Annotated in this window: 49 protein-coding genes (2 of these 49 cut by a window edge); 29 read left to right on the top strand and 20 right to left on the bottom strand. The window is 63.7% G+C overall.

The annotated features are described in order from the left end of the window. Positions 1–233 carry the start of a diguanylate cyclase gene (locus tag VGE08_RS11245; RefSeq protein ID WP_331067975.1) on the bottom strand. It extends 664 nt beyond the left edge of the window, so the window shows 233 of its 897 coding nt (coding positions 1–233); its start codon is at positions 231–233; its stop codon lies off the left edge, out of view. A 176-nt stretch (positions 234–409) separates the two neighbouring features. On the opposite strand from VGE08_RS11245, the gene gshA reads away from it, so the two are divergent. The 3 genes from gshA to VGE08_RS11230 all read left to right on the top strand — a co-directional run bounded on the left by gshA (position 410) and on the right by VGE08_RS11230 (position 6,368). Continuing rightward, a complete protein-coding gene (gshA, locus tag VGE08_RS11240) occupies positions 410–1,993 on the top strand; it encodes a glutamate--cysteine ligase (protein WP_331067974.1) in 1,584 nt (527 codons plus the stop codon). A 354-nt stretch (positions 1,994–2,347) separates the two neighbouring features. After that, the gene (locus VGE08_RS11235; protein ID WP_331067973.1) at positions 2,348–2,569 is read left to right on the top strand and encodes a hypothetical protein; all 222 of its coding nucleotides are present in this window, start codon (positions 2,348–2,350) and stop codon (positions 2,567–2,569) included. Between the two features lie 328 nt (positions 2,570–2,897). Beyond that, on the top strand, positions 2,898–6,368 hold the full coding sequence (locus VGE08_RS11230; protein ID WP_331067972.1) for a pyruvate carboxylase: 3,471 nt from the start codon (positions 2,898–2,900) through the stop codon (positions 6,366–6,368). Positions 6,369–6,395: 27 nt separating this feature from the next. Here VGE08_RS11230 and VGE08_RS11225 read toward each other — a convergent pair whose 3' ends face one another. From VGE08_RS11225 to VGE08_RS11215, 3 genes are all read right to left on the bottom strand, one after another. Further along, the gene (locus VGE08_RS11225) at positions 6,396–7,712 is read right to left on the bottom strand and encodes a HipA domain-containing protein (protein ID WP_331067971.1); all 1,317 of its coding nucleotides are present in this window, start codon (positions 7,710–7,712) and stop codon (positions 6,396–6,398) included. Further along, positions 7,709–7,999, bottom strand: coding sequence for a helix-turn-helix transcriptional regulator (locus tag VGE08_RS11220; RefSeq protein ID WP_331067970.1), 291 nt, complete (start codon positions 7,997–7,999; stop codon positions 7,709–7,711). Before VGE08_RS11220 ends, VGE08_RS11225 begins: the two co-directional genes overlap by 4 nt. A gap of 104 nt (positions 8,000–8,103) precedes the next feature. Beyond that, positions 8,104–10,173, bottom strand: a complete 2,070-nt coding sequence (locus VGE08_RS11215; RefSeq protein ID WP_331067969.1) for an EAL domain-containing protein — start codon at positions 10,171–10,173, stop codon at positions 8,104–8,106. Positions 10,174–10,242: 69 nt separating this feature from the next. Here VGE08_RS11215 and VGE08_RS11210 point away from each other — a divergent pair, with 69 nt between their 5' ends. The 3 genes from VGE08_RS11210 to VGE08_RS11200 all read left to right on the top strand — a co-directional run bounded on the left by VGE08_RS11210 (position 10,243) and on the right by VGE08_RS11200 (position 13,156). Then, positions 10,243–11,796, top strand: a complete 1,554-nt coding sequence (locus VGE08_RS11210; protein ID WP_331067968.1) for a PAS domain S-box protein — start codon at positions 10,243–10,245, stop codon at positions 11,794–11,796. Then, positions 11,793–12,422: a response regulator FixJ gene (gene fixJ / locus VGE08_RS11205; protein ID WP_331067967.1), complete on the top strand. Its 630-nt coding sequence runs from the start codon at positions 11,793–11,795 to the stop codon at positions 12,420–12,422. The genes VGE08_RS11210 and fixJ overlap by 4 nt, the downstream gene beginning before the upstream one ends. Before the next feature lie 332 nt (positions 12,423–12,754). Further along, on the top strand, positions 12,755–13,156 hold the full coding sequence (locus VGE08_RS11200; RefSeq protein ID WP_331067966.1) for a response regulator: 402 nt from the start codon (positions 12,755–12,757) through the stop codon (positions 13,154–13,156). A 23-nt stretch (positions 13,157–13,179) separates the two neighbouring features. On the opposite strand, the gene VGE08_RS11195 is transcribed toward VGE08_RS11200, so the two are convergent. Then, entirely contained in the window at positions 13,180–14,112 is a 933-nt protein-coding gene (locus VGE08_RS11195) for a DnaJ C-terminal domain-containing protein (protein WP_331067965.1), read from the bottom strand. Positions 14,113–14,319: 207 nt separating this feature from the next. Continuing rightward, positions 14,320–16,365 (bottom strand): M12 family metallo-peptidase, encoded by a 2,046-nt coding sequence (locus VGE08_RS11190; protein ID WP_331067964.1) that lies wholly within the window; start codon positions 16,363–16,365, stop codon positions 14,320–14,322. Here VGE08_RS11190 and VGE08_RS11185 point away from each other — a divergent pair. From VGE08_RS11185 to VGE08_RS11175, 3 genes are all read left to right on the top strand, one after another. Further along, positions 16,364–16,720 (top strand): hypothetical protein, encoded by a 357-nt coding sequence (locus VGE08_RS11185; protein WP_331067963.1) that lies wholly within the window; start codon positions 16,364–16,366, stop codon positions 16,718–16,720. The two genes, VGE08_RS11190 and VGE08_RS11185, sit on opposite strands and share 2 nt — an antisense overlap. 143 nt (positions 16,721–16,863) lie before the next feature. Next, on the top strand, positions 16,864–17,202 hold the full coding sequence (locus tag VGE08_RS11180) for a P-II family nitrogen regulator (protein WP_331067962.1): 339 nt from the start codon (positions 16,864–16,866) through the stop codon (positions 17,200–17,202). Positions 17,203–17,275: 73 nt separating this feature from the next. Then, complete coding sequence (locus VGE08_RS11175; RefSeq protein WP_331067961.1) at positions 17,276–18,247, top strand: quinone oxidoreductase; 972 nt, start codon at positions 17,276–17,278, stop codon at positions 18,245–18,247. A gap of 3 nt (positions 18,248–18,250) precedes the next feature. Here the strand turns inward: VGE08_RS11175 and VGE08_RS11170 are convergent, their stop codons facing one another. Both VGE08_RS11170 and ilvN read right to left on the bottom strand, forming a co-directional pair. Further along, positions 18,251–18,859 carry a glutathione S-transferase family protein gene (locus tag VGE08_RS11170; protein WP_331067960.1) on the bottom strand — a complete coding sequence of 203 codons (609 nt, stop codon included), beginning with the start codon at positions 18,857–18,859 and terminating at the stop codon, positions 18,251–18,253. Between the two features lie 158 nt (positions 18,860–19,017). Next, positions 19,018–19,524 (bottom strand): acetolactate synthase small subunit, encoded by a 507-nt coding sequence (ilvN, locus tag VGE08_RS11165; RefSeq protein ID WP_331067959.1) that lies wholly within the window; start codon positions 19,522–19,524, stop codon positions 19,018–19,020. 376 nt (positions 19,525–19,900) lie between these two features. On the opposite strand from ilvN, the gene ilvB reads away from it, so the two are divergent. Then, positions 19,901–21,694: a biosynthetic-type acetolactate synthase large subunit gene (ilvB, locus tag VGE08_RS11160; protein WP_349258674.1), complete on the top strand. Its 1,794-nt coding sequence runs from the start codon at positions 19,901–19,903 to the stop codon at positions 21,692–21,694. A gap of 213 nt (positions 21,695–21,907) precedes the next feature. Here ilvB and VGE08_RS11155 read toward each other — a convergent pair whose 3' ends face one another. The 6 genes from VGE08_RS11155 to VGE08_RS11130 all read right to left on the bottom strand — a co-directional run bounded on the left by VGE08_RS11155 (position 21,908) and on the right by VGE08_RS11130 (position 31,455). Next, a complete protein-coding gene (locus VGE08_RS11155; RefSeq protein WP_331067957.1) occupies positions 21,908–23,110 on the bottom strand; it encodes an acetyl-CoA C-acyltransferase in 1,203 nt (400 codons plus the stop codon). Positions 23,111–23,120: 10 nt separating this feature from the next. After that, on the bottom strand, positions 23,121–25,202 hold the full coding sequence (locus VGE08_RS11150; RefSeq protein WP_331067956.1) for a 3-hydroxyacyl-CoA dehydrogenase NAD-binding domain-containing protein: 2,082 nt from the start codon (positions 25,200–25,202) through the stop codon (positions 23,121–23,123). A gap of 210 nt (positions 25,203–25,412) precedes the next feature. Beyond that, positions 25,413–26,867 (bottom strand): tetratricopeptide repeat protein, encoded by a 1,455-nt coding sequence (locus VGE08_RS11145; protein WP_331067955.1) that lies wholly within the window; start codon positions 26,865–26,867, stop codon positions 25,413–25,415. A gap of 166 nt (positions 26,868–27,033) precedes the next feature. Continuing rightward, positions 27,034–27,963, bottom strand: coding sequence for a hypothetical protein (locus VGE08_RS11140; RefSeq protein WP_331067954.1), 930 nt, complete (start codon positions 27,961–27,963; stop codon positions 27,034–27,036). 215 nt (positions 27,964–28,178) lie between these two features. Then, positions 28,179–29,267: a hypothetical protein gene (locus VGE08_RS11135; protein WP_331067953.1), complete on the bottom strand. Its 1,089-nt coding sequence runs from the start codon at positions 29,265–29,267 to the stop codon at positions 28,179–28,181. A gap of 19 nt (positions 29,268–29,286) precedes the next feature. Next, on the bottom strand, positions 29,287–31,455 hold the full coding sequence (locus tag VGE08_RS11130; RefSeq protein WP_331067952.1) for a S9 family peptidase: 2,169 nt from the start codon (positions 31,453–31,455) through the stop codon (positions 29,287–29,289). 252 nt (positions 31,456–31,707) lie between these two features. Between VGE08_RS11130 and VGE08_RS11125 the strand changes: the two genes are divergently transcribed. Next, positions 31,708–32,559, top strand: coding sequence for an alpha/beta fold hydrolase (locus VGE08_RS11125; protein WP_331067951.1), 852 nt, complete (start codon positions 31,708–31,710; stop codon positions 32,557–32,559). Between the two features lie 61 nt (positions 32,560–32,620). Here the strand turns inward: VGE08_RS11125 and VGE08_RS11120 are convergent, their stop codons facing one another. After that, on the bottom strand, positions 32,621–33,037 hold the full coding sequence (locus tag VGE08_RS11120; RefSeq protein WP_331067950.1) for a hypothetical protein: 417 nt from the start codon (positions 33,035–33,037) through the stop codon (positions 32,621–32,623). 39 nt (positions 33,038–33,076) lie between these two features. Next, positions 33,077–34,399, bottom strand: coding sequence for an aminotransferase class V-fold PLP-dependent enzyme (locus tag VGE08_RS11115; protein WP_331067949.1), 1,323 nt, complete (start codon positions 34,397–34,399; stop codon positions 33,077–33,079). A gap of 97 nt (positions 34,400–34,496) precedes the next feature. Here VGE08_RS11115 and ilvA point away from each other — a divergent pair, with 97 nt between their 5' ends. Next, complete coding sequence (gene ilvA / locus VGE08_RS11110; protein WP_331067948.1) at positions 34,497–36,017, top strand: threonine ammonia-lyase, biosynthetic; 1,521 nt, start codon at positions 34,497–34,499, stop codon at positions 36,015–36,017. A gap of 3 nt (positions 36,018–36,020) precedes the next feature. Here the strand turns inward: ilvA and VGE08_RS11105 are convergent, their stop codons facing one another. Beyond that, positions 36,021–38,687, bottom strand: a complete 2,667-nt coding sequence (locus VGE08_RS11105; protein ID WP_331067947.1) for a serine/threonine-protein kinase — start codon at positions 38,685–38,687, stop codon at positions 36,021–36,023. Between the two features lie 114 nt (positions 38,688–38,801). On the opposite strand from VGE08_RS11105, the gene VGE08_RS11100 reads away from it, so the two are divergent. Beyond that, positions 38,802–38,990, top strand: coding sequence for a hypothetical protein (locus VGE08_RS11100; RefSeq protein WP_331067946.1), 189 nt, complete (start codon positions 38,802–38,804; stop codon positions 38,988–38,990). Positions 38,991–39,081: 91 nt separating this feature from the next. Continuing rightward, positions 39,082–39,969, top strand: a complete 888-nt coding sequence (locus tag VGE08_RS11095) for an alpha/beta hydrolase (protein ID WP_331067945.1) — start codon at positions 39,082–39,084, stop codon at positions 39,967–39,969. 125 nt (positions 39,970–40,094) lie between these two features. On the opposite strand, the gene VGE08_RS11090 is transcribed toward VGE08_RS11095, so the two are convergent. Beyond that, entirely contained in the window at positions 40,095–40,328 is a 234-nt protein-coding gene (locus VGE08_RS11090; RefSeq protein ID WP_331067944.1) for a hypothetical protein, read from the bottom strand. A gap of 227 nt (positions 40,329–40,555) precedes the next feature. Here VGE08_RS11090 and VGE08_RS11085 point away from each other — a divergent pair, with 227 nt between their 5' ends. Continuing rightward, positions 40,556–40,729, top strand: a complete 174-nt coding sequence (locus VGE08_RS11085) for a DUF1328 domain-containing protein (protein WP_331067943.1) — start codon at positions 40,556–40,558, stop codon at positions 40,727–40,729. A 94-nt stretch (positions 40,730–40,823) separates the two neighbouring features. On the opposite strand, the gene VGE08_RS11080 is transcribed toward VGE08_RS11085, so the two are convergent. Then, on the bottom strand, positions 40,824–41,594 hold the full coding sequence (locus VGE08_RS11080) for a response regulator (RefSeq protein ID WP_331067942.1): 771 nt from the start codon (positions 41,592–41,594) through the stop codon (positions 40,824–40,826). Positions 41,595–41,806: 212 nt separating this feature from the next. Here VGE08_RS11080 and VGE08_RS11075 point away from each other — a divergent pair, with 212 nt between their 5' ends. From VGE08_RS11075 to VGE08_RS11050, 6 genes are all read left to right on the top strand, one after another. Further along, positions 41,807–41,989, top strand: a complete 183-nt coding sequence (locus VGE08_RS11075; protein WP_331067941.1) for a NepR family anti-sigma factor — start codon at positions 41,807–41,809, stop codon at positions 41,987–41,989. Continuing rightward, complete coding sequence (locus VGE08_RS11070) at positions 41,986–42,564, top strand: sigma-70 family RNA polymerase sigma factor (RefSeq protein ID WP_331067940.1); 579 nt, start codon at positions 41,986–41,988, stop codon at positions 42,562–42,564. Before VGE08_RS11075 ends, VGE08_RS11070 begins: the two co-directional genes overlap by 4 nt. 28 nt (positions 42,565–42,592) lie before the next feature. Beyond that, a complete protein-coding gene (locus VGE08_RS11065) occupies positions 42,593–44,491 on the top strand; it encodes a sensor histidine kinase (RefSeq protein ID WP_331067939.1) in 1,899 nt (632 codons plus the stop codon). Between the two features lie 103 nt (positions 44,492–44,594). Continuing rightward, positions 44,595–45,830 (top strand): MFS transporter, encoded by a 1,236-nt coding sequence (locus VGE08_RS11060; RefSeq protein WP_331067938.1) that lies wholly within the window; start codon positions 44,595–44,597, stop codon positions 45,828–45,830. Between the two features lie 42 nt (positions 45,831–45,872). Then, positions 45,873–46,979, top strand: coding sequence for a PA0069 family radical SAM protein (locus tag VGE08_RS11055; protein ID WP_331067937.1), 1,107 nt, complete (start codon positions 45,873–45,875; stop codon positions 46,977–46,979). A 265-nt stretch (positions 46,980–47,244) separates the two neighbouring features. After that, positions 47,245–48,084 carry a hypothetical protein gene (locus tag VGE08_RS11050; protein ID WP_331067936.1) on the top strand — a complete coding sequence of 280 codons (840 nt, stop codon included), beginning with the start codon at positions 47,245–47,247 and terminating at the stop codon, positions 48,082–48,084. A gap of 154 nt (positions 48,085–48,238) precedes the next feature. Here VGE08_RS11050 and VGE08_RS11045 read toward each other — a convergent pair whose 3' ends face one another. Beyond that, entirely contained in the window at positions 48,239–48,526 is a 288-nt protein-coding gene (locus tag VGE08_RS11045; protein ID WP_331067935.1) for a hypothetical protein, read from the bottom strand. A 518-nt stretch (positions 48,527–49,044) separates the two neighbouring features. Here VGE08_RS11045 and VGE08_RS11040 point away from each other — a divergent pair. The 8 genes from VGE08_RS11040 to VGE08_RS11005 all read left to right on the top strand — a co-directional run. Beyond that, positions 49,045–49,410, top strand: a complete 366-nt coding sequence (locus tag VGE08_RS11040; RefSeq protein WP_331067934.1) for a hypothetical protein — start codon at positions 49,045–49,047, stop codon at positions 49,408–49,410. After that, on the top strand, positions 49,407–49,913 hold the full coding sequence (locus VGE08_RS11035; protein ID WP_331067933.1) for a hypothetical protein: 507 nt from the start codon (positions 49,407–49,409) through the stop codon (positions 49,911–49,913). Before VGE08_RS11040 ends, VGE08_RS11035 begins: the two co-directional genes overlap by 4 nt. A gap of 125 nt (positions 49,914–50,038) precedes the next feature. Continuing rightward, complete coding sequence (locus VGE08_RS11030; RefSeq protein ID WP_331067932.1) at positions 50,039–51,286, top strand: hypothetical protein; 1,248 nt, start codon at positions 50,039–50,041, stop codon at positions 51,284–51,286. 29 nt (positions 51,287–51,315) lie between these two features. Beyond that, positions 51,316–53,679, top strand: coding sequence for a protein kinase domain-containing protein (locus VGE08_RS11025; RefSeq protein WP_331067931.1), 2,364 nt, complete (start codon positions 51,316–51,318; stop codon positions 53,677–53,679). Further along, complete coding sequence (locus VGE08_RS11020) at positions 53,676–56,084, top strand: PEGA domain-containing protein (RefSeq protein WP_331067930.1); 2,409 nt, start codon at positions 53,676–53,678, stop codon at positions 56,082–56,084. Before VGE08_RS11025 ends, VGE08_RS11020 begins: the two co-directional genes overlap by 4 nt. 31 nt (positions 56,085–56,115) lie before the next feature. Next, entirely contained in the window at positions 56,116–56,454 is a 339-nt protein-coding gene (locus tag VGE08_RS11015; RefSeq protein ID WP_331067929.1) for a hypothetical protein, read from the top strand. A 76-nt stretch (positions 56,455–56,530) separates the two neighbouring features. Then, the gene (locus tag VGE08_RS11010; RefSeq protein WP_331067928.1) at positions 56,531–57,364 is read left to right on the top strand and encodes a MotA/TolQ/ExbB proton channel family protein; all 834 of its coding nucleotides are present in this window, start codon (positions 56,531–56,533) and stop codon (positions 57,362–57,364) included. Continuing rightward, positions 57,364–57,671 carry the 5' portion of an FHA domain-containing protein gene (locus VGE08_RS11005; RefSeq protein WP_331067927.1) on the top strand. It continues 1,096 nt past the right edge of the window, so the window shows 308 of its 1,404 coding nt (coding positions 1–308); its start codon is at positions 57,364–57,366; the stop codon falls past the right edge of the window. Before VGE08_RS11010 ends, VGE08_RS11005 begins: the two co-directional genes overlap by 1 nt.

Here is a 57,671-nt window from a genome sequence, read left to right as displayed (position 1 = left end):
GTGCGTTCCCCGACCCGACTTTCCAGGTCATCGCGCAGGCTTTGCAGCTCCGTTTCGGCGCGCAGCCGTCGCGCGCGCTCCGTTGCCAGCGCTCGTGTCCGCCGGGACAGGCGGGCATGCAGCAAGAGCACCCCAGCCAGGGCGGCAATGACCATGAACGCCAGCGCTGTGACCACTCCGATCGACAGATACGAGCTTGCAAGCTCGAGCTGGAAGGTGGCGGGCAGCTCCACGGATCTCCTGCTGACGGTCTGGAGCGCCAATCAGATCATAGTGGCGGCCTTTGCGGTATCGGACTTGACGAAGCATGCCGCTGCCGGCGGTCAACCGGCGGGCCGTGCCGGGCCGGTGCTTGACGCGTTGAACGCAGGTCGTGAAACTTGCCGGCCAAATCCAGTTCTGATGTGACATGAGCAGCTCCGGTATCGACCGCGCCTTCGAGCGTCGCCTCGCGACGCTGATCAATACCCGCGAGCCGCGCGTTCTGCAGAATGGCTTGAAAGGCGTGGAGAAGGAGTCGCTGCGCGTTGGCCCGGACGGCCGCATCGAGCACAGTCCGCATCCCATCGAGCTCGGCTCGGCGCTGGCCCACGAGCACATCACCACCGACTATTCCGAGGCGCTGATCGAGCTGGTCACGCCCGCTTTTCGCGAGTCGTGGCAGCTGCAGCAATACCTGTGCGATCTGCATCAGTTCGTATATCGCCACCTGCGCGAGCAGCTGCTGTGGGCGACCAGCATGCCCTGCATGCTCAGCGGCGACGAGGATATCCCGATCGCGCGTTATGGCCGCTCCAATATAGGGCGCATGAAAGAGGTGTACCGGCTGGGGCTGGGCAACCGCTATGGCCGGATGATGCAGGCCATTTCCGGCGTGCACTTCAATTACTCCTTTCCACAGCAGTTCTGGCCGGTGCTGGCCGAAGCCCTGCAGGCGCGGCAAGCCGACCAGGATTTCATCTCGGAGCAATATTTCGGGTTGCTGCGCAACTACCGCCGCCATGGCTGGCTGATCCTGTATTTATTCGGCAACTCGCCGGCGTTGTGCGCCTCGTTCGTGCGCGGCCGCGATCATCAACTCGAAACGTTCGGGCCCGGCACGCTTTATGCCCCGTATGCGACGTCGCTGCGCATGAGCGACCTTGGCTATCGCAACAAGAGCCAGGCCGGCGTGCAGATTTCGGTCAACAGCCTCGATGAATACGTGCGGGACCTGACGGCCGCGGTCAGTACGCCGCATCCCGAGTATCAAAAAATCGGTGTCAAGGTCGGCGGCGAGTACCGGCAGCTCAATGCCAATTTGCTGCAGATCGAAAACGAGTACTACAGTTACATCCGCCCCAAGCGGGTGGCGCGTTCCGGCGAGCATCCGTCGCAAGCATTGCGCCGTGGCGGCGTCGAGTACGTAGAGTTTCGCGCGCTGGACGTGAGCGCTTTCGATCCAGTCGGTGTCAATCAGAACAAGCTGCGCTTTCTGGAAGCGTTTGCCGCACTTTGCGTGTTGAAACAAAGCGATCCCATCGAGGCCGCCGAACAGGCGCAGCTCGACGACAATCACGCCCTGGTGGCACGGCGCGGGCGCGAGCCTGGCTTGAAACTGAATCGCAATGGTCGCGCGGTAGAGTTGCGCACCTGGGCACTGGAGCTGATCGACTCGATGCGTGGCATCTGCGAGCTGCTCGATGAAGGCGATGAGCGCCGGCCGTACTCGGCAGCGTTGGAACTGCAACAGACCAAGATCGACGACCCGGAGCTCACGCCATCGGCGCGCACTCTGCAAGAGTTGCGCACCACCGGCGAAAGCTTCGCTCAGTTCGCACTGCGGATGTCTCGCGTGCACAAGGCGTACTTTCTGGACTTGTATCCGCCGAACGAGCAGCGCCTGGCGGAATTCCGTGCCGAAGCCGAAGAGTCGCTGCGACGACAAGCTGCGATCGAGGCGGCCGACGACATGACTTTCGACCAGTTCCTGGCGAAATATTTCGGCGGCTAGAGTTGGCCCGGCGCCTGCAGGGCGCTCTCGGGCCGCTTCGAAATCATCACTCCCGCGAATCCGGATATCGCAGCGCCGCGATTTAGCGGGTGAGTTTTATTTTTCTCGCTGACTGGTGAAAGTGACTGTCGAGGGTTAATCTCGCCAACCTGGCTTGCGCGTCGATTCGCTTCAACATAATGAAGCGATTTCAAACACGCACCCATGTCTGTCGAGTCACTCGCGCACGGAAGTCTCTTCGAAGACGCCCCACGGTTCCGCTATCGAGAACTGCGCACGCTTCCCGGTCAGGTGAAAAATGGATGGGCATTTTTTCCACTGACTTGATGTGAGAGCGCTACGCCGACTGACTTTATGAGCACCGTAATCAAACCCGTCAGCCCGATGATCAGCGCAGGTCCCGCCGCCAACGCCGATAAGCTGGCAGATGCTATCAACTTGACCGCACCGGAAGTCGGCATGAACACGGTGGTCGAGCCGAGCATCGAATCGACCGGCGGTTGGGATGCGTACGAAGTGTGGCGCCGCCTGATCAAGGATGCGCGCGATCGGCGCAAGCACCAGTCCTCGAACTGATCCCCCAACCGGACCACCGAACCGACAACCACCGATCACAGAACGGCACGATCAGCGGGCGGTGCGGATGCACCGCCCGTGCTCGGCCAGATCCCGAATCGCGGTCGAACGACGCGGCGAAAAATTCCCACAACGCTGCCGCCCCCCTCGCCACCGGTAACCGCCGCTGCAATCGTTACCAGCGATACTTTGATCGTCAAAGCGAATTGGCCCTGGTCTTGCAGGTGCACCCGGGCCCGCTATGATCGTAAGCATCTCGCTGCCGCCGGCAGCTCCCAACCATCTACTACTACAAGCCCGGCGACTGGCACGGGCGGCGAGTGTTGTCATGCCCCAGGTCGAGTCTCCGCCCGCGCCCAAGAGAATCAAGAGTCTGCTGATCGCCAATCGCGGTGAGATCGCCATTCGCGTAATGCGCTCCGCGGCCGAGCTGGGCATCCGCACCGTTGCCATCTACTCGCAGGAAGACCGCTTCTCACTGCATCGCATGAAGGCGGACGAGAGTTATCTGGTGGGCGCCGGCAAGACGCCGGTCGAGGCTTATCTGGATATTGCCGACATCGTGCGCGTCGCGCGCGAGGCGCATGTCGACGCGGTCCATCCTGGCTATGGCTTTCTATCGGAGAACCCGGAGTTCGCCGAGGCGTGTGCCGCGGCGGGCGTGATCTTCATCGGCCCGACGCCCGAGATCATGCGTCGACTCGGCAACAAGGTGATGGCCCGCAACCTCGCGGTGTCCGCCGGAGTGCCGGTGATGCCCGCGACGCCGCCGCTGCCCAGAGACGATGCGGAAACGTTGCGCATGGCCCGGGAGGTGGGCTTTCCGGTGATGCTCAAGGCCAGCTGGGGTGGCGGCGGCCGCGGCATGCGCATCGTCGAGACCGAGCAAGAGCTGACCGAGATGGTGGCCACCGCCCGGCGCGAGGCCAAGGCGGCGTTCGGCAACGACGAGGTCTATCTCGAAAAGCTGGTGCGTCGCGCGCGTCACATCGAGGTCCAGTTGCTCGGCGATGCGCATGGCAACCTGGTGCATCTGTTCGAGCGCGACTGCACCGTTCAGCGCCGCAACCAGAAAGTCATCGAGCGCGCGCCGGCCACCTTTTTCAATGACGAGCAGCGTCAGGCGCTGTGTGAAGAAGCGCTCAAGATCGGCCGCGCGGTGCGCTATCTCAACGCCGGCACCGTGGAATTTTTGCAAGACGCCGACAGCGGCAAGTTCTACTTCATCGAAGTGAACCCGCGCGTGCAGGTCGAGCACACCGTGACCGAAGCTGTCACTGGCATCGATATCGTGCGCGCACAGATTCGGATCGCAGAAGGTGCTCGCATCGGTGATACCGACAGCGGGGTGCCGAAGCAGGAAGACATCCGGCTCAATGGTTATGCGATGCAGTGTCGCGTCACCACCGAAGACCCGGAGAACAATTTCATTCCCGACTACGGCCGCATCAGCGCTTATCGCAGCCCGGCGGGCTTCGGCATCCGCTTGGATGCGGGCACGGCGTATTCGGGCGCCATCATCACGCGGTCCTACGACTCGCTGCTGGTGAAGGTCACCGCATGGTCGCCGACGCCGGCCGAAACCATCGCACGCATGCATCGCGCGCTATGGGAGTTCCGCGTGCGCGGGGTTGTAACGAACCTGCGCTTCCTCGATCAGCTGATCATGCATCCGCAGTTCGCATCGGCGGAATACACCACCAAGTTCATCGACCAGACGCCGGAGCTGTTCCGCTTTCCTCGGAAGAAGGATCGCGCCTCGCGGCTGCTCAACTTCATCGGCGATGTGGTGGTGAACGGCAATCCCGAAGTGAAGTCGCGTCCCCGGCCGCAACGCCTGGTGACGCCGAGGTTGCCCAAGATCGACCTGCCCGAGCCAGCGCCCGGCACCAAGCAGAAGCTGGGCGAGCTGGGGGCCGACAAGTTCGCGCAATGGATGCTGGAGCAGAAGCAAGTGCTGCTCACGGACACCACGATGCGCGATGCACACCAGTCGCTGCTGGCGACCCGCTTTCGCACTTATGACATGCAGGCAATCGCGCCGTACTACGCGAGCTTGCTGCCCAACCTGTTCTCGGTGGAATGCTGGGGTGGCGCGACCTTCGATGTGGCGATGCGCTTTCTCAACGAGTGCCCCTGGGAGCGCCTGCAGGGACTCCGGGCCGCCATGCCCAACCTGCTTTTGCAGATGTTGCTGCGTTCGGCGAATGCCGTCGGCTATACCAACTATCCCGACAACGTGGTGCGCTACTTCGTCAAGCAGGCGGCGCAATCGGGCATCGATCTGTTCCGCGTCTTCGACTCGCTCAACTGGGTCGAGAACATGCGTGTCGCCATGGATGCAGTTCGTGAGACAGGTGCGTTGTGTGAGGCGGCCATTTGCTATACGGGCAATCTGTCCGATCCGCGGCACACGAAGTACGACCTCAAGTATTACCTGTCGATGGCCCGCGAACTGAAGTCCGCGGGTGCGCACATTCTCGGCATCAAGGACATGGCTGGCCTATGTCAGCCGCGCGCTGCCTACACGCTGGTCAAGGCGCTGAAGGAAGAGATCGGCTTGCCCGTTCATTTCCATACGCATGACACCAGCGGCATCGCCGCCGCAAGCGTGCTTGCCGCCGTGGATGCAGGCGCAGATGCCGTCGACGGCGCGCTGGATGCGATGAGCGGGCTCACATCGCAACCCAACCTCGGTTCCATCGTCGAGTCGTTGCGCCATGGGCCGCGCGAGTCGGGTCTCGACCCGGAAAATCTGCGACTGCTGTCCGGCTATTGGGAACAGGTGCGCCACTGCTACAGCGCGTTCGAGAGCGATCTTCGCTCCGGTGCGTCCGAGGTCTATGTCCACGGCATGCCGGGTGGACAGTTCACCAACTTGCGCGAGCAGGCGCGCTCGCTGGGTATCGACGACGTACGCTGGCCGGAAGTGGCGCGCGCCTATGCCAAAGTGAATGAGATGTTCGGCGACATCGTCAAGGTCACGCCGACCTCCAAGGTGGTGGGCGACATGGCCATCATGATGGTTACCAGCAACCTGACGCCCGAGCAGGTGCTGGACCCGAACACTGAAATCGCTTTCCCGGAATCGGTGGTCTCGCTGTTCCGCGGCGATCTCGGCCAGCCTTTCGGTGGCTTCCCGCCGGCCCTGCAGAAGAAGGTACTCAAGGGCGCCAATGCCATAACCGACCGCCCGGGCGAGGTGCTGCCGCCCATCGATCTCAACAAGGCGCGCGAGGAGGCGCAGAACAAGACCTGGCGCGAGATCACCGACGAGGAATTCGCTTCGTACCTCATGTATCCGAAGGTGTTCCTCGATTACATGAAGAACCGCATGGACTACGGCCGCGTCAGCGTGCTGCCCACGCCGCTGTTCTTCTACGGCATGGAGCCCGGCGCTGAAGTCACGGTCGACATCGAGCGCGGCAAGTCGCTGATCGTGCGCTTCCTCGCCGTGAGCGATAGCCACGAAGATGGAACGCGCACCGTGTTCTTCGAGCTCAATGGCCAGCCGCGCTCGGTCAGAGTCGCGGACCGCAGCCAGGTTGCGCTCAAGCCCCCGCGCCGCAAGGCCGACGCCGCCGACGCCAACCACGTCGGCGCGCCCATGCCCGGCACCATCGCCACCGTCGCCGTTCGCCAGGGCGACAAGGTGAAGCGCGGCGACGTCCTGCTCACCATCGAAGCCATGAAAATGGAAACATCGGTCCGCGCCGACCGCGACGCCACGGTCGGCGAGATCATCACCAAGCACGGCGAGACCGTGGACGCGAAGGATCTGTTGATCGTGCTCGCTTGACGGGACGGACGGTGGGGGCCGGGGGGGCTACAGCAGTGACGGATCGATCTGCGTCATTGGTGTAGCCATTTCGAGCAGCTTTTTCGCCTGGTCTTGCACGAACGTGCCGATGCGCTGGACGAGATCTTTCTCCGCGGAAACGTATATGTCTTCGGCAGCTTGGGCAGGCGCGGCGGCAAGTGCAGCTTTCCCCAGGCGGCGCATCTCACGTGCGAGCAACGGGCGCGGAGTGCCGGTGACAGCGGCAAAATCAGCCCACTGATAAGGCGCGATGTCCTTCAGCAGGAACGCATCGCCATAAGACATCGCCAGTTCGTGGTCCAGGCCGTCGTATTGCACGACGCTGACCAGGTCGTAGAAGGGTGCCAGCCACAGACCATCGTGCCTGCAAAAGAATGAGATGTTCTTGCCGTGCGCGTCGGTGTTGCCGATCAGGTAGTTGAACAGGGCCCACCGCATCATCCCGAGCCGCGTGACCGCCTTCTGCACCGCGTACTCGGCGGCCAATGAGAACAACAGGCGAAAGCTCGCGCCATCGCGAATGTGTCGCACGCCGCGACCCGATCCAAAGTTGCGTTCGTATTTATAGGACGCCGGGAAATTTAGCGCCTGGCAGCCATCTATGATGTGCAGCCGCCGCACGCGTTCGTCGTCGCGCACTCTGTCGAAGCGCTCGACGACGAGCACGGGATCGGGCAGCCGCAGGATGTCCACGCGTGCTGCCGCGAGACCCAAGCGTCGAGCAAGACTCATGCAGAAGTGCTCGTTGGCGACCAGCATCGGCAGACCGCCTTCGGGCTCCGGCTTCAGGACGTGAGTGGAGGCGAGCTCTCCTTCGACCAGATACATGCGGTCATGGTCCAGATAGACGGCGAGCTTGTCCTGATAGCCTGCAATCGACATCCGGACCCGGCCGTCCCATACCATGAAGGGCAGCTGCGCTCGTTCCTCGATTCTCTGCCGCAGCTCGTCGCGGCCGATTTCACGTTTGGCAGCGCTGTTACGTGTCGTGCCGGCTCCTTCGGGAAGAAAGGAGAGGGCGCCGGAGGTTTCCTGTCCGAGCTCGCGGATCAATCCATAGAGGTTGTTCTTGGAAACCCGGTTGGCGGTTGCGACGACGTCGAGCGCGCGGCCCTCCGGCAGCAGATTGTCCAGAAAGCGCCGGATCGTGCTCGAGGGCGCCGGCTGGCCATACGTCAAGATATGCGGCGAGATGGAATAGGAGCCGGCGAGCTCGAGCCAGCGCGGGTCATATTCGAATGAGAACGTTTCGTCCAACGACTCATAGCCGAGCCGGCCGACCCGAGCCATGCCGTCGAATACCTCGAGGGCCTGTCGAGTCATTGTCCGTCGGATCGAGTGGAAGGCCGGCGGGCCGCCAGGATGTCGGCCGCCGTCGTCTTGTCGAGCACCAGCATGGCCAGGCCGAGGCCGTCGAGCACTTTGAGCAGGCGCTCGCTGCTGACGCCGGAATGCCCATTCTCGAGCCGCGATAACAGATCCACAGAGACACCGCACAGGGCCGCAGCATCATCGATTCTCAAACCGCTGGCTCGCCGCTGGGCGCGCACCACACGGCCGAGATCTTCCAGTGTTCGGACCACAATTTCGGAATATCGGAAATCAGTCATGAAATCGGCTCGTCTCGGAGGGAGTATTTCGGAATATCAGAAATATACTCTAAAATAGCCGGTTTTCAATTCAAATTTCTGAAACTCCGAAATAGGTAGCGGCGCTACCAGGCGCCGATCGTGTCGATCCCCACCGGGACGCCGACGGCGAAACCCTGGATGTAGTCGACGCCGATCTGCCGGAGCTTTTCCACGGCTTCGAGGCTCTCGACCGATTCGGCGACCACTTTCTTGCCCATGACATGGCCGATGTCGGTGATGGACCGGACCATCTCGTAGTCGATGCGGTCGGTGACCAGGTTGCCGATGAACAGGCCGTCGATCTTCAGGTAGTCGACGGTCAGCGCCTTGAGATACGCGAACGAAGACACGCCGCTGCCGAAGTCATCCAGACCGAAGGCGCAGCCGAGCGCGCGTAGATCGGCGATCAACTGATTGGCGCGGGTGAGATTGTTGATCGCCGCCGTCTCGGTGATCTCGAAACCGATTCGTTCCGGCGGCACCGCCAGCTCCAGAATGGACTGGCGAATGAATTCCTGCAGCTGCGGATCGCCCACCGAATCGCCCGACAGGTTGATGAAGATCCGCGACACGCGCTCGATCTGCGCGCGATGCGTCGATATCCATTGCAAGGCTGTGGTGATGACCCAGCGGTCCAGCCGCTGCGACAGGTTGTAGCGTTCGACCGCCGGCAGGAACGCGCCGGGCGGCACGACCCGACCCGATTCGTCGCGCATGCGGACGAGCAGCTCATAGTTGCGCCTGGCATGACGATCGCCTTGCAGCGGCACGATCGGCTGCGCTTCGAGAAAGAAGCGATTGTCGTTGAGCGCTCGCTTCACGCGCGCGACCCACTGCATCTCGCCGTGCCGTTGCGCCACCAGCGAGTCGTCCTCTTGATAGACGTGAATGCGATTGCGTCCCTGGTCCTTGGCCGCGTAACAAGCCGCATCGGCGGCTTGTAGCACCTGGGTCACGCGCCTGAAGCTCGCAGTCAACGGAACCACGCCGATGCTCGCGCCCACCGAGAACGTGTTGGTCCCCCAAACGAAGGTGTGATGCTCGACCGCCTTGAGCAGGCCGTTCGCCACCCTCTCCGCATCCTCGATGGCACAGTCGTGCAACAGCAGGCCGAACTCGTCACCGCCGAGCCGGGCCAGGGTGTCGTTGCTCCGAACGCGGCCTTGCAGGACCTGCGCGAGTTGCCGAAGCAACTCGTCGCCGGCGATGTGGCCGCAGGTGTCGTTGATGATCTTGAACTGATCCAGGTCCAGGTAGCAGACCGCATGCGCCGCGCCTGCCTGTACCGAGTCCAGGGCCCGTTGCAGGCGCAGCTCGAACTCGCGCCGGTTGATCAGTCCCGACAGCGCGTCGTGACTGGCTTCATATGACAGCTGGCGGGACAGCTCATGCGCCTCGGTGATATCGGTGAGCGTGCCCTCGTAGTAGATGACCCGGCCATGGTCGTCCCGGACCGCGCGCGAGTTCTCCAGCACCACGATCTTGCGCCCATCCTTGCGCTTGAGGACCAGCTCGGCGTTGCGGATCTCGCCGGCCATGGCCATGTTCCGCAGCCAGTTGGCCCGCTCTTCGGGGTACATGTACAGATCGCGCTCGATACACAGCTCCAGCAGCTCATCCTCGGAGCTGTAGCCGAGCAGGCGCACCAGCGCGGGATTGGCGGCCATGAACTTGCCGTCGGGCGTGCTCTGGAACACGCCCGCCACCACGTTTTCGTACAGCTCGCGATAGCGGGCCTCGGAGGCCTTGAGCGCCAGCAGGGTATGCGTTCGCTCGGTGGCGTAGCGCAGCGCCTTGTTCAGCAGCGTGCTGACCACTTGTTGTTTGATCAGGTAATCGAGCGCGCCGCGCTCCACTGCCTCGATCCCCAGCTCCTCATCGATCTGGTCGACCAGCACGATCACCGGGCGGTCCGCGGCCTTGGGTTGCAGCCGCAGGAACGTGGTCAAACCGACGCTGTCGGGCAGGTGCAGGTCGAGCAGGATCACATCCACCGGGCCATCGGGGTGGCCGGACTTGAGACGGGCCAGCGCCTGCGCCAGAGTACCCACCGCCTGCAGATCGAACGGGCGCTCGCGAACCAGAGCCAGTTCCTCGCGGAACAGTTGCTCGTCCTCGGCGTTCGCATCGATGAGCAGCACGGTTGCAGGCATGCGGGTGGGGAGTATATCGCGGCGAGCACTACTTCCAGGGCTACTGCCATGCATGGTTAGATCGGGCCTATGACCTTATTGCGAGTCGCCGAGCCCCAAGAAGAGCGCGCACACAGGCTGGAGCGCGAATTCCAAGCGGTCTTGGACGCTGCCGTCGACGCCGTGGTGCTGTTCGATCACGAGGGCCGCATCGAGCTGCTCAACCATGCCGGCGAGCGCATGTTCGGCTACAACGAACAGGAAGTCATCGGGCTGAAGGTCAACATCCTGCTGCCCGAGCCATACCGCTCCCAGCACGACGACTACCTGCGTCATTACATCGAAGCCGGCGAGCCGCGCATCATCGGCATCGGCCGCGAGCTGCTGGCCAAGCGGCGCGATGGCAGCGAGTTCTCCGCCGAGCTGGCGGTCGGCAGGGTACAAGGCACGGACCCGCCGCGCTTCGTCGGCTTCATTCGGGACATCACCGTGCGCCGGAATGCCGAAGAAGCACTCCGCCGCAGCGAGGCCCAGCTGACCATCGCGCAGGAGATCGCGAACCTCGGCAACTATGTCGTGCACGCGGACGGCAAATTCGAGGACTACTGGTCGCCCCACTTGTATCGCGTGCTGGGCCGCCGCTATGGCGAGCCTTATATCGGCGTGTACGAATATCTGGAGCCGATGGTCCATCCCGCCGACCGCGCGCGCTGGCAAGCGGCGCGTGACGAGCTGGAGAACAGCGCACGCTCCATGGACATCGAGTATCGGGTGATTCATCCGGACGGATCGCTGCGTTACGTGCATCACATCGCACAGACCACGCGCCGTCCCGATGGCCGCGTGCTCAGGCAGGTGGGAACACTGCACGACATCACCGACCGGCGCCGCGCCGAAGACGAAGCACGCCAGATGCAGGACCGCATCGCGCACTTCGGACGAATCTCCACCATGGGCGAGATGGCGGCCGGTATCGCGCACGAAGTGAATCAACCGCTGACGGCCATCGCGACGTATGCACAAGCATGCCAGCGGCTGATCGCCGCCAATGATTTCTCGCAGGAGGAAGTGGAAGCGGCGCTGAATCACATCGGCGCGCAGGCGCTGCGTGCCGGTGAAGTCATTCGCAGGCTGCGCACGTTCGTCAAGAACCGCGAAGTGCGGCGCGAGCTGATCGAAGCGAATCGATTGCTAGAGGACGTGGTGACGCTGGCGCAGACCGACGCGCGCCACAACGGAGTGCGCCTGGTGCTGGAGCCTTCGCCGCAGTCACCGCAAGTCCAGGCGGATGCAGTACAAGTTCAACAAGTGGTGCTGAACCTGGTGCGCAATAGTATCGACGCGATGCTGACGGTGCCGGAAGTGCGCCGGGAGATTCTGTTGCGAACCTCGGTGGACAGCGAAGGCGACGTCGAATTCATGGTCGCCGACCGCGGCACGGGCGTCGATCCGGCGGTCATGGCCGAGCTGTTCAATCCCTTCTTCACCACCAAGCCCGGTGGCACCGGACTCGGCCTGTCGATCAGCCGGTCCATTGTTCGAGCTCACGGCGGCAAGCTGTGGTGCAGTGCCAATCCCGGCGGCGGAGCGCGATTCTTTTTCACACTGCCGGCGGTGCCGGCCTCAGCAGGGAGTCAGCAATGATGAGAGCGAGCGTGACCAACCAGCGGCCGACAATCTTCGTGGTCGATGATGACGCCGCGGTACGTGACGCGCTGAAGCTGTTGCTTCGTTCGGTCGGGCAGTCGGTGGAAACATACGGCGCCGGCTCGGAATTCCTGGAGGCGTACAGCGAAGACCGTCCGGGGTGCCTGGTGCTCGACATCCGCATGCCGGGCATGTCGGGGCTGGAGCTGCAGCAGAAATTGAATGAAAAACATTCGATCCTGCCGATCATTTTCATCACCGGCCACGGCGATGTGCCGATGGCGGTGGAAGCGATGCAGGCCGGCGCCGTCGATTTCATTCAGAAGCCGTTCCGAGATCAGGACCTGATCGACCGCATCAATCAGGCGCTGGAGAAGGACACCAGCAATCGCGCCGCGCTCGGCGAGCGCAACGACATTCGCCGGCGGTTGGAAACGCTGACGCCGCGTGAGCGCGAAGTGCTCGACCTGGTCGTGCACGGCAAAGCCAACAAGGTGATCGCGGGAGATCTCAAGCTCAGCCAGCGCACCGTAGAAATCCATCGCGCGCGCGTCATGGAGAAGATGCAAGCGTCTTCGCTCGCGCACCTGGTCCGCATGGTGCTGGAGGTCGGACAAGTATGAACGCGCGCGCATCGCTGCATATGGAGGACGCGATTTTGCTGCTGTGACAGATGCTTGCGGCGCGTCGCAAGCTGGCAACTTCGCCCCGCGTAGAAACCCCTAAAAACCCCTGAAAATACCGGGCGAGAGCAGCGTTCAGCGGCGCTGTCTTCCTTAAGTACAAGTGCGACTTTTTCACGCTCGGCGCTCCGCCAAGATAACTGCATGCGACCACGGCCCACAGGCGAGTCCATCGCCCCCAATCCTCCCTGCGGCCCGGGCTCAACTTGTTCAGTGGCCGTGGCCGCGCTTACGCCAGCGACCATTCCTTCGCAAATCATTCGTGCTTTTTTGTGCCGTACTCCCGCCCCATCGTTGCAGTGATCGAAGCCGACGCCACGGATCGCCGCATGCTTTGTTCCTTGTTGAGTAAGCTGAATGCGGATGTCCAGGATTATGACAGTGCCGAGAGCTTTCTCGCGTCGCCGCTCGGAATTCGTGGCAGCTGCCTGATCAGCGACATGACGTTGCCCGGCATGTCTGGGCTGGAATTGCTGAGGTGTCTGCGCAAGAACCACGCGATGACGCCGGTCATTCTGCTCGGAGAGGACGCCGATGTGCGCGCCGCGGTGGCAGCCATGCGCGAGGGGGCAGTGGATTTCATAGAAAAGACGCACGTGGATTATTCCATCGTGCGTCGTGTCGCGTATCTACTCGATCATTCGCAGCACCCGCCCAATCTCGCCGCGCATTGATGCAGCTCGATGGTTGCTGCTCGTTACTGCAACTCCGCGCGCGGATCGAACGGCATCGTTCGCTGCATCTGTTCGTATAGCGCACGCGCTTCCTCTGTGTCGGCGGGCGGCAGCACGATCTTCAACACCACGTATTGATCGCCGGGCGTCGGGCCTGGCAGGCCTCGGCCTTTGAGCCGCAGGCGTTGTCCCGCTTTCGCATTGGCGGGGATGCGCAAGTCCACCGGTCCTGCGAGCGTCGGCGTCGGCACAGTCGCACCGAGCGCCGCTTCCCACGGCGCCACCGGCAACGTCAATGTCACATCGCGGCCGTCGACCTGGAACAGGCGATGCTTGCGAAACTTCACTTCGAGAAACAGATCGCCCGCCGGACCGCCGCCAACTCCCGGACCGCCCTGGCCGGCGAGACGAATGCGTTGGCCTTCGACGATGCCTTGAGGAATCGTGATCTTCAGCGTGCGCGCCGGACCTCGCGGCGAGCTCTTGAGCTCGATGGTCTGCGTACCGCCGCGGAAGGAATCCTCGAGATCGATCTCGATGGTGGCAACTTGATCGTCGCCCGGCATGGCGAAGCCTCGCCCGCCGGCACCACGCGCACGTCCAGCACCGGCGCGCGCAGCGCCACCGAACAGTGACGAGAAGAAGTCGCTGAAGCCGCTTTCCTGATCGCCGAAGGCGGTGGAGAACTCGAAGTTGCGGCCCCAATCCGGTGGCGGCCGGAACTCCTGGCCCTGGCGCCAGTTGCTGCCGAGCTGATCGTAAGCGGCACGCTTCTGCGGGTCCTTCAGGACCTCGTACGCTTCCTGCACTTCCTTGAAGCGAGCTTCCGCGTCCTTCTCCTTGCTCACGTCGGGATGATATTTGCGCGCCAGCCGGCGATAGACGCGCTTCAGCTCGTCTTGGCCGACGTCGCGGGCGACGCCCATGATCTTGTAGTAATCCTTGTACTCAGGCACGGCGAAATTACACCTCGCGCCCAGCCGCTCGAGGGCGTCGGGCGAGTTGCAAGCGATTGATGTTCATCGACTTACCCGGCCTGCTCCAGAGCTCTACAGCGGCCTCGACCGGCCGCCGGGAGCCCTGACCGGGCGGCATGGGAACTCCATGCATTGCGACCTAGATGGCGCTGGCAACCGCGCTTTCAAGCGGCTGCGGCACGAAGGCTAGCGCGCGGATGCGCGCCGCTGGAAGGCTTTCAAGCCCAGCGCTCCGAGGAGCAGGGCAAGCAAGCCCATCCCGGCATTGCCGCCGCCTCCGCCACCGGAGCTCGACTGCGAGGCGGGCAGGGCGGCTGCGGTGACGCTGATAGTGGTCGAGGCGGTGTCGTTGCTCGGGTTGGGATCGATCTGCCTGCTGGAGATTTGAGCTTGCAGAAGCCCGCTGCCGGTTGCGCTGGCGGTCAAAGTGGCGCTGCCACTCGCGGTCGCGCCCGCAGCCAGCGATGCAAGCGTGCAGGTGATGCGGCCGGTTTCGACGGTGCAGCTATTTCCTCCGAACGTCGCACTGGCGGCGGTGACGCCGTCCGGCAAGGAAACGGTCAATACCACTGTGTCCGCGTCGCTCTCGGACTCGTTGGTTGCGCTCAGCGTCGTGTTGAACGCCGTGCCCGCCGCGCTCGAGCTGGGCGCCTGCAAGCTCACCCCAAGGTCCACTTCCGCCTGCGTCTCGATCGTTCCCTCGCCCTGGTTGTTGGCAGGGGTGTTGTCGTTGCCGGCGCTGACCTTCGCCGAGATCGGATGCGAAGCGGCCACCGAGCTGCGCAGCACGAGCTGTACTGCTGTCGTATTGCCGCCGGCGATCGGGGCGAGCTGGCACGTGATCAAACCGCCGCCGCTGGTGCACGAGCCGCCGGTCACGAAGGCTTCCACGATCGTGAGCTCGGACGGCACGGTGATTTCGGCTCTGGCGTTCGCGGTGGTGAGGCCACCGGTATTGCGCACGTTCAATTGCCAGTCGAACGAGGTGTTCAGCGGATGGCGCACCGAGCCGAGGTCCGCATCCACTTCGATATCCGCATCCGACAGCCCGGTGATGCAACTGGCGCCAGCGGCGTTCGGCTGCATGATGCTCAGGCTGCACGAGGAGAACTTGTCATTGCCGTTGATGCTGGAGGCCATGAGAAACGTGTTCGCCGACGTGCCGGCGCAAGCCTCATCCGGATCGCCGTCGTGAGGCGCGCCGAAGTTGTGGCCCATCTCGTGAGCGGCGATCAGCGATTCGATCCACACGCTGCGATTGCGCGCCTCGGTCAAGCCGGCGCCGAATTGCCGGTGGCAAATGGAGTCGATGAAGGCGATGCCGACGGTCGTGCCATCCAGGTCGCGCCCGGTGAACAGATGCGTCAGCCCCCGCGAATAGAGATTTGCCGAACGCCGGCGCAGGTCGCCGAGCTCGTTCAGCAATGATGACGCTGACGTCGTCGCCGACAACGAATCGCCGAAGTCGATGCTCGAAACACTGATCTGCACCTGCAGCTGCGAGCTGTAGATGCCGTCGACGTTGTTGAGCCGGGTCAGGATCTCGTCGCGGGCCTTCGTTTCACTGCCGAAGCGGTTCAGCAGCAGCAGGTCGCCGAGCACCGAGACCTCCAGGCGTCGGGTCGCGCCCACGGCCTGCATGAAGGTGGGCGAGCCTTTCAGCTCGTTCACCATGGAGTTGTACGCGTTGCTGCCCTTGGTGACTGGATCCGTTGACTCGGCAGCGCACGAGGCGGCGCCAGGCGTCATTGCGACGTCGGCGAGGCGAAAGATGGCGGTCGTGTCGACATCCGTCTTGGTGTTCGCGGGCAGGGTGTCGCGCAGCTTCGTCAGGGGTTCGATGACATAGAGCTCGGCGCCATCCCAAAGCATGCCCTGCATCTTGCCGCCGGCGATCGACAGGCGCGCCCACGAACGGGCGTCATTGTTGACTTGTCCGCGGTACAGATCGATCGCCGAGCTCTGCGTCAGTGCCGACAACTTGTCGTTGCGCTCGAGTGTGACCACGAAGCGGCGGCCGTAGGCGTCGAACTGCAATTCGCGCGTCGGCGAGGGCTTTTGCTGACCCGAGCCGGCAGGAGTGATGAGCTGGAGCGGCTCGAAATAAAGAATCCGCGAGGCGGCGTCATCGCTGGCGAACGCAGCGCTGGTCACGGCACTGAGCACGAGTGTCGCCAACCAGTGACAGTATCCGAAGAATCTGAATGCTCCGATGCGGCCGTCGCCCCCCATGTTTTATCGAATCGCCTCGGAGAAATATCGGCGCACGTTTTCTCACAGCCACGCGCGGTGGGCAACAGCAGCAGCCCGGGCAATTGCGAAGGGCGCGATGCGGATCACGCGCAACTTGCCGATAGTGCGATCGATGTTTGATTTTTGTCGCGAGCGGTCGGGTGACCCCGATCATTACTCTGAGCTTTGGCAGCGCCTCGAAGGAGCCCGGGTTTGGGGTTACGCCGACGCACCAAACGCGCGCGGCCGGGGCCGCCGACGCGCCAAAGTGGTGCGGCAGGAATCGGTTTTTTACCGTCAGGCCGCTGGTAAGCTGACGCTGGGCGGCCATGCCGGGCCGCGCTTTGCGGCATAGATCGTGCATTGCCAAGCATCGCCGCGGTAGTGCAAGGTAATCTGGCCACGCCACGCAAGCCCGGCGGAAACGAAAAACCCAACTCCCGACCGAGCGGCCCGCGCGAGGTCGGGGCAGCGCAATCGAGACAGGAGCCACGGGGAATGAAACTCATCAGCGCAATCATCAAGCCGTTCAAGCTCGACGACGTTCGTGCCGCGTTGTCGGAAATCGGCGTGTCCGGCATGACAGTCACCGAGGTCAAAGGCTTCGGCCGCCAGCGCGGTCACACCGAGCTGTATCGGGGCGCCGAGTACGTGGTGGACTTCGTTCCCAAGACTCGCATCGAAGTGGCGGTCAAGGACTCGCTGGTCGACCAGGTGGTCGAGGCCATCATCGGCGCGGCCAAGACCGGCAAGGTCGGCGACGGCAAGATCTTCATCACGGACCTGGAGCGCGTGCTGCGCATCCGTACCGGCGAAGCGGACGACCAGGCGCTGTAATCCAGCGCCGCGGTGACAGGCGGCGGGCGCGCCGCCTGCGATCCCTCCATGCCGTCAGGGCTATACTCCGCCCATGACTGGCATCATCCGATTCTATGAAACGGGCGGTCCCGACGTGCTGCGTTGGGAGTCGACCGAGGTCGGCGAACCCGGGCGCGACGAGGTTCGGCTGCGCCACACCGCCGTCGGCTTGAACTTCATCGACGTCTACGAGCGTAGCGGCCTCTATCAGGTGCCGTTGCCGGCGACGCCAGGTAAAGAAGCCGCGGGTGTGGTCGAAGCCGTCGGGGCCCGCGTCAAACACCTGCAGGTGGGCGATCGAGTCGCCTATTCATCAGGGCAGTCCGGTTCCTACGCCCAGGCGCGCGTGATGGCGGCGGATCGGCTGGTCAAGATTCCAGACAACATCGACGACAACACCGCCGCCGCGGCCATGCTCAAAGGTCTCACGGCGCAGGCGCTGTTGCGTCAGGTCTATAAAGTGCGCAAGAGCGATGCGCTGTTGGTGCACGCGGCAGCCGGCGGCGTCGGCTCGATTCTCGTGCAATGGGCTCGTCATCTCGGAGCTACCGTCATCGCAGTGGTTGGCTCGGCAGCCAAGGCCGACGTGGCGCGCGAGCTGGGCGCACAGCACGTATTGCTGAGCGACGATGATTGGGTCGCGCAGGCCAAGGCGATCACCGGCGGTCGAGGCGTGACGGTCGCCTACGACTCGGTGGGCAAGGACACTTTCATGGGCTCGCTGGATGCGTTGCGGCCGCGGGGCATGATGGTTTCCTATGGCAACGCTTCCGGGCCGCCGCCGGCGATTTCTCCGCTGGAGTTGAGCAAGCGCGGCTCACTGTTCCTGACGCGGCCTACCTTGTTTCATTACATCTCGACCCGTCCGGCACTGGCGCGAGCTGCGCAGGAGTTGTTCGATCTGATCGGACGCGGCGTGATCAAAGTGCAGATCGGCCAAACGTATCCGCTCAGCGATGCATCGCGCGCGCACGCGGATCTCGAAGCCCGCCGCACGACGGGCTCGACAGTGTTGATCCCTTGACGTTCAGGGCGAAGTGATCGGCGCCCAACTCGGCTGCGACGATACGCGGGCGCACCAGCTGCGAATGTTTGGATAGGGCGCGAGATCGAAGCCGCCTTCGTGCGCGACGTGCGTGTATGCATACAGCGCGATATCCGCCAGCGTGAATTGATCGGCGACCAGGAAAGTGCGCTCGCGCAAGCCGTCTTCGAGCACGTCGAGCGCGGCATAGCCGCTCTTTTTCTTTTCGATGAGTTTCTCGCCCAGCTCGGCGCGCGTCTTGCCGAGGCTGTTGAGCCAGAACCGCACCGTGCCGATATTGGGTTCGAGGTTGTACTGCTCGAAGCACATCCATTGCCACATGCGGGCGCGCTGATAACGGTCGTCGGGAATCAGGCTGGAGCCTTCGGCCAGGAACGCGATGATGGCGTGGCTCTCCGCGAGGCAGCCTTTCTCGGGGATTTCCAACACCGGAATGCGGCCGTTGGGATTCTTCGCCAGGAATTCCGGCGTGCGCGTGGCGCCGACTTTGATGTCGAGCTGAATCAGCTCGTATGGCAAACCGAGGTGCTTGAGCACCAGGCGCACTTTATAGCCGTTGCCGGAGGGCAGATAGTCATACAGGCGGTACATCGTCTCTCCCAAGCATCATCGTCCGCAGCCACATTCCAGGTAACACGTCAAAGAGAATTGAGCGCGTCCCCGAAACATCCTGCCCCGTGATGTTTGCAGAGAACTTCTTCTGGCCATCCACCTGTACTGCGCGTGGATCACCGCGCGATGCGGCTGGCTCAGGCGCGAAGCGTGGTCGCTCCTCGCAACATTGCCAATGCACCGCTGCGCACGACCTCCAGAACTTCGCCGAGATTCCCCGCTTCGGCAATGAACCTGTTGATCTGCGCCTCACTGTCGGTCAGTTCGACGGTATAGCTTTCCGCGTCATCCGACAAGACCTTTCCGCCAGCCCGTTGCACGGCGGAGTTGATCGCACCGATTTGTGAACTGGGTACGCGCAGCTTGAGCAACAACAGCTCTCGCTCCACGTGCTGGTCGCGCGTCATGTCGTCGACGTTCACGACGTCGATCAGCTTGAGCGACTGGTTGACGATTTGCTGAACGACCGCTTCGGTGCCGGTGGTGACCAGGGTCAAGCGCGACACCGTCGGATCCTCGGTGGGTGCGACGTTCAGCGACTCGATGTTGTAGCCGCGGGTGGAGAACAGGCTGGTGACCCGGGTCAGCGCGCCTACTTCGTTCTGCAGCAGGATGGAAACGATATGGCGCTTGCGGGCACTCATCGCGGATCCTTTTGAAATCGCGGGTGTGGTCCAGGCCCCGGCTTGAGGCGTGACTACTGTGTTCGTCGGCGTGCTCATCGGTGCGCGGCGCTGGTTCGTGTCGGGGCTGACGAAAGGGCGGGAAGCATACCGGCTTCCTTCATCGCGCCGGAAGACCCCTCTGGCAGCCCCGGCCGCCGGCCGGGGGATTGGCCGGGCGGGGCATGCACAGAACCGGGTGCCAAATGGACGATGGCGGCCCCTTTCCTGTAGGCTCACCCAGTCGCATAAACCCGGTCGCTCAGGGCGTCTCGGGCGCATTTTTTTTCCGGAAATAGTCGTGAAACACAGTCCTGCCGCGCTCTCCGCCGCCAGCCATCCGCTTGCGGGCAAGCAGATGTCAGGCGCCGAGATCATTGTCCAGGTGCTCGCCGACGAGGGCGTCGAGACCGTATTTGGCTATAGCGGTGGCGCGATCCTGCCGACATACGACGCGATCTTCGTCCACAACCGCGACGGCGCGGTGGATGGCCGCCAGCCCATGCCGCTAGTGGTGCCCGCCAACGAGCAGGGCGCCGGATTCATGGCTGCGGGCTACGCGCGGGCGACTGGCAAGGTCGGCGTGTGCGTGGTGACTTCCGGTCCGGGCGCGACCAATACCGTCACGCCGGTGCGCGACTGCATGGCCGACTCGGTTCCCATCGTCGTGATCTGCGGCCAGGTGGCCACGGGTGCCATCGGCAGCGACGCGTTTCAGGAGGCCCCGGTCGCCAGCATCATGGGCTCGGTGGCAAAGCACATCTTTCTGGTGACAGACGCCGCGAAGCTGGAAGCTACCGTGCGAACGGCGTTCGAGATCGCCCGCACCGGGCGGCCGGGTCCGGTGGTCATCGATATTCCCAAGGACGTGCAGAACTGGCGTGGCGCCTTCCAAGGCACCGGCCGGCTGCCTGTGCCGGGCTACCGGCACCGCATGAATCGACTCCTGCGCAGCACGTTGTCCGACGCTCAGTGCGCCGAATTCTTCAGCATGCTGGGCGAGGCCAGGCGGCCGTTGATCTACGCCGGCGGCGGCGTGATCCATTCCGGCGCGTCGGCGGCCCTGCGCGAGCTGGCCATCGAAATGAACATTCCCGTCGTGACCACCTTGATGGGGCTCGGCGCATTCGACACGACGCATTCCCTGTCCATGCGCATGCTGGGCATGCACGGCGCGGCGTTCGCGAACTATGCGGTGGACGATTGCGATTTCCTGATCACGCTCGGCGCACGTTTCGACGATCGCGTCGCGGGCAATCCGCCCAAGTTCGCGCCCAATGCCAAGCGCATCGCGCAGATCGATATCGATGCGTCCGAAGTGAACAAGGTGAAGCCGGTGGACTGGCATCACGTCGGCATGCTGCCCGAAGCGCTGCGGACGCTGTTGACGTACAGCCGTCGCGCCAATTTCAAGCGGGACTGGTCGGCCTGGGTCGAGCATTGCGCGCAGCTGCGTCGCGATCATGCGATGAACTACGATCGCGACAGCACGCTGATCCAGCCGTATCACGTGATCGAAGAGATCAATCGCCTGACCCGGGGCGAGGCCATCATCAGCACCGGCGTCGGTCAGCATCAGATGTGGTCGGCGCAGTACTTCGACTTCCGCCAGCCGCGCCTGTGGCTCACTTCCGGCAGCATGGGGACCATGGGTTTCGGCTTGCCCGCCGCGATCGGCGCGCAGCTCGCCAATCCGGACAAGCTGGTGATCGATGTCGACGGCGACGCCAGCATCCGCATGAACCTGGGCGAGCTGGAAACCGTCACGACCTACGACCTGCCGGTGAAGATCGTGGTGTTGAACAACTGCGGCGACGGCATGGTGAAGCAATGGCAGAAGCTGTTCTTCAAGGGCCGTCTGTCGGCCAGCGACAAGTCGCTACACAAGAAAGACTTCATCAAGGCCGCCCAGGCTGACGGCTTCCAGTACGCGGTGCGTCTGGATCGCAAGGAAGATCTGCCGCGCGTGATCCGTGAATTCATCGAATTCAAGGGCCCGGCGTTCCTCGAGGTGATGATCGATCCGGATGCGGGCGTCTATCCCATGGTCGGACCGGGGCAGGCGTACAACCAGATGATCACGGGTCAGTACATCGCATCGCGTAACACGCCGTCGCAGATCAGCACGCCTGATGCGTCGGAGATGTTCTAGTTACGTCGCTTCTGGTTTTTACCAGAAGACCCTCCCCCTAGCCCCCTCCCGTAAACGGGAGGGGGAACTTGATTTTTTTTCTTTGACCCGGAAGAAGCGCTTCTGCGTCAGAGATGTTGTTCCGAAGAAAGAAAATACAAAAAATTCGATTTCCCCCTCCCGTTTACGGGAGGGGGTAGGGGGAGGGTCTCCTGCTCGATCAGGGCGTGCGGATCAAAAGATCTCGAACAGCCCCGCTGCACCCATGCCGCCGCCGATGCACATGGTGACCACGCCGTACTTGGCGCCGCGGCGCTTGCCTTCGATGAGCAGGTGGCCGGTCATGCGGGCGCCGGACATGCCGTAGGGGTGGCCGATCGAGATTGCGCCGCCGGACACGTTGAGCTTGTCGTTGGGAATGCCGAGCTTGTCGCGGATGTAGAGCACCTGGCTGGCAAAGGCTTCGTTCAATTCCCAGATGCCGATGTCGTCCATCTTCAGGCCGTTGAGCTTGAGCAGCTTCGGCACGGCGAACACCGGGCCGATGCCCATCTCGTCTGGATCGCAACCTGCGACCGCCATGCCGCGATAGGCGCCCAGTGGCTTCAGTCCGCGCTTCTCGGCTTCTTTCGCTTCCATCAGCACCAGCGCGGCGGCGCCGTCGGATAGCTGCGAAGCATTGCCGGCGGTGATGTACTTGCCTTCCTGGATGCGCTGACCGTTCTTGAACACCGGCTGCAGCTTCTGCAGATCTTCCAGCGTGGTCTTGGGGCGATTGCCTTCGTCGAGCTTCAGCGTCATCGGCTTTTCCGAAGTGGCGCCGGTCTCCTTGTCCGCGACGATCATCACCGCCGGCAGCGGTGCGATCTCGGCGTCGTAGCGGCCTTCCGCTTGAGCGGCGGCCGTACGTTGCTGAGATTGCAGCGCGTACTGGTCCTGAGCTTCGCGGCTGACGCCATAGCGCTCGGCGACGATTTCAGCCGTCTCGATCATCGTCATGTACGTCTGCGGCAGGTTCTTCACCAGCCACGGATCGGTAACGCGGAACTTGTTCATCTTATCGTTCTGCACCAGCGAGACCGATTCGACGCCGCCGCCGATCGCGACCTGCATGCCGTCGTGAATGATCTGCTTGGCCGCAGTGGCAATGGCCATCAAGCCCGAGGAGCACTGACGATCCATCGACATGCCCGACACGGTGATCGGCAACCCCGCGCGCAGCAGCGCCTGGCGAGCGATGTTGCCGCCGGTCGAGCCCTGCTGCAGGGCGCAGCCGAGAATCACATCGTCGACGTCGGCGCCGTCGATGCCGGCGCGCTTGACGGCTTCGGCGATCGCATGGCCGGCCAGTTCCTGGGCCTGAGTGTTGTTGAACGCGCCGCGATAGGCTTTGCCGATCGGCGTGCGCGCGGTGGAAACGATGACTGCTTCGCGCATGGGATGCTCCTTACTTCAGATCCTGGAACCGCTTGCCTTCGGCGGCGAGTTTTTCGAGTAGCGGCGAAATGGTGAAATCCGGGCCCAGCTTGGGCGCATATTCCTTCAGTTTCGCCACCACGGTCGGCAGACCGATGGTGTCCGCATAGAACATCGGGCCGCCGCGGTACACCGGCCAGCCATAGCCGTTGATCCAGACGATGTCGATGTCGGAGGGACGGATCGCAATCTTCTCCTCGAGAATCTTGGCGCCCTCGTTGATCATGGGATAGATGCAGCGCTCGAGGATCTCCTGCTCGGAAATCTGGCGCGGCGTCGCGCCGGCCTTGGCCATGAAGTCCTTGATGATCTTTTCGGTGACGGGCGAGGGCTTGGCATTGCGCTGCTCGTCGTAATCATAGAAGCCGGCCTTGGTCTTCTGACCGCGGCGATCCATCTCGCACAACACTTCGCGCACCGTCGAGCTGCTCGACTTCTCTTTGTTCCAGCCGATGTCGAGGCCCGCGAGGTCCGACATGGCGAACGGTCCCATCGGCATGCCGAAATCGTACAGTACCTTGTCCACGTCCCAGGGCATCGCGCCTTCCATCAGCATGGCGAAGGCTTGATCGTGGCGGGCGGCAAGCATGCGATTGCCGACGAAGCCATGACATACGCCGACCAGCGCGGCCACCTTGCCGATCCGCTTCGCCAGCTGCATGGCCGTCGCGATGACTTGTTTCGAAGTCTTCGCGCCACGCACCACTTCGAGCAGGCGCATCACGTTGGCGGGCGAGAAGAAGTGCAGGCCGAGCACCCACTCGGGACGCTGCGTGGCGCTGGCGATCTCGTTGATGTCGAGATAGGACGTGTTGGAGGCGAGAATGGCGCCCTGCCTGGCGATCTTGTCGAGCTTGCCGAACACGTCCTTTTTCACGTCCATGTTTTCGAACACGGCTTCGATGATCAGGTCGCAGTCGGCGAGCTTCTCCAGCTCCAGCGTGCCGCTCAGCAGGCCCATGCGCTTTTCGACGTCTTCAGGCTTGAGCTTGCCGCGCTTGGCGGTGGTCTCGTAGTTCTTGCGAATCACACCCAGGCCGCGCTCCAGCGCTTCCTGTTTGGTTTCGACGATGGTCACGGGAATGCCGACATTGGCGAAGTTCATCGCGATGCCGCCGCCCATGGTGCCGGCGCCGATGATGCCGACCTTGGCGATGGGCAGCGTCGGAATGTCATCGGTGATGTCGGGAACTTTCCACACCTGGCGCTCGGCGAAGAACACGTAGCGCTGCGCGGCCGACTGCACGCCGGTCATCAGTTCCTGGAACAACTGGCGCTCGAGCTTCAAGCCTTCTTCGAACGGCTGGTTCACCGCGGCTTCGATGCAGCGGATGTTGTACTCGGGAGCGAGGAAGCCGCGGAACTTGCGGGCATTGGCTTTGCGGAAGTCCGCGAAGATTTCCGGTTTGCCGCGCGCCGCTTCGACCTTCTCGTTCATGTCGCGCACTTTCTTCAGCGGGCGATTTTCCGCGACAACTTTCTTCGCGTAGCCGATCGCACCGGCGCGCAGATCGCCTTCGGCGACCAGCTCATCGATCAAGCCGGCTGCGTGCGCACGCTTCGCGTCGACGTGTGCGCCGGAGGTCACCATCTCCAACGCCATTTGCGGACCTACGATACGAGGCAGGCGTTGCGTACCGCCGGCTCCCGGCAACAGGCCCAGATGGACTTCCGGAAGGCCGCACTTCGCCGAAGGAACGGCGACGCGATAGTGACATCCCAACGCGACTTCCAGGCCGCCGCCGAGCGCGGTGCCATGGATCGCGGCGATGACGGGCTTGCTCGAGTTTTCGATCGTGGTAATGACGTCGGGCAGCCACGGCTCCTGCATCGGCTTGCCGAACTCGGTGATGTCGGCGCCGGCCATGAAGGTGCGGCCATTGCAGATCAACACCACGGCCTTGACCGCGGTATCGGCGTTCGCCTGCTGCATGCCTTTGACGATGCCCTCTCGAACGGCATGCGACAGCGCGTTCACCGGCGGATAGTCGATTGTGATGATCGCGATCCCGTCTTGGACGGACAGGTCGGTCACGGCGTTGATGGCCCCCATCGATGCGTCTCCTGTGCTCTTGAGTGTTCGGTCCGCGAAGCGGAATGAAGCGATCGACGGAGCCGGCCGCCGAGTCTGCTGAACGTCGCGGGGCCGGCATTATGGCGCAATTTGTAGAGTTTTACCGCACTGCAAAGAATTCCGCATGGCGGACCAACAGGGACGGTGTAATCAATGACTTAGCCGGGCAAGGCGGCTGCCGGCGCAGCGTCAGCGCCGCTCTGCGGGCTGCGCGGGGACTGCGGGGCGCAGCTTGCAACCATATAGCCCCGGTTCCGCGGCACACACATCCGGGGTGCCTCGTTCCTGCCAGAACGCGGGTAGCCCGGCGCCGCTGACGATCTCTTCGAAACGCGAGTGCTGACGCAGGAATCCGGTTTGCGGCATCCACAGCACACGCAACGGCAGGCGTCCGCCCTGACGCTGCAGGCGCGACATGCGATTGAAAACGAAGTCCGGCTGTTTCAAAGCCGCGCCACAAAGAATCTCCGTCGCTGGATCGATCTGCTGCTCGCTGGCGGCGAGCGTGACTGCCTGCAACGCTTGCGGGATGCGGCGACGATTTTCTGCCGCGTGCAACAACGGGTCCGCCCAGCGCGAGAAATCCTGCGAGCTCACCGACGCGCGCAATATTTCTCTTGCCGCTTGGTTCTCGCCGGCAAGCAAGGCTTCCAATGCTTGCACCGTCGAGGGCACGGCTTGAATCGTCGGCGGCGCTTCAGTCGTCGTGAGCGCGTAGGCGAAACATTCGTTCGCGCCATTGTTCTGCGGTTGTAGAGCCACTGCTTGAGCACCGAACGGCGCTGCTTCTTTGTATCGGCCGGCATCGACGAGCAAACACGCGAGGCCTTCCAGCGCCGCGGCAGTTTGCGCATCCAGAGTGAGCGCCCGTTGCAACCGCTCGCGTGCCGCAACCCATTCGTTCCGACGCAAATGCACCAGGCCCAGTGCGGCGTGCGCGTCGGCAATGCCCTCGTCCAGCGTCAATGCATGCTCGGCGCTGCTTTCGGCCAGCTGGCTCAGCGATGTTTCGTCTTCGCTGCCCAGGCTCAAGTAACCGGTCGCGAGCGAGCCCCATGCGCGAGCGAATCTAGGATGGTCCCGGATCAACGATTCCAATCGTTCCACCGAGCGCGCGCGTCGCGGTTCGACGGCGGGCTGAGTAAAGCCCGAGCTGACCGGGCCTGACCACTCGAGCGTGGTGTTGATGAACGTGTCGTATGCCTTGGGGTTTTCAGTGCCGAGCAGAGATTTCCAGTCGCCCGTGGCATGCGCGGCATTCAGGAAGCTGGGCAGTGCCGCGGCGAAGGCGCTCATGGTCGCGAGTCGCGATTCTGTCGGCAGCGGCAATGCGATCTGGCGATCGACGATGTCGTCGGGCGCCACCAGGGCAAGCGTTGCTTGCTGTCCGTCCTCGTTCATCGAGACGCGCAAGGTGAACACCTTGGGCTCGGTGGGATCGATCGAGACCGAGGTCATGCGCATCTTGCCGCGCGCCAGCAGATGGTTGAGCTCGTAGCGCAGCCACGCCAAGTCAGCGTTGGCTGCAGTGCTGTTCAGTTCGAGACGCAGCGGTTTCGATGCGTGAAATTCTTCACGAACCGGCGGAGATATTTCGGGTTCTGTCGGCTCGGGCGAATAGCTACGCAGAAGGGGCCAGGACACGAATGCGGCGAGCAGGACCAAGCCCGCCACGCGGCGTAGGGTGAAGCGGCGATTGGCGCTGGGCCGTTGCGAGCTGCTGGAGGAGTCCACAGCCCGCTAGTTTAGTGCCGGCTCTTGCCGTCCGCTAATCGTAAGGGACGTCGCTGATCGGCGCCTCGGCGCGCCGTCAGCGCCATTCGTTGCCGCCTTGATCGAGCACGCTCGCAAATTCTGCCCGGCGCGGCACGCCTTCGAACGTCGACGTGCGAACGAACATGCGCGCGCGATCGGTGGCATTGAAGGAGCCGTTCGCCCCTTCGATGTGGCTGTTGGCGATGTGCACGATGGCGTCCTCGACGATGAGGCCCGTGCCCGAAGCGATGATGCGGCTGTTGGTGATGTACAGCTCGCAGCCGCCGCGCGCGATGATGGCGTCGCCCTCGACGTAGATGTTGCGGTCATCGAGCTTCAGCAGGCGCGGACCTTCGCAGATGATGGGCTCGCTGGCTTGCGCGCCAGCGCGATTCGATGCGCTCGATCGCGCGCTCCTGCCTGCACTGACGATGCTGACACCCGGGCCGGACACTCGCAGCGTTCCTCCCGTGCGATCGATCGTATAGTTGGCTTCGCTCGCCGCAGCTCTCTCGGCCGCCGCGGCCGGCGAGTTGTCCACCACCTGGGTGGGCTCTTGTGCCGGTGCCGGCGGTGAGGACTGTTGAGCTTGATCAGCCGGAGGTGCTTGCGTGTTCGCGGCCACCTGCGACGCCGGAGCAACTGACGGTTCGGGAGCGGCTGGCGGCGAAGCTTCCAGCTGTGCGATGGGCGCCGCGGCGAGGTCGTTCAGGTTGATTGTCTCGACACGTCCGGACGAGCGATCGCGTACCGTGAACACGCGTGTCTGCGTGTCACTCGCCAGAACTTCATATCGAGGATTGCGTTCCAGCGCGTTGCGCGCCCACGCCAGCTCGGTGGTTTCGGTCGGTGAAGTGGCGGCGATCTGCTCGCCACCGCGATTGCACGCGCTGAGCACGGCTAGCGCAATGCAGCTGAGCGCGAGGCGCGGTGTGATCGCGCGGGCTGCTGAGCGGGTGATGCGTGACGACATGGATGACGACATGGGGCACTCTCCAGAAGCAGGGCTCTATCGTCACTCCAGCGGCGACGCGAGTCCATCACTTCAGTTCGACGTAGCCGCCGAGTTGGATGACGCCGGCTGATTGATGACGGCCGGCGATCATATGTCACATCAGGCTCGCGCGGCGGTTACGGTCGGCGGTTAGTGGTTAGGCAGAACAGAGTCCGGAGTTCCAATTCGGGCCAGCCGCTAACCGCTCAGGCCTGCAATTTCTTCAGCAGCTCGGCTTCACGCTCGGGGGTGAGCCCGGCACGCAGTCTGGCTTTCTGATCGGCGGGACGCTGTTCGTGCCACGCGAGCGTGTCCTTGACCGTGACCTCCAGATCGCGGAAGCGCAGGCCCTGCGCGACGGCGCGTGCCGAGCTGACCAGGGTCGCTCCTGCTTGCTCCCCGACAGGCGGCGCCCAGATCGGGATCTCGCCACTGTCCAGCGCCTTGTTCTCTTCCAGAAACGCTTGCGGCGCCCAGACGAAGGAGGCGTTCGATTTCGAGATGCGCTTGCTGGTTTCGAGCAGGTCGCCCATGGTCACGGCGCCCGGCGGATTGCACAGGTTGTAACGGCCCTTGATCTGACGTTCGACGCACGCACGCATGAAATCCGTCATGTCGCGCACGTCGATGAACTGGATGGGATCGGAGGGTTTGCCCGGAGCGAGCATCGTTCCACCGCGCGCCACACGCACCGGCCAGTAGCCGAAACGATCCGTGATGTCGCCCGGCCCGACGATATAGGAAGGACGGATGACCGCCTGGCGCTCGCCGAATGTTTGCTCGACGATCTTTTCGCAGCCCGCTTTCAGTCCGCCGTAGTTGTCGCCGGTGATTTCAGTGGCGTCGGGATCCTTCAGCTCCGCGAGCTTGTAGTCCTCGTCGATGCCCGGCGGCGTGAGATCGGCATACGCGGAGATGCTCGACACGTAGATGTAGTGCCGGGTGTGGTCCTTGAGAATTTCGGTACTCGTGCGCAATTGACGCGGGAAGTAGCCGGAGTTGTCGACCACCACATCCCAGTCGCGTCCCTTCAATACGTCCAGCGGGCCATTGCGATCGCCAATCAGCGTTTCGACGTCCTTGAACAGGTCGGGATTGCGCTTGCCGCGGTTCAACAGCGTGAGCTGGTGACCTGCGGCGCGCAGTTTGCGAACCAGATGTGGGCCGCTGATGCCGGTGCCGCCGAGGATCAGGACCTTGAGTTTCTTCACTGGTTGCTCCGCGGCGAATGCTTCTCCAGCCAGCAACGCGGCCGCGCCCGTCATCAGCAATGCTTCACGTCGGTTGACGCTCATTGCGACACCCGGGTTCCCGTCAATCGGCCGTCGATTGATTCGTTGCAGGTTGCGTCGCATCGGGCGACTGGCCGGCCGTAGCCACCGCGCTGGCCTCGCCCGGACCGGGACGCACGTATTGCTCCAGCCACTGGCGATGCGTCTCGTACCAGAACAGCGAGTTCTGCGGTTTCAGGATCCAGTGATTCTCGTCCGGGAAGTACACCAGCTTGCTCGGCACGCCACGGTTCTGCAGCGTGTTGAACAGCTCCAGGCCATGATTCACCGGCACGCGCATGTCCAGCTGACCGTGAATCACCAGTGTCGGAGTGTTGAAGTTCTTGGCGAAGGTGTGCGGCGAGTTGCGGGCGAACAGCTCGACGTCGTCCCAGAACTCGCCGTAGCGCTTCTTGTCCGCGCCAAAGTCGCTGGCGTATTGCGTGTATGAGTTATATACCGCGGCGTGCGCCACCAATGTCTTGAACGGATGCGGCTTGCCCAGCAGGGCAGAGGCAAGATACCCGCCGAAGCTGCCGCCGCCGGCGGCCATTCGTTCACTGTCTATCCATGGTTGGGCACGAAACCAATCGGCCGCCTTCAGGGTGTCTTCGTAGGGCAGCGCCATCCATTCCTTGGTGATGGAATCGGCCCAGGCCTGGCCGAAGCCGCTCGACCCGTGAAAATTGTGCCAGGCGGTGACGTAGCCCCAGTTGGCGAAGACTTGTGCGTTCCAACGCCATTGATAAGCGTCGGTCACGCCGTTGTGAGGACCGCCGTGCAGTAGCAGATAGAGCGGCCATTTGCGGTCGGGCGTGAAGTTCGGCGGATACACCACCCACATCTGCACGTCTTCGCCGTTCGCGCCCTCGTAGGTGACGCTCTCGACTTTGCCCGGCGTCATTCGCGACAGCAGGCCATCGTTGAAGTCCGACAGCTTGGTGGCTGCGCCAGTGCGCGGGATGATGCTGACGAGTGTCGGCGGCTCGGTGAAGCTCTGCCGCAAGCCGACGATCACTGGCCCGCTGCCGGCGATTGCCAGCGAGCCGAAGCTGTGCTCGCGCGTCACCGGCCTGGGCTCGCCGCCGCCGATGTCGAAGCGATAGATACGACGCGTGCCCGCGTCGTCGATCGAACCGAACAGCGAACCGGAGTCCGGCGACCACACCAGACCGTCCGCCGAGCGATCCCAGTTCTCGGTGATATTGCGGAGCTTGCCGTTACGACGGTCATACAACATCAAGCGCGCGCGGTCCGCGTAGAAGTCTCTGATCAGTTGACGCCGAAACGCGAGCGAGCGGCCGTCCGGGCTGTATACGGGCGCGGTATCGTCGGCCGGATTGTCCTGCGTGAGGTTGGTCAGATTCTGCGGCGAGCCGCCCTCGACCGGCAGCGTGAATATGTCGAAGTTCGGCTCGATGCCGCTGCGATCGGTGTTGACCGCGAACGCGACTTCGGTGCCGTCGGGCGAGATGTCATAGGAATTCGCATCGGGCTCGGCGCGATCCAGGGCGACACCGGAATGGCGCGTGATGGCCTGCGGCTCGCCGCCATCGATGCTGATGGAATAAATATGGGTCTGGCGATCGTCGAGGAAATGATCCCAATAGGTCACCGGCGCCTTGTCCCACACCTTGGCGGTCATCTTGGTTTCTTTGCGCTCGGTCATGCGCTTGTCCATCTCGGCCCAGGTGTCCAGGTCGGTCCACACCTGCGACAGGAAGGCGATGCGCCGCGAATCCGGGAACCACTTCGGCGCAATCACGCCAGTGGGGATATTGGTCACGCGTCGGGCTTCGCCGCCGCCGACTGCGATGACATAAAGCTGCTGTTGTTTATCTTCGCCGCGCTTGCCGACGAACGCGATCATTTCGCCGTCCGGACTCCACACCGGCGAGGAGGCCGAGCCGCCCGAGCTGGTGAGCTGGCGCGCCTTGCCGGGCTTGGTGGGCACGAGCCACAGATCGGTGTCGCCCTTGTTCGCGTCGACGTCGTAGCGTGTGACCGGCACCACGGCGAGACGGCCATCGGGAGAAATATCGGGCTCGCCGAGCCGCTGCAGCTGCCACATCGCCGCGGCGCTATAGGGTTCCGCATGCGCTGCGCACGCGAGCATGAAGCCGACGATCAGCGCGATCGCGCCAGCCCAGGCGCTGGGGTGAGTGATTTGCTTATGACAATCGCTGCGCTGCTGCCCGCGTATCGGCGTCATCGGTATGCCTCGTGCTGTGCTGTTTTGTGAAGTTGGCCAGTGCAATCGGCCTAGTCTATCCAACGGGCGCTTCCGTGCTGCTTAAGCTGAGAAGTGCATCCATTTATTGGCGCGCTACGCTACGTACACTCGCAACTGTTCAGTGAGTGCGCGGCCTCGCTTGAATACGCGACCGCCGCGCCAGATCGTACAGCCATGCTCAATTCGCACGGAGGCGTCGACCGCATGGAGCGTCCGAAAAGAGGACTTCGAGTGATCCAAGCCAAATATCGTAATCGCCTGCCGTTGCCGCAACCCGCCGTCGTGCACGTACGCCGCTCGTACGCCGAGAGCCGGTTGGGCCAGGTTCACCTTTCGACGGCTTACCCCTCCGGCGGCGGTTTCGACGAGCGTACACCGGTTATCTGTCTGCATCACAGTGGCGGCTCCGGCCGCTTGTTCGCGCCGGTGCTGCGCGAGTTGGGGCACGACCGCAGCGTCTATGCGCCGGACCTGCCGGGTCATGGCAACTCCGACCCGGCCGGCAGCAAGGCCACCGTGGCCGACTTCGCGGGCGCCATCGCAGATTTCATCGACAGCCTGCGTCTGCGTAGCGTCGACGTCGCCGGCTATCAGCTTGGAGCATTGATCGCGGCGGAGCTCGCAATCACGCGTCCGCAGCTGATCCGTCGCGTGCTCCTCTGGGGCGTGCCTTCCTACTCCGCGCAGGACCGGGCCGCGCTTCTGCAGAATGTAATTGTTCCCGGCTCGCGCGAGGACGGCAGCGACGTGTCGGACGAGTGGCGCCGAATCCTCGAGCGCCGCGGCCCAGGTGCGCCGATCAGTGCGCTCACCGATGAGCTCGGTGACCGCCTGCGGGCCGGCAACAACGGCGCCCGCGCATTTACTGCGATGGTCGAGTATCCCGTCTCCGAACGCTTGCCGCTGGTGAAGCAGTCGGCGCTGGTGTTGCGATTGAAGGACGAGTTCTGGGAACACTCGGGCCGCGCCCGAGCTTCGTTGCCCAACGGCTCGATGCTCGATCTGCCCGACTACGGGCAGGGTTTCCTGAGCGCCGCCCCGCAGCGTTTCACGGCGGTGGCGCGAGAGTTCTACGACCGCTAGATCATCCAGGCACAGGCAAGGCTGACCACCCAGGTACAGGGATGTGTCTGCCGATGGCCGCTCAAAAGGAGTTCTCCCAACTCCATGCGCACGTGAGGCCGGCGACCAGGCAGGTCATCCCCCAGCGCGACGCCATCATTGCCATGGCTTTCGTCGACAGACCCCGCTCCGGCGGGGTGCCTACCCATGCGGCCACGACAGCGGGCAGCGACAGCGGCACCCAGCACAGCAGTGCGAAGGTCACGCCTCGTACCCACCAGGGCACAGCGACGATCGCCGCCAGCCCCCAGCTGAGCCAGAACAACAGGCCCAGCCCGCCGCCGCAGATCAGATGCAGGAAGGCGTCCGTGACCGTGAGCGAGCTCGAATGCGTGCCGCGCAGACGGATCAGCTCGTAGATGGAATAGAGGATGGAATGGGCCAACACGGCGACCAGACCGCTCATGCCGCCCATCAGCAGTAGATGACTCAGCTCCACGATGTTCTCTGTTGGTAGTCGGTCGCGGACCAGCCCGAGTCAGCGCAGCACCTGCTGCAGACCCGTGAAGAGCTTGTCCACCTCGTCATGCGTATTGAATGCATGCAGCGATATACGCACGGCGCCTTCGGTCTTACCGGGCCACTGCATGTCTCGCGCGAACACGCGATGGCCGCGCACCAGCCCGAGCGTGATGTCCGAGGCCAGTCTGCCTGGCACATGAAACGACAGGATGCCCGCCCACAAGCCGGGCCGTGCCGGAGTCAGCAGTTCCACACCTGGCAGTTGTTGCAGACGCAGGCGTGCATAGATGGTCAGCTCGCGGATTCGCGCCTCGATCCGGCTGCGTAGCACCTGTTGATGAAAATCCAGCGCCACTTCGGCGCCACGTAGCGACGGCCAGGTGAGCGGCACGATGTTTCCTAACTTATGCATCGCCGCGGGCACGCCAACGAAGCCGTTGGATTGCGTCGGAGTGATCACCGGCGGCGACGCGTCGATGCCGCGTGGTTGCGACGGCCACACGCGATCGAGCATGTCCCGCCGCACGTACAGCATGCCGGTGCCATTGCTGCCGCCGAGCCACTTGTGAAACGAGGTGCCGTAGAAATCGCAACCCAGGTCGCGAATCTGGAAATCCAGCATGCCGAGCGCCTGCGCGCCGTCGACCACGCTGATCAAGTTGCGCTGGCGCGCGAACTGACACAGATCCTGCACCGGCATCAACACACCATCGGCGTACTGCACGTGTGAGAACAGCAACACCCTGGTGCGGTCCGTGACCGCGCCGGCGAACAGGCCGAGCGCCTGTTCCGGTCCCTCCATGGGTGCGGGCAGCTCGATCTGTTTGACCACGATGCCGCGCCGCCGGGCGAGCAATAACCATGGACTGAGCGTCGCGGGATGTTCGCGATTGGTGGTGAGGATTTCGTCGCCCGCATTCAGGTCGAGACCGTTGGCCACGGTGGCAATGGCTTCACCCGTGCCACGCGTGAACACGATCTCGTCGGCGTCACAGCCGACGAAACCTCCAACGGCCGTGGCAATGCGCGTGCTTTCGGCGCTCCACTGACCATCGGCGAAGGAGGCGATGTTCAGGCTTTGCGAGTCGCGCACGCGGTATTCGGTTGCCATGGCGGCGCGCAGGGTCGGGCCCGCGCCGGCGACATCCAGATAGGTTCGCTGCAGATCCAGCACGGGCTGGGTGCGAAACCACTGCCACAGCTCCTTGGTGATCGACGGCATGTTGATGGGCTGCGAACGGGCCGGCGATGCCGCGCCGAGGGCGGCGGCGCCCACGGAGGTGACGAGAGTCGTTGCAAGCAGGTCACGGCGGGTCAGGCGGGCGGTCGAATCGTTCATGCTTTCGGATGAGGACGTTCAGATGTTTGCACCTTGCGCTCGCCCCGACAGGGTCGGGCAGCGCGCATTATCGCAGGAATGCGGTATCCTGGCCCGTATGTCCCACGATTACCTCGAACGCATTCTCAAAGCGCGCGTCTATGACGTCGCCATCGCCTCGCCGCTGGAAGCAGCACCGCGGCTGAGCCGCCGGCTGGGCAATACCGTCCTCTTCAAGCGAGAGGATCTGCAGCCGGTGTTCTCGTTCAAGATTCGCGGGGCCTACAACAAGGTGGCGCACTTGTCGGATACCGCCGCGAAGCGCGGTGTGATTTGCGCCTCCGCGGGCAACCATGCACAGGGCGTCGCACTTGCGGCCAAGCGTCGCGGCATTCCTGCCACCATCGTGATGCCTCAGACCACGCCGCAGATCAAAGTTCAAGCGGTGCAGGATCATGGCGCCGAGGTGGTGCTCCACGGCGATGACTACGACCAGGCCTACGAGCATGCGATGAAGCTGATGAGCGAGCGGCAGCTGGCCTTCATTCATCCGTTCGACGACCCGGATGTGATCGCCGGCCAGGGCACCATCGGCATGGAGATCCTGCGTCAGTGCGCCGGCGAGCAGATCGACGCCATTTTCGTCGCCATCGGCGGCGGCGGCCTGATCGCCGGCATTGCGGCGTACGTGAAATATCTGTTTCCCAAGATCAAGATCATCGGCGTCGAGCCCGACGATGCCGCCTCCATGTACAAATCCGTGCAGGCCGGCAAGCGTGTGACCCTGGATCGCGTCGGCATCTTCGCCGACGGCGTCGCCGTGCGGCGCGTCGGCGAAGAAACATTCCGGCTGGTGCGCGAGTACGTCGATGAGATCATCCTGGTCAGCACGGACGAGATCTGCGCGGCCATGCAGGACATCTTCGAAGAGAACCGCACCATCGTCGAGCCTTCCGGCGCGCTGTCGGTCGCCGGCATCAAGCGTTACGTGCAGCGCGAGCAATGCCGCGGCCGCACGTTCATCTCGATCAACTGCGGCGCCAATGTGAATTTCGACCGCTTGCGCCACGTGGCCGAGCGCGCCGACATCGGCGGCCAGCGCGAAGCGGTGATCTCGGTCGAGATCCCGGAGGTCAAAGGCAGCTTCCTGCGCTTCTGCGAGGCGCTCGGCCGGCGCAGTGTCACGGAATTCAATTATCGTTTCAGTGACGCCGCCTGCGCGCAGCTGTTCGTAGGTTTCGGACTCACCGAGGGGCGCCCCGAGAAGGAGGCCGTCATCAAGTCGCTCAGGGACGCCGGTTACACCGTGCACGACATGAGCGACAACGAAGTGGCCAAGCTGCACGTTCGCTACATGATCGGCGGTCATGCCCCCGGCCTGCAGGATGAGCGGCTGTTCCGTTTCGAATTCCCCGAGCGCCCGGGCGCGCTGCTGAAGTTCCTCAATGCCATCGGCACACGTTGGAACATCACTCTGTTCCATTACCGCAACCACGGTTCGGACTACGGCCGCGTCCTGGTCGGCGTTCAGATCCCACCCTCGGAGAGCACCGAGTTCGACCTGCACGTGCGCGAGCTCAAGTACGTGTTCTCGGAAGAAACCGACAACGCGGCGTACAAGATGTTTCTGCGGGGATGAACGCTATTTGCCCGAGTCGAGGGCGGCGAGGGCTTCCCTGGTGCGTTGGGTGATGACGGCGTCTTCGCCCTGCGCTTTCGCCAGGATGGGATAGCTGTTTCGTAGCAGCGGAGCCGCGGCCTCGGGGCGCTGTTGGGCGAGCAAGGCGCGGCCGAGGGAGCTGTTGATCGCCGCGAGCTGAGGGCTGTCAGCGTCCAGCGACTTGGCCGCGATCTGCATGGCTTGGCGCAGAGTTTGTTCAGCCTCGCGGGCACGGCCTCGTTCCAACTGCGCGCGTCCAAGGCCGGAGAGGGCGGAGCCGGCGAAGGGATGGTCTGCCGGCAACGACGCGGCATAAATCGCCAGTGCGGCGGTGAAGTCCTGCTCGGCCTGCGCGGGATGGCCGGCATCGATGCGCAGCATGCCGAGACTCACCAGATCGTGCCCGACGAACGGATGCGTATCGCCGCGCGCTTTGCGATCGAGCTTCACCACGCGCGCCAGCACTTGCTCGGCCTGCGCGAGATCGCCTCGACGATGCAGGAAACGTCCGTAGTTCGAGCTGGCATCGAGAGTCATCGGATGCGATTCACCCAGCACCTTGCTCAGGATTCGCAGGGATTCCTCGTAGAGCGGCGCGGCCGCATCCAGCTTGCCTTGCGACTGCAGAGTGAACGCGAGGTTCTGCACGTGCAGCCCGACATGCGGATGATCGTTGCCGAGGGCCTGTCGATCGATATCCAGCGCCGCGCGATACACGGTCGCCGCGCGCCCGTAGTCGCTGCGATACGTATAGAGGTTGCCCAGTTCGTTCATCACCGACGCAGCGGCCGATGTGCGTTCCTGCCCGTGATGGCGATAGATCTCCAGGCTGTCGTTGTAGTACTGCTCGGCCCGATCCAGCTGGCCGCGTAGCTGCGCGAGACGACCATGAGCCAGCAGCGTCGTGGCCACCGGCACGGCATCGGCGCCCAGCAATTCCTGCTGCATGCTCAGGGCTTCATCGAGATGCTCCGCGCACGCATTGAGCTGGCCTCGCTCGCACAGCGCGTTTCCCAGCGCTGCGCGCGCCAGCGCTACCTCCGCATGCCGCTCGCCATGCAGCCGCATCCTCGACTGCCAGGCTTCCTCCAGCAGTTCCACGGAGCTTTCATACATGCCCATGCTGCCGTAGACGCGACCTATCGTTCCCAACAGCGTTGCCCGCGTCTCCGGCTGCTCGTACAGGCCGAGCCGGATGCGTCGCGCGCCGATGTCGAGGACTTCGCGCGCCGTGACTTGGTTGCCGCGGCTCCTCGACGGATCGGACAGCTCGAACAGCTCAACCAGGAACGACGAAATCTGTTCGGCGCGCGTGCGCTCGGCGGTTGCGACGTCGCGCTCGCGGGCAATGCGTTGCGACTGGATGTAGGTGATGGTGGAAAATCCTGCGAGCGTGATGACGGCGGCGACTCCCGCAGCCACCGCTAGAGCATGACGCTTGACGAACTTGCGCGTCCGGTAGATCCACGTGTCACTGGTTGCGAGTACCGGCTGTCCCTGGAGGTGATGCTCCAGATCCGCCGCGAGTTGTTCCGCGGATGCATAGCGACGTTCGGGGTCCTTCCGCATCGCCATGCCGATGATGTTGTCGAGATCGCCGCGCAACTGCTTGTGCAGGCGAAGCGCGGTCGTCGATCGATGCGCGGCGATGTCGGCCATCAGCTCCGGCGCCTCGTCCATCACTCGCGACACCATGGCGCTCGGCGCGAGCGCTTGCTGCTGGCAGATGATGCGTTCCATGTCCGTCAAGCTGGTGCCGACCAGATGAAACGGCCGGCGCCCGCTCAGCAGTTCGTACATGAGCACGCCGAGCACATAGATGTCGCTGGCCGTTGTAATCACATCGCCACGCACTTGTTCGGGGCTGGCGTGCGCCGGTGTCATCACGCGGTAGTCATAGTGAGTAACGGCCAGCGTGTGCGCCGAGTGACGCGTGTCGAGCAGCTTGGCGATGCCAAAATCCAGCAGCTTGGGCACGCCGTCGGGCGTGATCAGGATGTTGTTGGGTTTCAGGTCGCGGTGCACGATCAGGTTCTGGTGCGCGTAATGAACCGCGCCGCAGATGGTCCGGATCAGCTGCAGTCGTGCTTCGAGCGACAGGCGCCGGCGGTCGCAATACGTGTCGATGGGCTCGCCGTCGATGTACTCCATGACCAGGTACGGCGTGCCGTCGGGTGCGCGGCCCCCATCGAGCAGGCGCGCGATGTTCGGGTGCTGCAGGGTCGCGAGGATCTGCCGCTCCATGCGCAAGCGGCTCTGGATCTGCGGCGAGAACAGCCCGCTGCGCACGATCTTGATGGCCACGCGCTGCTGATACTCGTCATCGGCGCGCTCGGCCAGGTACACGTCGCCCATGCCGCCGGAGCCGAGCTTTCGCACCAGCCGGTAGTGCCCGAGCATCTGTCCATCGAGCGATTCCCGAGACAGGGTCTCGCTGCTTTCGCCAGCGGCAACGTCATCCCAGAAACCCTGCTCGCCAGCCGCTTTCTCGCCGAGCGCATCGCCCAGCGCCTGCAGGACGTGTGACAGCAATGTTTCATCCGCGCCGCAGGCACGCCGCACGTAGTCGCCCCGGTCCCGAGTGGCCAGGCCTCGGGCGTGCGCGACGATGGTCGTGACTTGTTCGTGGATGTTCTTGCCGTTTTCCATCGGACGCCATCATGCATCAGCTGGCCGTCAGCGTGTAATATGCTTACGCACGCTTTGACGTGACACCAATAACTGAAATCGACTTCGACCGTGGGACTAACCCGGAGGTAGAGAATGGCAACCAGGCGCAAGAGCAGCAAGAAGGCAGGCAAGAAGAAGGCCGCCAAGAAAAAGACCGGCAAGAAGACCGTCGCCCGGAAGAAGACCGTCGCCCGGAAGAAGAAGGTCGGCAAGAAGAAGGTCGGCAAGAAGAAGGTGAGCCGGGCCGGCGCGAGCGTGGTCCGCACGCCGCAAAAGGCGTAATCGCCGATCGCAAGACGATGTAATGGACGATGTCGTGCCCCGGTTTTCCAGGGTACGGCATCGTCACCCCGCAGAAGTCACTCACCAGCCAATGTCGTATCGATCGCTGCGCCCCGTACTGCACGAGACCCTCGAAGCGCGCGGCCTCACTTTCCATCTGTATCGCTGGCCGGGCCGTGATCCGGAGCCGTTGCTGCTGTTGCATGGCTGGGGCGATAGCGGCGAGACCTATCAGTTCCTGGTCGATTGCTTCGCCGCTGACCGTACCTGCATCGCGATCGACCTGCGCGGCTTCGGACGCACGCAGCGGCCGGTCGATGGCTATTGGTTCCCCGATTACCTGGCCGATCTGGATGCGCTGCTGGAGCAATTGGCGCCGGATGCGCCCGTCGACCTGATTGGCCACAGCATGGGCGGCAACATCGCGATGCTATATGCGGGAGTGCGGCCCAAGCGCATTCGCCGCCTGGTGAGCCTGGAAGGCTTCGGCATGAGCCGCACGACGCCAGATCAGACGCCGGCGCGCTACGCGCAGTGGCTCGACGAGGTGAAGCACGGCAGCGAGTTCAACGTGTACGAGAGTTACGAGCAGCTGACTCGTGTGCTCGCTCGTCGCAACCCGCGCACTTCCAAAGACCGGCTGGAATTCATCGCGCGCTCGTGGGGCCGGGAACGCGAGGATGGCAAGATCGAGCTGCGCGCCGATCCCAAACACAAGCGGGTCAATCCGATTCTGTATTCGCGCGAGCAGGCTGAAGCTTGCTGGCGCGCCATCGAAGCGCCGCTGTTATTCGTATTGGGCGATCAGTCCGACCTGGTGAAGCGCATGGGCGATGAGTTGGAGGAGAAGAAACTCCGTGCGCTATTGCGTACCGGCTGTTTCGCGACCATCAAGGATGCCGGTCACATGATGCATCACGAGCGGCCCGAAGAAGTGGCCGCGGTCATCGAAGAGTTTCTCCAGGCGCAGCACGACTGAGCCAGCGCCAAAGCAGCCGCTGAAATGAAAGGGGCCTCGCCGAACGCGGCGAGGCCCTTCGACAATCGAACCTCTGCTGCTCGATTGCCGCCACTCGATTGCCGCCGGAGAAATCACTGGCGAGATCAGTTGTTCTTCAACTCGTCAGCGGCGTCCTGGGCGCCTTCGCGCGCCTCGTCCATGGCATCATCCACCTTGTTGCCGGTCGACTCCTCGCCGCCGTTCTTCAGAGTGTCGATTGCTTCATCAACTTCCTCGCCGGCCTGTTCCATCGGTCCTTTCTTTTCGCAGGCCGCAAGGCCGAGGCTCAACGTCGCGGCCAACAGCGCCGTGCCGAGCAATTTCGCATCGAGCTTCATGATGTTTCCTCCTACGCGGGCGCGCCTGCCCTCGGTTGTATGTATGAATCAATGACGCATGAAATCGTCCGAAAAACGTTTACGCATGCGCGAAGTTCCGGGTATTCACGCATTGCCAAGCCGGAACCGGGCATAAGCTCACGCGTTCCCCAAGCGATGAGGGCGAGCGGTGACAATGGCAGTCGCGCCGCGGGCTTAGGACTTCAGACGGACTGACGGAGGTTTACATGCTTTCTTGGGCGCTGACGTTTTTCGTGGTTGCGATTATCGCCGCCGTGCTGGGCTTCACCAGCATTGCCGGTGCCGCCGCCGGTATCGCGAAGATCCTGTTCTTCATTTTCCTGGTGCTGACGCTCGCGGCACTGGTTGGTGGCGCGCTTCGCGGACGACCACCGGTGTAGCCAGCGAACGACTCGATCGCGAGATAAACAAACGGGGCCATGGCGGCCCCGTTTGTTTATCGCATGCTGGTTTGCTACGAGCGGTTCGTGCGAGTCATGCGAACAGCAGTGCCTGGCTCACCGCGACGCGCACCGTTTCGGGCACGAACGGCTTGGTCACCAGGAAGGTCGGCTCGGGCCGTTCGCCGGTCAGCAGGCGCTCGGGGTAGGCGGTGATGAAGACGATGGGCACATCCACTTCGCTCAGGATCTGGCGAACCGCATCGATGCCAGAGCTGCCATCCGCCAATTTGATATCCGCGAGCACCAGGCCCGGCTCGGTCATGCGGGCCGCGCGGACTGCTTCATCGCGCGTGGTGGCGATGGCGGCCACGGTGTGGCCCATCTCGCGCACGATGCTCTGCAGATCCAAGGAGATGATGGGCTCGTCTTCGATGATGAGCACCTTGGTGCTGGGCTGGTTGGAAATCTCGCGCACCGCCTGGCCGACCATCTGCTTCACTTCTTCTTCGTCGACGCCCAGGATGTTGGCCGCGTCGCTGAGATTGAAGCCCTCCATCGCGGTCAGCAGCAGCGCCTGCCGGCGGGTCGGGGTCAGCTCGCTCAACCGCCGTTCGACACCGTCCGCTTCACGCCTGGTCTGCGGCGGCGGGACCTCGATGTGCGCGCTGTTCCAAAGCTTGTGGAACAGCCGGTAGAGCCCGACCCGTGGCGACAGGCGCGCGTCCAGCACGGAGGAATCGGCGACGATCGCTTCCAGACAAGCCCGGACATAGGCATCGCCACTTTTCTGCGTGCCGCACAGCGCGCGGGCGTACCGCCGCAGATAGGGCAGATGTTCGGCGATGGCGTGAGCTAAGGCCATGGAGACTCCTAAAACGGTTGCTTTACAAGCGCGGCTTCGGGCAGTGAGGTCGACAAAGGACTGCGGCGCTCTCCAGAATGCAGCAATACTATGTACGAAGGGCGTGGAAGGTTCCTTACTCCCTGGAACTTTTTCACGCGCCCGGACGTTTCCGCCCCTTAGAACCGACCTTGCGGGCTCGTGCCGCACCATTACCTGAACCAGCCATGATCATGAGTGAGCAAACCAAGCCTGGCGAGCCCGTCGAAGCGGCGGCTGCGAGCGCGACGGAGCAAGTCCCCGACTGGCTCGGTGCGCGCCTGAAGCGCATGTTCACTGACGTCATGGAGGAGCCGGTGCCGGACGAGTTCAAGGCGCTGCTGAAGCAGCTCGAGGAAAAGGAGCGGGGCGCTTGAGCGCGACCATGACTGGCCAGGACAAGTTTCTCGATCAGGTCACCGCGTTGCTGCCGGCGTTGCGCGCCTTCGGCCGCTCGCTGTGCGGCGACCCGGCGCGCGCCGACGACCTGGTCCAGGACACTGTGCTCAAGGCATGGACCAATCGTGAGCAATTCCAGGCGGGCAGCAACCTCAAGGCCTGGCTGTTCACCATTCTGCGCAACTGTTACTACTCTGAGCTGCGCCATCGTAAATTCGAGATCGAGGACCCCGATGGCATCTGCGCCTCGCAGATGGCGATCTCGCCCGATCACGATGCCAAGCTGCATCTGCGCGATCTGAATCGAGCCTTGCAGGAGCTGCCGGTGGACCAGCGTGAAGCGCTGGTGCTGGTGTGCGCCACCGGCCTGTCCTATGAAGAAGCGGCAGACGTGTGCCAGGTCGCAGTTGGCACCATCAAGAGCCGCATCGCTCGTGCCCGCGACCGCCTGGTCGAGTTGCTCGGCGAGGATGCCACACAGGTGACCGGCACATTGCCGGCGGTCAATCCTCTGGGCGAGCCCAAGGACGCGTTGAGCAGTCGCCTGCCCTGAAGACCGTCCATAACGCGGGAGTCGCTGCTTGAAGAGCGCCAAGATCGTCGCCGCGCCGCGCTCCTGGTTCGGTCGAAATGCCGGCCTGCGCCCCAGGCTCGTGCTCATCGTCGGCATTGCCATGCTGGCGCCGGGCGCGCTGGCGGTGCTGCAGGCGATCTCCAGCTACAACAGCAGCATGCGCATCCTGGAGCAGAACCTGGCCCAGGCCGCGCAGCTGTCGGCGACCGAGCAGGTGAACATGATCTCCGCGTCGCGCGAGATTCTCACCAGCCTCGCGGCCCAGCCCGACATTCGCAGCGCTAGCGGGCCAGCCTGCCGCCGCGCCTTGCAAAGAGCCATCGGCGGACTGGATCAATACTCCGGTGCCGCGGTGGTCGACGCCAACGGCGATTTCACGTGCGCGTCGAATCCAATTCGCAACGGCGTGAACGTCGCTGACCGGCAATGGTTCATTTCCGTGATGAGCGGCGACGGCTTCGTGATCAGCGATCTGATCGTCAGCCGCTGGCTGGGGACCTGGGGTATCACCACCGCCGTGCCGCTGGTGGACGACGAGGGTGTCATCCAGGGCGCGGTCGCGCTGTTCATCGGCCTGGACTGGCTGACTCGCCGCTATCACTACACCGAGATCGACGACACGGCGTTCGCGTTGCTCGACAGTCAGGGCGAGATCATCACGGGCGAGACCGAGCGATCGCCCAAGAGATCGCCGCTGCCTTCGCGCGACATCGTCAACGAGTACCTGCGTAGCCACATGCAGGGCGGTCAGACGCAAACCTTCCGCGCGCGTGGTCACGACGGTGTCTGGCGACTCTATGCCATCAGCCCGCTGCTCGGTGGACGCATCTTCGTGATCCTGGGCACGCCCGTGCTGACCGCCATCGGCCCGTTGGCGCTGCAAGTGGCGTGGGGCGTATTCACTCCACTGCTGATGTGGGCGCTGGCGATCGCCGTAGTGTGGTTCGGCATCGAACATCTCGTCGTGCGCTGGATCACTTATCTGGAACGCATCACTTCGGCCTACGCTGCGGGCCGGCACAACGTGCGTCCGGAAAGAGTCAGCGCGGCGCCCGCGGAGATTCGCAGTCTCGGCGAGACGTTCTCGCGCATGGCGGATCTGTTGTCGGCGCGGGAGAACGAGCTGCGCGAGTCGCTGGCGCAAAAGGAAATCCTGGTGCGCGAGATCCATCACCGCGTGAAGAACAATTTGCAGCTGGTGATGAGCTTGCTCAACCTGCATGCACGGCGAATTCGTGATCCACGCGCGGAAGTTGCTTTCGCCGAAGCGCGCAGCCGTATCAACGCGCTCGCGACGCTGCATCGGCGCTTGTATGAGTCCGAGAGCCTGCAGGAGATCGACCTGAAATGGTTTCTGGAAGACCTGTGCGCGGAGCTGCGCCGTGGCGGTCTGACCCGAGGCCGCACTGTGGAGCTCACGGTCGATTCGCCTAGCGAAGTCATCGGGCCCGACGTGGCTGTGCCGCTCGGACTGCTGGTGACCGAGGCCATCACCAACGCCTACAAGCACGCGTTCAATGAGCGCGACGGCGGGCACATCCACGTGCAGGTCGAGCGCGACTCTCCGGAGACGCTGCTGCTGACCATTCGCGACGACGGCACCGGGTTCGACGCGGCCGCGAGCTCGCAGGACAGCAGCGGATTGGGCCGGTCGCTGATCGAAGCTTTCGTGCGTCAGCTCAGAGGCGAGCTGGAGACTCGCTCCGAAGAGGGCACCGTGGTGCAAGTCAAATTTCCGGCGCCGCTCAAACCGGGCGAGAAGAAGCCTGCTGCGCACCACGCCGCGCATCATCATCCAGGTCACCATGTGTCCGGGATGACGCAGCCTGCACCGGTGACGTCCTCTCTGCCGCCCGCGGAGGCGACGGAGCCGCCGCCGACGACGGGTCGCAGTCAGTCCGCCTGAGTCGTCATCCCCGCACTCAATAGTCGCTGTTCGACCTGGGCCGCCTGTCATTATTCAGGCCTGGCCAGTATCCTCACGACTCTCGAGGACGTTCTCCCCACGCATGACCAGTCTGAGGGCGCAAACACAAACCATACTGCGCCACCCCAATGTTCTTCGCTTCATCGCCGGGCGCACTCTTGCCACGCTCGCCGCCCAGATCCAGATCGTGGCGGTGGGTTGGCAGATGTACGACAGCACCGGTGATCCGCTGCACCTGGGCCTGATCGGGCTGTCTCAATTCATTCCGTTCGTGACGTTGATCCTGCCGGCAGGCCATGCGGCGGATCACTACAACCGCGCGCGCATCGTCACGACCTGCTATCTCACGAATGCGACCTGCGCTCTCGCGCTGCTGCTCATCACGTTGCGTGGCGTGCAGTCGGTGTGGCCGATCTTCCTGGTGATGATGTTGCTCGGCGCGTCACGGGCGTTCTCGATGCCGGGCTCGCAATCGTTGCTGCCGAATCTGGTGCCCACGGATCTATTCAGCCGCGTGGTGGCCATGAATTCCTCTTCGGTGCAGTTCGCCAACATCATCGGGCCGGCGGTAGGCGGCGTGATCTATCTGGCCGGGCCTTCGGTCGTCTACGCGTCGGTGATGGGATTGGCGTTGGCTGCGGCGACGATGATGTTTGGAATTCGCGGCGCCACCGAGCAAAGCAATGCTACGCGCGAGCCGCTCTCGCTGCACAACCTGCTATCGGGTCTGAAGTTCGTGCGCTCTCGTCCCATCGTGCTTGGCGCCATCTCGCTCGATCTGTTCGCGGTGCTGTTCGGTGGCGCGACGGCGCTGCTACCGATGTTCGCAAGTGACATCCTTCATGTAGGGCCGAGTGGACTCGGATTGTTGCGCACCGCGCCGGGCATCGGCGCCGCCGCTTGCGGCCTGCTGCTGGCGCTCAGCCCCATATCGCGGCACGTCGGACCATGGATGTTCGGCGGCGTAGCTGTATTCGGCGTGGCGACCATCGTGTTCGGTCTGAGCACGAACTTCTATTTATCGGTGCTCGCGCTGATCGTGCTCGGCGCGGCGGACATGGTCAGCGTATACGTTCGCCAGTTGCTGGTGCAGCTGGACACACCTGACTTCATCCGTGGTCGGGTCAGCGCAGTCGCGGCTGTGTTCGTCGGCGCGTCCAACGAGTTGGGAGATTTCGAATCGGGACTGATGGCCAAGTGGTGGGGCGCGGTGCGCGCCGTGATCATCGGCGGTGTGGCGACTTTGCTTGTCACTGGATTATGGACACGCCTGTTCCCGGTGCTCTGGCGCATGCAGGAGTTTCCGAAGAAGCGGTGAGCGCCTCTTCCATCCTGGGTTTTTGTACAGTACGATTCCGCCATGCCCAGCCCGATTCGCCCTGCTGCTCGCAACGGACGCGGCGCCGTGTCGAATCCTGCTGGGCGCTTTGAATCCACGCGTACCGAAATCGTCGATGACGGTTGGGCCAATGAATGGACCGATCCGGATGAAGCGTTGCCGCCATTGCAGACTACCGTGCGGCCCGAGCCGGCGCGCTCCATCATCAGTCGCAACAAGTCGCCGGATATTCCGTTCGACCAGTCCATCAATCCGTATCGCGGCTGCGAGCACGGCTGCATCTATTGTTATGCGCGGCCATCGCACGGCTATTTGAACCTGTCGCCCGGGCTCGATTTCGAAACCAAGCTGTTCTACAAAGCGGACGCGGCACGGCTGCTCGAAGAGGAACTGTCGGCGCGCAACTATCGGTGTTCGCCGATCACGATCGGCGCGAACACTGATCCCTATCAGCCCATCGAGCGCGAGTATCGCGTCACCCGCAGCATCATCGACGTGCTGGCGCGACGCCGGCATCCGTTCTCCATCATCACCAAGAGCGCCATGATCGAGCGCGACATCGATCTGCTGGCGCCGCTTGCCAAAGACAACTTGGTTTACACGCTGATCAGCGTCACCACGCTGAGCAACGACATCAAGCGAACACTCGAACCACGCACTGCTTCGCCGGCAGCGCGGTTGCGAGCCATTCGCAGCTTGAGCGCAGCCGGTATTCCCGTGGGCGTGATGGTGGCGCCGGTGATTCCGGTACTGACCGATGCGGAGCTGGAAAAAATTATCGAGGCTGCCGCCGCTGCCGGCGCACGCTCGGCAGGGTACGTGCTGCTGCGTTTACCTTACGAGCTGAAGGCTTTGTTTCGCGAGTGGCTGCAGACGCACGAGCCCTTGAAGGCCAGGCACGTCTGGTCCCGATTGCACGACATGCGCGGCGGACGTGACAACGATCCGCGCTGGGGGCATCGCCAGCGTGGCGAAGGGCAATATGCTGAATTGCTGGCACAGCGCTTCGCCGCGGCTTGCGCGCGATACGGACTCGAACATCGCGAGAGATTTGTCCACAACACCGCGTTGTTTGTTGCGGGCTCCACTGCAAGTAGCGGCGATTCGCCGCAAATGTCGTTGCTTTGAAGTGCCACGCGCTGTTCGAGCACCAGCGCCGGAGCATTTGACAGCTGCCGATTTGACATCTGGTTCATCGACTCCACGATGGATCGCGCGCGCCGCTTGCGCGTTTTCCCAGCCTTGACGTATGAATGGCTGGCGTATACTCGATCGTAAAGGTCGGGCGTGACGCGACCGGTGCTCCGACGCAGGAAGCGAATCGGATTGCCGTGAGTCGGCGAACGCTTCAGGACGGATGGCTCCTGCCGACTGGCACTTCCTGGAGATGATCATGAATCCTGCTGTCACTGTCTCCGCGCGACTCGCGATGAACATCGCGAAGCGTGGTGGCGCAAGCGTCGGTGGCGTCGTCCGTAATCTTGGCCGCCTGGCGTTGCCCGCATCCTTGCTGCTCACCATGAGCGGTTGCATGACCGCCAAGATCGAAGAGCTGCGTGAGGCGCCGACGCAAATCTCGTCGCACGAGGCGATCGTGCTGCTCGCCAAGCCGCATCTGGAAGGCACGGGCACGGAAGACAAATTTCTCGACTGCCTGGAACGCGAGCTGGTCGGTGAAGCAGTCTCCGCCGACGTTGCACAGAGGCAACGTGCGGGCAAGGCGTTCGAGCCGCGCAGCAATTTCAGCAAGGGTCCGTTCCAGATCTACGCGGATCACCACTTTGTCGATGCGCTGTATCCGTGGCTCGAGCCGAGCACGGCGCCGGCCAACGCGGCGGGATTCAGCGCGTTCCTGGCGCGGCCCGGTGTAGCCGAGCGCGTCGGCGAAATGGGCGTGCGTTACATCGTATGGGTCGATGGAGTTACGCAAAAGACCGACGGCGGCGGCAGTATCGCCTGCGCGGCCGGGCCGGGCGGCGCCGGCTGTCTCGGGCTCGGCTGGTGGGAGAAATCCTCGGATTACGAAGCGACGGTCTGGGATCTGCGCGAGGGCATCAGTGCCGGCAGTCTTACCACCGACGTGAAGGGCACGTCGGTAATGATCGGCGCAATCGCTCCGATTCCGTTGATCGCGCCGGTGCAGAGCACGGCCTGCGACCGGCTGGCGGCGCAGTTGAAGTCGTTTTTGCTGGGCGCGGGAGAGGAGGAGACGGCAGCGGTCTCGCCGCAGTAGGCCCGATCTTCGCTCTCGCGCATTGAACTTGGAGAGACCCGACACCGCACCCACATCCGGGAGCGCCTGAGGGCCAGCGAACGGTCTGCAGCCGACTTGGGTCAGCGCGCGTTCAGCTGATCGGTCGCAGAGTTCTTTGAGCGCACATGCGTCCTCATGCGCGCGCGGGGAACGAAGGAGAGGACATGCCTAAGCAACCTTCCGGGGCTTCTGCCGCCGGTCCCAATTCGTCGATGACGACGCGGCGTCTGCTGACGATCGCGGGCCATTGCGTGGCCATCGGTTCCGTCTCTGCATTCCTGATGGGCGGCTGTGCCCAGCAATCCTCCTCGTCTTCCATGCCATCGAGCATGCCGAGTGGCGGCTCTTCGGGTGGTTCCTCGGGTTCTTCGGGCGGCTCCAGCGGTGGCGGCGGTTCCTCGGGTGGCTCATCGAGCAGCATGCCCGGTGGGTCCAGCGGCGGTTCCCGCGGCTCCAGCGGTGGCTTGCCTTCGGCCGGTGGATCGAGTGGCGGCGGTTCGTCGGCCGGCCTTCCTTCACCTTCTTCTTCGTCTAGCGGCGGTGCTGCGGGCGGCCAGGGTGGTTCCGCGGGTGATATGTCCGGCGGCCAGAGCGGTGGCTCTTCCGGCGGCAGCTCGGGCGGCGGTCAATCCGGTGGTAGCCAGGGTGGCGCACAAGGTGGCGCACAGGGCGGCGGTGCAGCCGGCGGTAGCCAGGCAGGCGGTGCCGCGGGCGGCCAAAGCGGTGGTGGTTCCTCCGGCCCGAACGTAACTGTTGGCACTTCTCTGCCAGGCGTGGGTTTGCCTTCGGTTGGCTTGCCTTCCCCCAGCACGGGTGGAGGCGGTGCTCAAGGCGGCGGTTTGCCGAGCACAGACGCGGGTGGTGGTGGCAACAGCGGCGGTGCTGCCGGTGGTGGCGGCTCGGCCGGTGGCGGTGATGCGAGCGGCGGCACATCCGGAGGTGGGTCTCCGAACGAAAGCATCTTCAAAGGCTCCAGTGGCGGCGGCGGTGCTGCCGGACAGGCCGGCGGTGCAGCCGGTGCCATGGGCGGCGGCGCGGCAGGCGGCGCGGGAGCGAATGCAGGTGGCGCTGCTGGCGGCGGCGCTGCTGGTGGTGCCGGCGGCATGCAGGGCGGAAGTGCTGGTGGCGCGGCTGGCGGCGGTGGAATGCAAGGCGGCGGTTCCGCAGGTGGGGCCGGCGCTGCTGGTGGCGGCTCCGCGGGTGGTGCTGGCGGTTTCCCGTCGGCCGGGGGCGGAGCCGCCGGCGGTGGTTCCCAAGGTGGGGCCGATGGCGGTTCGCAGGGCGGCGGCGCAGGCGGCGGTATGACTGCCGGCGAGCGCAGCGCGCAGATCGATCGCAGGTTCGAAGAGTCCTTCGGCATCTTTGACGGCCGGATGCGCGCCGAACAGGCAACGATCGCCGGGCAACGCGGTGGTCGCGGCGGCTCGGGCGGCGGTGGACAAGGCAACCAGGGCGCTGGCCAATCCGCGAATGCCGAAGGTGCGGGCGGCGACGGCGAAGGTGAAGGTGCCGGCGCTGCCGGTTCCGGCAGCGGTCAGCAAGGCCGCAACGGTCAGGGCCAGGGCGACGGCAATGGTGAAGGTCAGGGCGAGGGTGACGGTCAAGGAGGCCGGCAGGGCGGCGGCGGTGGTGTCGGTGGCGGTGCCGCCGGAGGCGGCGGCCCGAACACCGTGCCCGCGGGCATTCCGGACGGTAGCGATGACGACATCGTCGCGCGTCAGCTGCGTGAAGCGGCCATGAACGAAACCGATCCGGAGCTGCGCGAGAAACTCTGGCAGGAGTACCGCAATTATAAGAAGGGCGGTTGAGGTTGGTGGCCGGTGGCGCGCTAGGGCAGCCACCGGTCCGCAGAGGCGGAGATCGAATAAAACAACACTGGCGTAACGATTGGGGCGGGTAAGGAACGGCGAAAGAACGGCTCAGGTTGAAAGTTATGAAGCGCACGCTTGCTCAAATCGTCCTCATCGTCGCGGCCCTCGGCGCGACCGGCTGCGTCATGCACGAGACCCGCCCGCAACAGCGGGTGAAGGCCATCCAGGCGTCCACGGAGATTCCCGAATCGCAGCTGCTCGACGTGGGCGTGCGGCTGTTCGATGAGAATCTGCCCGAGGACGAGAAGGTGATGGAGCAGCAGCACATCTTCCCCGAAGTGCGCAAAGCCGAAGCGCGCTATCTGCCCATGCAACTGCGCAACACGCTGGAAGGCACCGGCCAGTGGGGCCAGGTGCGCGTGATGCCCGAAGATGCCGAGGCGCTCGATGTCTATGTCTCGGGCAAGATCCTGCAGTCCACCGGACAGTTGTTGAGTGCCGAAATCACGGTGACGGATGCGACCGGGCGGCAATGGTTCAAGCGCCAGTACACGCAGCTCGCCGACACGCGTTCGTACAAGGATCAAACCGGCCAGCCGCGCGATCCGTTTCAGAACATGTACAACATGCTGGCCAACGACATGTTGGTGTATCGCCAGCAACTGACGGCTGCCGACCTGGAGAACGTGCGCCGTGTCTCGGAGCTGCGCTTCGCCTCCGATCTGGCGCCATACGCGTTCAGCAGCTACATGACCGAGGACAAGAAGGGCGTGATCCAGCTCGTGCGCCTGCCCGCGCAAGACGATCCGATGTTGCAACGAATGGATCGCATTCGCGAGCGCGACTACGCGTTGCTCGACACGATCAACGAACACTACTCGTTGTTCGCCGAGAACATGTCGGAACCGTACACGAACTGGCGCCGTTACAGTTATTCCGAGCTCGAAGCCAAGGACGAAGCCAGACGTTCGGCGCTGACTCGCAAGCTGCTCGGCGCGGCCGCGATCGTCGGCGGTCTGGTGGTCGGCGCCGAGGCGAATACCTATGCCGGTCAGGCCGCTGCGACCGGCGCGATCTTCGGCGGTGCCTACGCCGTGAAGAGCGGCTTCGACAAGGGTGCGGAAGTGAAACTGCACTCCGACTCGTTGAAGCAGCTCGGTGAGTCGTTCCAGGCCGAAGTTCAGCCCCTGGTGGTCGAAGTGGAAGGCCGCACGCTGCAGCTGAGGGGTACGGCGGAAGAGCAGTACACCGAATGGCGGCGCTTGCTCAAAGAGCTCTACGAAAACGAAACCGGCGTGCAGGTGCCCGCGACGCCTGCGCCCGAGGTGGCCACCTCGAACGCCCCCGCGAAAGCTGACAGAGGCGGATAGCGCGAGCCGCCCCCCCGCCAACTTTTGTCATGCTGGAGCGCGGGCAGGAGCTATCTGCCAATGTCGTGCTGGTGCGCCGCCTCGGTGCGGGTAGCAGCGGAGAAGTCTGGCTGGCGCAAGCTGCCGGACAGCGGGGTCGTGAACGCGGCGGCTTCGTCGCGGTCAAGATTCTGTCGGCGGAGCTGACGCAGGACGCGGCAACGTTCGCCGCTTTCCGAGGCGAATACGAGCGGATCGCGGCGCTTACCCATCCGAACATTCTGCGCGTCGATGGACTCTATCGGTCGGCGCGGCATGCGTGGATCGCGATGGACTACGCCGCCGGTGGCGACCTGACGCAACTGCGTGGCCGTTCTTGTGGCGAGATTCTGCGAGTGGCGATTCCCGTCGCGGCGGCCCTGGCAGCAGCGCATGACGCGGGTGTCATCCACCGCGATGTGAAGCCCGCGAATGTGTTGCTGGACGCGGATGGTGTGCCGCTGCTCGCGGATTTCGGCGCGTTTACGACGGGTTCGCCATTCAGTGCCAGCCCGCAGCAACTCGCCGGTGCGCCGCCCAGCGTGGCCGACGATGTGTATGGTTTTGGTGCATTGCTGTACGAGCTATTGTCGGGTTATCCGCCGTTTTATCCGGACGCGGAGGCGGCGCGACGAGTAGCAAGCGAGCCGGCGCCGCCGCCGGCCCACGTGCCTGCGGCTGTGACGAGCCTGCTGGCGAAGCTGCTGGCACGCCGGGCCGAGGAGCGGCCGGCGGACATGCGGAGTGTCGAGAGAGAATTGCGCGCGGCGCTTGCGAGTCTGCCGCCGCCTGCGATGATGAGCAGTATGAACGAGCCTGTTTCGGACAAGCCTGTTTCGGTACGGATCGAGCCGCCGGGCCTGCGCACGCCGCCCGGCCAAGGCGAGCCTCTGCGCAGCGAATGGCGACGCAATGCCGGTCCGAGCGTCAACGAACAAGCCCCGCGCCGGCAGGGCTTTCGGCGCGGCCTGGGGGCGTCGCTGGTCGTGCTGGGCCTCGCCGCTGCCGGAGTCGTGTTCTTCGTGTTGCCCAAGTGGGTGGAGCGCGAGCGGCCTGCTGTTCAACAGCCGCAAGCCGCGGTCGTAGCTCCGCCCAAAGCGGAAGACAAGGCGGCAGTAGAGAAGAAGGAAGTCGATTTCGCGGCGTTGGCCAAAGCCAAGCAGGCCGCCGAGGAAGTGCGCGCCGCCATCGACGAGCGCCTGCAAGAACTCAACGAGCGCGCCGCCGAGCAATGGGGTGGTGAAGAATACAACCGCGTGAATTCACTGCTCACGGCGGCCGATCAGGATTTCGTCGCGCGCGAGTACACAGTGGCGGAAGAGAAGCTCAACGAAGTGCTGCCGTTGCTCGATGTGCTCGAGAAGCGCGCACCGAAAGTGCTGGCGGAACAACTCGAAGCGGGTGCGCGGGCGCTGGCGGACGGACGTTCCGAAGATGCCAAGGCTGCGTTCGAGTTGGCCCTGAAGCTGGAGCCGAACAACCAAGTCGCCGCGCGTGGCCTGAAGCGCGCGGGCACGCTCGATCAAGTGCTGGCTCTGCTGACGACGGCGGAGCGCCAGGAAAAAGAAGGCGACGCAACCGCCGCATCGGACAACTTCCGCAAGGCGTTGGCGCTCGACGCCGATGCCAAGCGCGCCAGCGACGGGCTTGCACGCATCTCGGCGCGACAAGCCGCGGATGCATTCGCAAGCTCGATGGCTCGCGGCTACAGCGCGCTGGCCGCCAGCAACTATTCGCAAGCACGCGAAGCATTCGAAGCCGCGCGTCGCATTCGTCCCGATGCGCCCGAGATCGCGCAGGCGCTGCGGCAGATCGAGCAAGAGCAACGCACGGGTGTGATCGGCGCCAAGCTGCAGCAGGCCCAACAGTTGGAAGCGAAGGAGAAATGGGCCGAGGCGCTGGCGGAATATCGCAGCGTGCTCGAGCTGGACTCGACGGTCGCTGCTGCGAATGACGGAGTCGCACGCACCTCGCCGCGCGCCTCATTGAACGAGCAACTCGAGCTGTATCTGACGCAGCCGGAACGATTGTTCAGTCAATCCGTGCGCGCGGTCGCCAAAGAAACATTGTCGCGCGCTTCCAGCATCACCAATCCCGGGCCGGTCCTGAGCCAGCAGATCAAGACGCTGGGCGAGTGGCTGGCGCGTGCCGACGTGCCGGTGCCGGTCGCCCTGCAATCGGACAACATCACTCAAGTGACCATCTATCGCGTGGGTACGCTGGGCGCGTTCGAACAGCGCTCCCTGCAGCTCGTGCCTGGCAGCTATACCGTGGTCGGCACGCGACCCGGCTATCGCGATGTCCGGCGCGAGATCAGCGTGATGCCGGGAGCAGCGCCGGAGCCGGTCGTGATTCGCTGCGAGGACAAGATTTGAGCGAGCTCATCGTTCGCGAAGCCCTGGGCGAGCGCCGCTTTACGGCCACGGATTTTCCCATTGCTGTCGGTGGGCAAGGCAGCGCCATCGTGATGGCGGGGCGGCCGCAAGGCGCCGAAGCGTATCTGGGCTTGCACGAGGATCAGTTGTTCGTGCAACCGGCGGACGGCGCCGAGGTCTTGCACAACGGCGTGCCGGTGCAAAGCTCGACCTGGCTGCGCAGTGGCGATGTGATCAATTTCGGCGCCGCGCGGCTGCGTCTCCAGCAGCGCAACGATCAGCACATCGTCGAAGTCGACGACGGCAGCAGCGGCAATATCACGGCGCCGCCGATCATCGAGCCGTCATCGCGCCTGCATGGCGGCGAAGGCGACGCGGAACGTATCGATCCCTTGCAGTTCCGGCCCAGCGGTCCGGTCAAGGCCAGGTCCAAGGTCGGCATCGATCTGAAGAAGATCGTCATGGGCCTGGCCGCGGCCGGGGTCCTGGTGGTGCTGTGGTTCATCTTCACCGCCACCTCGGTGAGTGTGCGGACCGATCCGGAGACTGCCGTCGTCAAGATCGACGGCACCCTGCCGGCCGTGCGCTTTGCCAATCGCGTGCTGCTGCGGCCTGGCGATTATTTGATCAAGGCCACGCAGGAAGGCTACGCGCCGGCACAGTTGCAGGCCAAGGTCACGGACGAAACCAACCAGACCTTCTCCTTGAAACTGCAGAAGCTGCCGGGACGCGTGCGTGTCGAAGTGCCGACGCAAGCGCGCGTTACGCTGGATGGCAAACCGCTGGGCGATGCGCCGGGCGAATTCACATTGGCACCCGGTAAGCACACGATCGCGATTGCCGCCGCTCGTTATCAACCATTCTCCGGCGAGATCGATGTCATCGGCGAAGGCAAGAGCCAGACCTTCACGCCGCAACTCGTGCCGGCCTGGGCGGAAGTCACCGTAAGCTCGGAGCCCGCGGGCGCGCAGCTGCTCGTCGATGGTGAAGAGCGCGGCGTGACGCCGCTGACTACGCAAATCATGGCGGGCAATCATCCGATCGAGCTGCGGCTCGAAGGCTTCAAATCGTGGACCACCGACGTGCAGGTGAAGGCGAACGAGCCGATGAACCTCGGCCCGGTGCGGCTCGGCTTGCCCGATGGCCGGCTGGCACTGCGCTCCGAACCTTCCGGTGCGAGTGTTTCAGTAGGCGGTGTGTATCGCGGGCAGACGCCGGTGTCGCTCGAGCTGCGGCCCGATATCGCACACAACGTGGTGCTCACACTGCCGGGCTACGAGGCGGCGACCCGTCAGATTTCGTTGAGTGCTGGCGAGAACCGCACGGTCTCGGTGCCGCTGGCCGGCATTTTTGGGGAAGTCACGGTGCAGGCGCAGCCCGCGGATGCGCAGGTCTTCGTCAATGGCAAGCCGATGGGGGCCGCGAATCAGCAGCTGCGCCTGGTGGCGACCACGCAGGACATCGAAATCCGCAAGTCGGGTTACGTGACCTACAAGACCAGCATCACGCCGCGGCCGGGCGTGTCGCAGAAGATCGAGACCACGCTGCTCACGCCGGCGCAGGCCAAGATGGCCGCGACTCCCGCGACCATTCGCAGCAAGGCCGACCAGCAGCTCAAGCTTATGCCGCTGGGCTCCTTCACCATGGGCAGCCCGCGCCGCGAGCCGGGCCGCCGCGCCAACGAGGCGCAACGGAACGTGCAGTTCAAGCGGCCGTTCTATATCGGCGTCACCGAAGTGACCAACGGCCAGTTTCGCAAGTTCAAGTCCGGGCACCGCTCGGGCCTGGTCGGCCAGCACACGCTCGATCTGGACAACCAGCCGGTGGTGAATGTGACCTGGAATGATGCGGCGTTGTTCTGCAACTGGCTGTCGCAGCAGGAAGGGCTGCCGCCGGCCTACGAAAACAAGAACGGCCGCATGGTGCCCGTGCAGCCGTTGACGACGGGTTATCGGTTGCCCACCGACGCCGAATGGGAATGGGTGGCGCGCTACGAAGGCGGCGGCAAGTTCCGGCGCTATCCCTGGGGCGATGCCCTGCCGGTGGCGCCGCGCTCGGGGAATTACGCGGATGTGACCGCACGATTGCTCGTCCAGGATGTCGTTCCTGAATATGACGACGGCTTCGCAGCGGCGGCGCCGACCGGAAAGTTCCCCGCGAATCCGCTCGGTCTGTTCGACGTGGGCGGTAACGTCGCCGAATGGGTGCATGATTACTACACTGTGAGTCCCGACGGCGGCGAAGTCGCGGTCGACCCGAGCGGTCCGGCCGAGGGCAAGCAGCATGTGATTCGCGGCTCCAGTTGGAGGCATTCGAGTGTCACGGACTTGCGCCTGTCGGCGCGCGACTTCGGCGACACTCAACGCAACGACGTGGGCTTCCGGATTGCCCGTTATGCAGAGTAGACGAATGCCGACGTAGGCGAGAGGCGACATCATGAAAACGCGGCAACTGCTGATTCGATTGCTGGGCCTGCTGGCTGCCTGCTACGCAACCGGCACGATGACTTCCGCTGCCTGGGCCGCCGAGGCCGCCAAGCCGCCAGCCAAGGCTGCGCCGCCCGCGAGCGAATCCGCCGCGCCCAAGGCCGACGAAGAATCCTCAGCGGCCCAATCCGCGGCGGCTTCCAAAGGTACTCAGGAAGAAGAGGACGCCGAGGAACAGCAGGCCGCTGCCAAGCCCAAAGCGTCCGGCAAGAAAGGCTCGCCAGAGCGCTTCGTGCCGTCGGAACAGGTTCGCGCCGACTTCGACGTTTCCTTTCCCATCGACATATGAACCGCTCGACCGCCAAGCCAGTATTTCTTCCAGCAGCTGATTCGAGATTCGCTTCGAGCCCCACAGGAACTTACTCATGGTAACCGCAGCCGCCCCGGCGCCCCGTTCCAACCGCCCGGTCCAGTATCCGAGCGAGTTCCTCGTGAACGTGATCGCGCTCATCGCGACCATCCTGTTCGTGCACGCGTTGTACGTGTCCTGGATCATTCCCAACGGCGATGAAATCGTCGCTACCGAACAGCGGCGTCTCAAGGAAGATCCGGACTACGTGCCGGAACGGTCCTTCTTCCTGGTGATCAACGCCGTCGAGCAGGAAGTCGAGATCATTCACTTCATCTGGGCGCTGCTGATCCTCGGCTACAAAGCAGTGCTGATTCGCCGCGAGCGCAAGCTGCTGGAGCGCGAGCTGATCCACGTGCCCGAAGGCATCAAGGTCTTGCCTGAAGATGCGAAGGACTATGCGCGACAGCTGGAAGCGCTGCCGCCGGAGGACAAATCCAGTCTCGTGGTGCGCGCGTTACAGCGCACGCTCGACCGGTTCTCCGCGACGCGCAGCATTCGCGACTCGGCGGAAACCTCAAAGGCCGTGTGCGACTCCGAAGCGGACCGGCTCGATTCGGGCCTGGCGATGATTCGTTACATCGCCTGGGCCATCCCGGCCATCGGCTTCATCGGCACGGTGCGCCACATCGGCGACGCGCTGTTGCAAGCCCACAAGGCCGTGACTGGCGATATCACCGGTGTGACGTCCGGCCTGGGTATCGCCTTCAACGCCACCTTCGTGGCGCTGATGCTGACCCTGATTCTGATGTTCTTCCTGCACCAGCTGCAGCAGGCGCAGGAGCAGTTCGTGCACGACACCGATCATTGGATCGACCAGCATCTGATTCGGCACATGCAGGTGAGGTAGTGCTAGCTCTGGAGCTCATCGATGCCGCACTCATCGTCGCGCGCAAGCGCGGCGACAGCGTGGCTGTTGTCAGCGAAGCGCCGGGCGTTGCATTGCTGGAAGATCAAACGACGATCACTGGCGTGGACGCGCTCCAGCGCGTGCGCATCAAGCCGCTGCTCGCCCAGAACAATTTCTGGCGGGGCCTGAGCATTCAACCGTTGACGCGTCCTTCGCGTGTCGCCGGCACCGCCGCCGACGTGGCTTTCGCGCAGGCGCAAGCATTACTGGGCGGGTTCAGGCAGGAGAACGAATCGGTGTTGCTTGC

Source organism: Steroidobacter sp., from assembly GCF_036406195.1.
Classification (GTDB): domain Bacteria; phylum Pseudomonadota; class Gammaproteobacteria; order Steroidobacterales; family Steroidobacteraceae; genus Steroidobacter.
The sequence above is the reverse complement of the archived record's forward strand: the minus strand, read 5'-3'. Positions and strand labels throughout refer to the sequence as shown.

Coding starts and splice junctions, on each gene's coding strand:
- gshA (WP_331067974.1), top strand. CDS start 410: ATGAGCAGCTCCGGTATCGACCGCGCCTTCGAGCGTCGCCTCGCGACG.
- VGE08_RS11235 (WP_331067973.1), top strand. CDS start 2,348: ATGAGCACCGTAATCAAACCCGTCAGCCCGATGATCAGCGCAGGTCCC.
- VGE08_RS11230 (WP_331067972.1), top strand. CDS start 2,898: ATGCCCCAGGTCGAGTCTCCGCCCGCGCCCAAGAGAATCAAGAGTCTG.
- VGE08_RS11225 (WP_331067971.1), bottom strand. CDS start 7,712: ATGACTCGACAGGCCCTCGAGGTATTCGACGGCATGGCTCGGGTCGGC.
- VGE08_RS11220 (WP_331067970.1), bottom strand. CDS start 7,999: ATGACTGATTTCCGATATTCCGAAATTGTGGTCCGAACACTGGAAGAT.
- VGE08_RS11215 (WP_331067969.1), bottom strand. CDS start 10,173: ATGCCTGCAACCGTGCTGCTCATCGATGCGAACGCCGAGGACGAGCAA.
- VGE08_RS11210 (WP_331067968.1), top strand. CDS start 10,243: ATGACCTTATTGCGAGTCGCCGAGCCCCAAGAAGAGCGCGCACACAGG.
- fixJ (WP_331067967.1), top strand. CDS start 11,793: ATGATGAGAGCGAGCGTGACCAACCAGCGGCCGACAATCTTCGTGGTC.
- VGE08_RS11185 (WP_331067963.1), top strand. CDS start 16,364: ATGTTTTATCGAATCGCCTCGGAGAAATATCGGCGCACGTTTTCTCAC.
- VGE08_RS11190 (WP_331067964.1), bottom strand. CDS start 16,365: ATGGGGGGCGACGGCCGCATCGGAGCATTCAGATTCTTCGGATACTGT.
- VGE08_RS11180 (WP_331067962.1), top strand. CDS start 16,864: ATGAAACTCATCAGCGCAATCATCAAGCCGTTCAAGCTCGACGACGTT.
- VGE08_RS11175 (WP_331067961.1), top strand. CDS start 17,276: ATGACTGGCATCATCCGATTCTATGAAACGGGCGGTCCCGACGTGCTG.
- VGE08_RS11170 (WP_331067960.1), bottom strand. CDS start 18,859: ATGTACCGCCTGTATGACTATCTGCCCTCCGGCAACGGCTATAAAGTG.
- ilvN (WP_331067959.1), bottom strand. CDS start 19,524: ATGAGTGCCCGCAAGCGCCATATCGTTTCCATCCTGCTGCAGAACGAA.
- ilvB (WP_349258674.1), top strand. CDS start 19,901: ATGTCAGGCGCCGAGATCATTGTCCAGGTGCTCGCCGACGAGGGCGTC.
- VGE08_RS11155 (WP_331067957.1), bottom strand. CDS start 23,110: ATGCGCGAAGCAGTCATCGTTTCCACCGCGCGCACGCCGATCGGCAAA.
- VGE08_RS11150 (WP_331067956.1), bottom strand. CDS start 25,202: ATGGGGGCCATCAACGCCGTGACCGACCTGTCCGTCCAAGACGGGATC.
- VGE08_RS11140 (WP_331067954.1), bottom strand. CDS start 27,963: ATGTCGTCATCCATGTCGTCACGCATCACCCGCTCAGCAGCCCGCGCG.
- VGE08_RS11135 (WP_331067953.1), bottom strand. CDS start 29,267: ATGAGCGTCAACCGACGTGAAGCATTGCTGATGACGGGCGCGGCCGCG.
- VGE08_RS11130 (WP_331067952.1), bottom strand. CDS start 31,455: ATGACGCCGATACGCGGGCAGCAGCGCAGCGATTGTCATAAGCAAATC.
- VGE08_RS11115 (WP_331067949.1), bottom strand. CDS start 34,399: ATGAACGATTCGACCGCCCGCCTGACCCGCCGTGACCTGCTTGCAACG.
- ilvA (WP_331067948.1), top strand. CDS start 34,497: ATGTCCCACGATTACCTCGAACGCATTCTCAAAGCGCGCGTCTATGAC.
- VGE08_RS11105 (WP_331067947.1), bottom strand. CDS start 38,687: ATGGAAAACGGCAAGAACATCCACGAACAAGTCACGACCATCGTCGCG.
- VGE08_RS11100 (WP_331067946.1), top strand. CDS start 38,802: ATGGCAACCAGGCGCAAGAGCAGCAAGAAGGCAGGCAAGAAGAAGGCC.
- VGE08_RS11095 (WP_331067945.1), top strand. CDS start 39,082: ATGTCGTATCGATCGCTGCGCCCCGTACTGCACGAGACCCTCGAAGCG.
- VGE08_RS11090 (WP_331067944.1), bottom strand. CDS start 40,328: ATGAAGCTCGATGCGAAATTGCTCGGCACGGCGCTGTTGGCCGCGACG.
- VGE08_RS11085 (WP_331067943.1), top strand. CDS start 40,556: ATGCTTTCTTGGGCGCTGACGTTTTTCGTGGTTGCGATTATCGCCGCC.
- VGE08_RS11080 (WP_331067942.1), bottom strand. CDS start 41,594: ATGGCCTTAGCTCACGCCATCGCCGAACATCTGCCCTATCTGCGGCGG.
- VGE08_RS11075 (WP_331067941.1), top strand. CDS start 41,807: ATGAGTGAGCAAACCAAGCCTGGCGAGCCCGTCGAAGCGGCGGCTGCG.
- VGE08_RS11060 (WP_331067938.1), top strand. CDS start 44,595: ATGACCAGTCTGAGGGCGCAAACACAAACCATACTGCGCCACCCCAAT.
- VGE08_RS11055 (WP_331067937.1), top strand. CDS start 45,873: ATGCCCAGCCCGATTCGCCCTGCTGCTCGCAACGGACGCGGCGCCGTG.
- VGE08_RS11050 (WP_331067936.1), top strand. CDS start 47,245: ATGAATCCTGCTGTCACTGTCTCCGCGCGACTCGCGATGAACATCGCG.
- VGE08_RS11045 (WP_331067935.1), bottom strand. CDS start 48,526: ATGCTGCTCGATGAGCCACCCGAGGAACCGCCGCCACCGCTGGAGCCG.
- VGE08_RS11035 (WP_331067933.1), top strand. CDS start 49,407: ATGACTGCCGGCGAGCGCAGCGCGCAGATCGATCGCAGGTTCGAAGAG.
- VGE08_RS11030 (WP_331067932.1), top strand. CDS start 50,039: ATGAAGCGCACGCTTGCTCAAATCGTCCTCATCGTCGCGGCCCTCGGC.
- VGE08_RS11025 (WP_331067931.1), top strand. CDS start 51,316: ATGCTGGAGCGCGGGCAGGAGCTATCTGCCAATGTCGTGCTGGTGCGC.
- VGE08_RS11015 (WP_331067929.1), top strand. CDS start 56,116: ATGAAAACGCGGCAACTGCTGATTCGATTGCTGGGCCTGCTGGCTGCC.
- VGE08_RS11010 (WP_331067928.1), top strand. CDS start 56,531: ATGGTAACCGCAGCCGCCCCGGCGCCCCGTTCCAACCGCCCGGTCCAG.